Genomic DNA, 49,198 nt, shown 5'->3' on the forward strand with positions numbered 1-49,198 from the left:
ACCACCAACGACGTCTACGTCGGACTCTCCACCGGCACCACCTTCCAACCCGGAACCAAATGGCACGACTACTTCGGCCTCAACGGCGAAACCACTCTCTGAGCCGACGGCCGTCGTCCCCACCGGGTCCGGTGGGGACAACGGGCGGGTCCGACCACGGCCGACCGGAGCGGGGTGAGGGCCCGCACCACCGGAACACGCCGCTGCGGGACGCGCGGGAGGGGCCACGAAAAAAGGGAGAGGCTGTGAAAAGGGAGAGGCCGCCACGGGGGGAGCGGCCTCTCCGCAAACTACGGTACTCCGTCGCGGGCCTTCTGTCCTCCCGCACCGGGCAGGTTTTCCACCCGGGATCGAGGGCGACATCTCAGTCGCGGGTGTGGTGGGGCGGCCCCGGGGCGCCCCGCCCGCCCCCCCCCCCCCCCCCCCCGGCGGGGGGGGCGGCCCCCCCCCCCGGCCCCCCCCCCCCCCGCCGGCCCCGGCCGCACCCCCAATGCAGCCCGGCGGCGGGGGGGGCCGTCGGCCCCGCCCCCCCGGGGGTGGTTCCCCCCCGGGTAGGGTGGGCCACCCCGCCGGGGGGGGGGGGGGGGGCGGGCGGGGGCCCCCCCGCCCCCCCCACCACCGACCGACCACGGGAGTCGGGCGTCCCGCGCGGACCGGGCCACTATCCCCTCGTCGGCCCGGTCAGGCTCCCGAATGGACGCCGTCCGTTCGGGAGGACCGGTCACCCGGGCAGACGCCTCGACGCCGGCCCGGGTGCGGTGGGTCAGCCGTTCGGGAACAGGTGGCCGTAGTCGGCGTACGCCATGGCGACGTCGGCCTGTGCCCAGAACCGGTGGTAGTTGAACGTGGGCTCCGGGCCGCCCTTCAGGTACGCCTCGACCTTGGGCCAGTCGGGGTCGTTCTTGTAGAAGGACCGGATGTCCACGAAGCTCTTGCCGGGGGCGATCACGTCACCGTTGGCCATCTTGCCGGTCCAGCCCTGCGGGACGTAGAGGCCCTGGCCGGTGCTGGCGTCGTAGACGTCGTCGAAGCGCCGGTAGTCGCCACGCTTCTCCGGCATCGAGACGCCCTTGGCGTCGCTGGCCGCGTGCAGCGCGTCCAGCAGGCCCTTGGCGGTGTTCTTGGCCGCCACGTTGCCCGACTTGGCCGCGTACGCGATCAGCGTGCGGGCGTAGGCGGCGGCGACGCCGACGTCCTGACCCTTGACGGTGACCTCGACGTGCAGGTTGGTGTTCGGCTGCGGGCTGGTCGGGTTCCAGTTGTTCGGCTGGCCGGTCCACTTCATGTCCGACGGGATCGACCAGTTGGTGCCGACGGTGGTGTTGGCGATGGCCCACGGCACCCACTTGTCGAGCAGCGCCTTGGCCTTGGTGTTGCCGGTGACCAGGTACAGCTCGGCGATTCGCTGCATCGACCAGGCCTGCATGCCGAACCACTGGTTCGACGGCGGGTCGTTGTAGACCGGGTCGACATCGTAGTACATGCCGTAGAAGGTGGCGGTGCCGGCCGGCGGCTGGCCGTAGTGGCCGCCCCAGCTGTTGGTCGCGCCACCGGCGATGCCGCCCTCGGCGGACTGGAGCCAGGTGTAGAACTCCAGCTGCCGCTCGAAGCTCTTCTCCCAGTCCGTGGTAGCGGTCGGGGACTTCGGCTTGAGCTCGTTGACGTTGGTCAACGCCCAGGCCGCGAACGGGTTCTGGTAGCCGAAGTGGTTGTGGCTGGAGCCGATCCGCCACGACCAGTTCTGGTTTGCCTCGTACGCGCCGCCCCAGGCGTAGTACCAGGACATCAGGTAGTGCGCCGAGTCCTTGCCGGAGCCGGCCGGGCAGGTGGAGGCACCGACGCAGTTGCCGATCTTCTTGAAGTACTTGTCGAACATGGAGTACCGCAGGTAGTCGCCCATCTTGGCGGCCTTGGCCACGGTGGCCGCCACGTCGGCCGCCTTGCCCTGCTCCTTGGCCCAGGTCAGGGCCCAGTACGCGGCCTGCACGGCGCGGGCGTCGGCGTCCGGCGCGTTGGTGTACTTCCACTGCTTGGCCGGGGCGTTCTGCTCCTTGACGAACAGGTCCAGGTAGCCGTACTGGCCGCCGTGCTTGAAGGTGTCGCAGGACGGCTGCGGGACGGTCTCCCAGACCGACTCCTGGGTGCCGCGCTGGAAGGTGTTGATGTACGCCGGCTTCGTGGTGCCGTCGCCGCACCGGCCGTAGCCGTAGACGTTGTCCACGTCGAGCAGCCAGTGCATGCCGTAGATGTCGCCGGTGCCGTAGGTGGACTGGAGCTCGCCCCGCAGCGGATCCTGGCCGACCGGGACGTTCGGTTCCAGCGCCGACGGGTACTGGCTGGGCAGGTCGTGCTCGGCGGCGTACTGGGCCGTGCCGGGCGAGCCGGCGGTGGGCTGGTCGGCGTGCGACGGGATGATGTACTTCTCCATCACCGTCCAGGCGTTGTTGAACGGGGCCCAGTTCTGGGTGACCCGGCCGTAGTTGGCCTCCAGCCAGAGCCAGAAGCTGAACGCCTCGCTGGTGGTCTCGTGCCCGTGGTCGGGCGCCTCGACGATCAGCGTCTCGATGGAGTGGTACGGCACGCCCTCGGGGCTGAAGTACCCCGAGTTCTTGATCTTGCCGTACTGCTCGAGGAACCGCGCCACCCAGGTGTTGTCGCCGCCCGGGGTGTCGTTGTCGATCTCGGTCGCGGTGATCGCCAGCGGGGCGTAGCCGGTCGCCGAGGCGGTGATGGTGGCGGTGCCCCCGGCGGTGTCGGAGTCCTCGGCCGCGCTGACCGCGACGTTGACGCCGGTGTTCCAGTTGCTCGGGGTCAGCGTCACCGAGGTCGGGGCGACGCTGACGTCCGTGTCGCCGGTGCGGGTGAGGGTCACCGGCACGTTCGCCGACGGCAGGCCGCTGAGCTTGAGGTTGACCGAGGAACTGCCGCCCTCGTTCACGCTCACCGCCGACGGGGTGGCCACCAGCACCGGGCCGCTGCCCGGGGAGACCGTGAACGCCTTCTCGGCGGTCGCGGTCAGGTTGGCGTTGTCGTACGCCTTGGCCTGGACGGTGTAGCTGCCGACCGGCAGGTCCTCCAGGGTGTAGCCGTACGGGGCGGTGGTGTCGGTGTTGACCAGCAGGCCGTTGCGGTAGAACTCGACCTTGCTGATGGTGCCGTCCGGGTCGCTGGCGGTCGCGGTCAACGGCACGTCGGCCGGGGCCACGAACGGACCGGACGGCACGGACAGCGCCACCGTCGGCGGCTGCTGCGTGGTGCCGCCACAGGTCACCCCGTTGATCGAGAACGAGGTGGGCTTGGTGTTGGTGCCGGTGTGGGTGCCGTTGAAACCGATGCTGGTGGATCCGCCGGTCGGGATGCTGCCGTTGTACGACTCGTTGACGGCGGTCACCTCGGTGCCGGACTGGCTCCACCGGGCCGACCAGCCCTGGACGAGCTGCTGACCGGAGGGGAAGTTGAACTTCAACGTCCAGCCGTTCATCGCGTCACCGAGGTTCTTGATGGTGACGTTGGCGGTGAAGCCGTTGTTCCAGTCGCTGGTCGCGTAGACCACGTCGCAGGCCGGTGCGGCCTGCGCGACGCCGGCCGGCAGGGCGACCCCGCCGATGGCCAGCGTGGTGGCGGCGAGCATCGCCGTGCGGCGACGTCTGGCCAGTTGTCTCATGTGCGCGATGTCTCCTCGGACCAGGCCGGGGCCGGTGGGCCCGCGGCGGGCGCCTCCACGCGACGGGTGCGCGGGGGGTGGGAGGCGCGGTGATGGGGGTCGGCCCGCCCGGACCGGGCTGCGGGGACGACGAGCTGCTCGCTCGACGTGCCCCGTCGGGGTGCCGTCCGGTCGAGAAGACCGGCTGCCCTCGGCGACCCGCACTCGCGCGTTCTGACTCCGCGGTAGTCGCAGTCTGGCATGGGAGCGCTCCCGTAACAAGACCGGGAGTGAACGCCCGATGACCGGGTCGCGTCGCCGCAGGTAGACGGCCCAAAATGTTTCGATCTCATTTTGGGTCTTTCACAAACCGGTGACGGGCGTTACAGTCGGCAGCATCATCGATGGGAGCGCTTCCATCGATGATGCTCACGCACTACTCGTCCACTCCGGACCGTTCTCCCGGGAACGGACCGGTGCCAGCCCGGAAGGGCTGACGGCGGGCCAGCCCGGACTCCGCCGTCAGCCGAATCCCATCCACTGTGAAGGGAGGTGGAACCAGAGCCACTCGCGTGGCCCGGCTCCCGCGCGGCACGTACGACAGGACGCCCATTCCGCTCGTACGTGCACATGCACCAGATGTGGGGACGGGGGTTGCCCTCCCCGTCCCCACACACTAGACCCACACCCACCAAGGGAAAAGAGGCCGACGGGACTGGCGCTTGCGCCGCCCGGACGGCCTCGTTCGCTGTCGGCGCCCGGATCCGCCCCGCACGACCCGGTGACGCCGTGATCCCCGCCCCGCCCCCGCCCGCCGCGACCAGCACCGGAGCCCCCGGACCGCAGCGCGGCCGACTCACCCTGCCCTATGCTGGGAGCGCTCCCGGCCGCTCGGTGGCGGGGCCCGCATCCACGAGGAGAACGTCCTATGTCGATAGTCACGCAGCGCCCGTCACACGGCGCCGCCCCCACCGGCGCCGCCGGAGCCGAGCTGACCGCCACCCCGGTCACCCCGGCGGCCACCGATCCCGCCGGGGACGCCCCTCTCCCGGATGCCGCCCCGGGCACCGCCACCTCCGTCGGTGGCCGCCCGATCCCGCACACCGCCGCCGACGCCCGGCTCGGCCTGGAGTTCCCACCGGACTTCGGCTGGGGCGCGGCGACGTCGGCGTACCAGATCGAGGGCGCGGCCAAGGACGACGGCCGGGGCGAATCGATCTGGGACACCTTCAGTCGCGCCCCCGGCCGCACCCACGGCGGCGACACCGGCGACGTCGCCGCCGACCACTACCACCGCTACCCCGCCGACCTGGACCTGATGCGCGACCTCGGGCTGCGCAGCTACCGCTTCTCGATCGCCTGGCCGCGGGTCCAGCCCGACGGCACCGGGGCACCCAACCAGCGTGGTCTCGACTTCTACCGACGTCTCCTCGACGGCATGCACGAGCGGGGCATCGCCCCGATGGCCACCCTCTACCACTGGGACCTCCCGCAGGCGCTCCAGGACACCGGCGGCTGGGAGAACCGGGACACCGCCCTCCGCTTCGCCGACTACGCGCGCACCGTCTTCGACGCGCTCGGCGACCGGGTCCCCACCTGGCTGACCGTCAACGAGCCCAAGACCGTGGTCCAGAACGGCTACCTCATCGGTCACCACGCCCCCGGCCGGCAGGACAGCGACGCCGCCTACCTGGTCGCCCACCACCTCCAGCTCGCCCACGGCCTCGCCGTCCGGCAGCTGCGCGCCACCGGCAGCGGCAGCCGGATCGGCCCCGCGCTCAACCTGCACCCGTGCTACCCGGCCGACGACTCCACCGCCACCGCCACGGCGACCCGCCTCTACGACGGGTACGAGAACCGTCTTTACCTCGACCCGATCTTCACCGGCAGCTACCCGGCCGACGTCCTGGCCGACCTCGGCCCGGACAGCCGGCTCGTCCGCGGCATCCGTGACGGCGACCTGGAGACCATCGCCAGCCCGGTGGACCTGCTGGCGGTGCAGTACTACACCCCGATCTACGTCACCGCGACCGGCGGCACCGAGCGGCGCTGGCCCACCTCGGTGGCGGCCTGGCAGCAGATCTTCCCCGACGGGATGTACGACATCCTCACCCGGGTCACCCGCGACTACGGCCCGGTGCCGATCACCGTCACCGAGAACGGCCTGCCCACCCCCGACGCCCTCACCGCCGACGACACCGTCGACGACGCCGGTCGGGTCTCGTTCCTCCGGGACCACCTCGCCGCCGTCCACCGCGCCATCGCCGCCGGGGTGCCGCTGGAGAGCTACCACGTGTGGTCGCTGATGGACAACTTCGAGTGGGAGCAGGGCTACGCCCAGCGGTGGGGCCTGGTCTACGTCGACTACCCCACCCAGCGGCGCGTCCTCAAGCGCAGCGCCCACTGGTACCGCCAGGTGATCGCCGACAACGCGATCTGACCGCGTGCCGTGGGGACGGGCCCGGCGGAACAGGCCGACGGGCCCGTCGTGGCGACCCCGCCCATGGCCGCCGGGCCGGCGTACGGCACGAGCACCGACCCCGGCCACGGCCACCGGGCCGGCGTACGGCACGAGCACCGACGCCGGCCCGCCGCCCGTCAGCGCGGCAGCGCCTGCTGCAACTCCGCCCGCAGCGCCGGTGTCAACATCTCCCCCGTCTGCTTGGCCAGCCGGGCCATCTCGTACCCCACCACGCCGATGTCCGCGTCCCCCGCCGCCAGGGTGGCCAGGATCGAGCCGTCGCGGATCTGCATGACGAGGAAGTAGCCCCGCCCCATCTCCACCACCGTCTGCTTGACGATGTCGCCGTCGAACATCTGGGCCGCCCCGGCCGCGATGCTCATCAGCCCGGAGGTCACCGCGGCCAGCTTGTCGGCGTGGTCCCGGGGCAGGTGGTCGGAGATCGCCACCAGCAACCCGTCGGAGGAGACCACGATCGCGTGCGCGACACCCGGCACCCGCTCTGTGAACGCGCTGACCAGCCAGTTCAGGTCACGTGCCTCTTGACTCAGCGTCATCGATGTTGCTCCCCTTCGCTGCGTAAGCCGGGCGGGGGCACCGGGATCTCCCGGGTGTCGTCCGGCATGGTGATCTCCCTGGTGTCGTCCTCGGCCTCGGCCCGGCGTACCCCGCTGTAGAGCCGGGACAGCATGCCGCCGACCGCCTCCGGATCCGGTTCGTGCCGCGGCGCCGGCGCGGCCGGCTGCGCCGACCGGGTCACCGCGGCGAGCTGCGCCATCGGCACCCGCACCGGTAGACCGCGCGCGTTGACCCCACCGGTCACCGGGGTCGCCGGCGGCGCGGGCTTCCCCACCCCCGACGCGGTGGCCGGCGGACCCTTCCGTGACCACCAGCTGCTCGTCTGCGACGCCGCCGAACCGGTCCCCGGGTCGAGGACGTCCTCCGCCCGCGTCGGCACCGGCCGCGGCCCGGCCGGCTGGTCCGGCCGCCGCCCCGCGACCGGCAACCCGACCCGACCGACGGCGTCGGCGGCCGTACCCGTGCTCGCACCGGCCCGCCGGGCCATCGGGCCCGCGCCCACCGCGCCGGCCACCGCGGCGGTCAGCATCCGCCGTGACGCCGGGGCGTGCACGTCCCGCTCCGGTGGCGGCGCCAACAGCACCGCCGGCAGCATCACCCGGGCGACCAGTCCCTCCGGCGCGCCATCGCAGAGGCGGACATCGATGTCGTGCCGGGCCGCCAGGTGCCCCACCACGAACAGTCCCATCCGCTCGGACGCCGCCACGTCGGCCGGCGGCGGACTCGCCAGCAGCCGGTTCGTCTGCGCCAGCACCGACGGGCTCATGCCCAGCCCCTCGTCGGCGATCTCGACGACCGCGCCGCCGGCCACCGCGCGGACGGTCACCCGCACCACCGTGTCCGGCCGGGAGAAGGCGGTGGCGTTCTCCAGCAGCTCGGCCAGCAGGTGCACCAGCTCCCCCACCACGTGCCCGACGACGTACAGGTCGGCCACGGAGTCGTGCCGCACCCGCTGGTACTGCTCGATCTCGGCACCGGCGGCGAGCAGCACCGACCCCAGCCCGACGGGCCGGTTCCACCGGCGACGGGTCTCCGAGCCGGAGAGCACCAGCAGGCTCTCGTCGTTACGGCGCATCCGCGCGGCAAGGTGGTCCAACTTGAACAGGTTCTCCAGCTGGTCCGGGTCGCTCTCCTCCCGTTCCAGCTCGTCCAGCAGCTCCAACTGCCGCTCGACCAGGACCTGGCTGCGCCGGGCCAGGTTGACGAACATGGCGTTGACGTTGCGACGCATCGTCGCCTGTTCCATCGCGACGCTGACCGCGCTCCGGTGCACCGCGACGAACGCCTCGGCCAGCTCGCCGATCTCGTCGAGCGAACGGACCACCGCCGGGGCGACCTCGATCTCGGGGACCCCACCGCTGACCGTACGCAGGCGTTCCAGCGTCTCGGGAAGTTCGAGCTGGGCGATCCGCAGCGCCTGCCCCCGCAGCAGCCGCATGGACCGGGCGATCGACCGGCCGATCAGCATCGAGATCAGCAACGCCACCAGCAGCACCGCGGCGATCCCACCGAGCACCAGCAGGGTCTGCCGCAGCTGCGCGCCACGCGCCTCGTCGGCCTGGGTCGCCGCGTCCTCCAGCACCCCCGCCTCGACCTGGCGCAACAGCTCGTGGCGCTGCTCGCTGGCCGCCCACCACTGGGTCGGCGGCAGGACGGCCGGGTCGGCGCCACCCACCGGCAGGCTCTGCTCCTCCAGCCGCGTCGCCGACACGAACGCCGGGTCCAGCGAGGTCTGGTCGTACCGGCGGATCTGGTCCGCGGTCGCCACCACCCGGAAGGCGCCCAGCGCGGTGAGCTGCTGGGCCCGCAGGTCGGTCAGGAGGACCTGGTCCTCCGGGCCGTACCGGCCGGCACGACCGGCGACGTAGAGCTGCGCCCGGATCCGGGCGGAGAGCTCCTTGACCCGGGCCAGCTGCACGTAACGCAGCACCGCGTCGCTGAGCGCGGGCGCGTCCGGACCCGGCGACGGCTCGGCCAGCAGGTTGAGCAGCTCGTCGATGAGCCGGTGGTAGTTGCCCAGGATCGTCCCGCTGCTGAGCACGCCCGGGGCGATCGCCGAACGGATGTAGACCACCTGCTCGTAGGCCTCCAGGACCTCCGAGTACGTCACCCGCCACGCCGCGTCGGCGTCCGCCAGCGGTTCGGCGGCCAGCCGGAGCCGCTGCATCGCCGCGTCCGTCGCGGCCTGCAACGGCTTCAGCGTCGCCACCGGGTCGCTGCGCACCGTCTCCGCCCCGGTCACCCGCATGCCGGCCAGCTCACCGGCGGTGCGGTCCCGTTCCTGCTGGAGCTGGTGCGCCACGTCGGTGATCTCCCGACCGATGGTCACCTGCTCGGCGAACCCGTTGAGCACACCGGCCTGACCGACCAGGCCCCGGGTCTGCACCCCGGCCAGCACGAGGAACGCCACCGACGGGATGAGCAGCACGGCGGCGAGCTTGCTCCGCATCCGCCAGTCCCGCAGGCGGAACGGGGATCGACGCCGGTGCGGTACCACCCGAACGTCGAGTCGGCGGCGGCGGTGATTGGACACCGCGCTCTCCGCCGGGTGCGGCCCCGTCCCCACACACGCCTCCTAGGTGCCTCGCGTCCGCCGCGAGCCGGGGAGCGGAGTCCATCCAACCAGGCCAGAACATACTGTCAACGGTCCAGCCGAACGACGGACTCAGGGACGTGATCCTCCTGCCGGCCCCGGTGATCGCCGATCATCCGTCCGGCCGATGACCGTCGGGTCGGCCGGATCCGCCAACCGGCCGAGGGCGACCAGGGCAGCGCCCGTCGCACCGATCTCCGGGTTCGGTTCGTGCCCCACCGGACGGGGGGCGAGCGCGGCGGCGAAGGCCCGCCGCCACCAGGCCGACGCGGTCACCGCTCCCCCACCGAGCACCACCTCCACCGGGCCGTGCACAGTGGACTCGATCTCGCCTAGGTCGCGGGCGACCTGGGCGCAGACCCCGACCATCAGGCCGGCCAGGATCTCCACCGCCGTGGTCGAGAAGGACAGTCCGTGCAGCGTCCCCGTGCCGGCCGGGGCGAGGCCGGGCGGCCGGTCACCGCCGAACCGGGGGTCGGCCGGCACGCCGCCGCCCGGCGGCAGCCGGTCCAGCGCGGCACCCAGCTCCGCACCCTCCGGCAGGCGCAGCTCCCGGCTCGCCCAGGCGAACAGGTTGCCACCGGAGGAGTACGCGGCACCGGTCACCACGTGGTCGTGGTCGACCCGGTAGCGCCACAGCCGCTCGGGCAGGGGCGGCAGCGGTGCGCCCGCCGGGATTCGCTGGACCAGCCGCACCGCCGCGGACGTCCCGACCGTCACCGCGGCCCGTCGCGGGTCGACGCAGCCCGACCCGACGTTGGACGCCGCGCCGTCACCGATCGGCGCGCTCCACGCCGCCCCGGCCAGCCCCGGCCAGCGCCGGGCGAACTCCGGCAGCAGCCGCCCCCGCCAACCGGCCGGGGCGAGCGCCGGCAACTCCCCGGGCCGGACCCCGGCCAGCTCGCACGCCTCGGCGTCCCAGACGAGACCGCGCAGGTCGAGCAGGCCCGTGCCGGACGCCTGCGACACGGACATCGGCACCTCGCCGAGGAGCGCGCCGAGGACGTACTCGGCCAGCCCGACGAACCGGGCCGCCGGCGCCCGGTCCCGCAGCCAGGGCAGACGCACGGTCCAGTAGCAGCGGTGCCACCAGGTGCCGGTGCGCTGGTGGAAGGCGTCGGCGTCGGTTGGCCCCGACCGGCCCACGGCCGGCTCCGGACGGGTGTCCAGCCAGGTCAGCACCGGCCCGAGCGGCTCACCGGCGGCGTCCAGCGGCAGCACCGAGTGCCACTGTGCGGAGATCGCGACCAGACCGACGTCGCGCAGGTGTCCGGCGGCCTGCAACTCGTCCAGGCACTCGACGAGGCAGGCCAGGTAGCCGGGGCCGTCCAGCGTGCCCGCGCCGTCGTCGTCGACCGCGAGCCGCATCTTGCGTCGGGCCAGCGCGCCGGGCAGCGGGACGGTCCGCTCGTCGAGCACGAGCCCGCGCACCGACGAGGTGCCCAGGTCCAGAGCGAGAATGTTCATCGCCGGTCACCGTACCCAACCCGTCACCTGCCGAAGCCCGTACGGGACGCCCCGCACCGTCCGTCCGACGTCCCGTCCGTGGGGCGGCCCCCCCGGCCGCGCCCCGCCGGGTCGCCGGAGCCTTCCCCGCCGCCCCCGCCAGCGCGTAGGCTGACGGACGTGACCGCGCACCTGACCTCCTGGTGGCCCGCCGACCCGGCGGTCCCCCAGCGCGGATAACTTCCCGTGGCCGCCCCCGAGGCGGCCACCGGTGCTCCCGCCGGCCTACGGACGCCCACGGGCGGCCACCCGGCCCGAGGAGACACCACCGATGACCGACCTCACCGCCCTGACCGCCGTCGTGGCCGCCGGCGGCGATCCCGGCCCGTTCGCGCTGCTGCGCCGCGCGGACGGCGACCACCTGGACCTGTTCACCGGCACGGTACGCCCGGTCGGGCGGCTCGCCGACGTCCCGCTGCCCGACGACGGCCCCGGTCCCCGCACCCTCGCCCTGGTTCCGTACCGGCAGGTCACCGAGCGGGGCTTCGCCTGCGTCGACGACGGCACCCCGCTGGAGTGCCTGGAGATCACCGGACAGGGACGCAGCACGCTGACCGAGGCGCTGCGCGCCCTGCCGGACGCCCCGGTGGTCACCTCCGGGGCGGCCTTCGACCTCGACGACGAGGAGTACGCCGCCATCGTCGAGCGGGTGCTGCGCGAGGAGATCGGGCGCGGCGAGGGGGCGAACTTCGTCGTCCACCGCACCCTGCGGGCCCGGGTGCAGGGACCGCCCCTGGTGGCGGGGCTGGCGGCGCTGCGCCGGCTGCTGGTGGCCGAACGGGGCGCGTACTGGACCTTCCTGGTGCACACCGGCACCCGGACCCTGGTCGGCGCCACCCCGGAGCGGCACGTCAGCGTGGACGACGGGCTGGTGATGATGAATCCGATCAGCGGCACCTTCCGCTACACCGGCGGGATCGCCGACCGGGACGCGCTACTGCGGTTCCTCGCCGACGACAAGGAGGTCGAGGAGCTGTACATGGTGCTCGACGAGGAACTGAAGATGATGGCCACCGTCGCCGAACAGGGCGGCCAGGTCGTCGGGCCGTACCTGAAGGAGATGACCCACCTCGCGCACACCGAGTACCTGCTCGCCGGCCGGGGCACCCGGGACGTCCGCGAGGTGCTGCGGGAGACGATGTTCGCGCCGACCGTCACCGGCAGCCCGATCGAGAACGCCTGCCGGGTCATCGCGCGGCACGAGCGCACCGGCCGCCGCTACTACGCCGGCGTGCTGGCGCTGCTCGGCCGGGACGCCACGGGACGGCAGACGCTGGACGCGCCGATCCTCATCCGGACCGCCGAGATCACCCCGGACGGCGAGCTGCGGGTGCCCGTCGGGGCGACGCTGGTGCGCCACTCCACGGCCGAGGGTGAGGTGGCCGAGACGCACGCCAAGGCCGCCGGGGTGCTCGCCGCGCTCGGCCTGCGCCCGGAGGCGCCGACGCCCAACCCGGAGTCGGTGACCCGCCTCGCCGACGATCCCGACGTACGCGCCGCGCTGGCTGCCCGCAACGACCGACTGGCCCGCTTCTGGCTCGACCAGCGTGCCCCGGCTCCCGTCCCGCCCCGCCACCGGGCGTTGATCGTCGACGGTGAGGACACGTTCACCGGCATGCTCGCCCATCAGCTCACCGCCCTCGGCCTCGCCGTCGAGCTGCGCCCGTGGCACCGGCCCGGCCCGCTCGACGGCCACGACCTGGTGGTGGTCGGCCCCGGCCCCGGTGACCCGCGCGCCGACGGCGACAAGATGGGGGCACTGCGGACCACGCTGCGCACCCTGCTGGACGCCGGCCGGCCGACCCTGGCGGTCTGCCTCGGCCATCAGCTCCTGTGCGGCCTGCTGGGGCTCCGGCTGCACCGTCGCCCGGCCCCCTACCAGGGCCTCCAACGGGAGGTGGCCCTGTTCGGCACCGTCGCGCAGGTGGGGTTCTACTCGACCTTCACCGCGCTGGCCGACACCGACCGGCTGGACACCGCGTACGGGCCGGTGGAGGTGGCCCGCGACGGGGCGGACGGGGCCGTGCACGCGGTACGCGGCCCGCACCTGGCCGGCGTGCAGTTCCACCCGGAGTCGGTGCTCAGCGCCGACGGCCTGACGGTGCTGGCCGACCTGCTCGGGCACCTGCTGCCGGCACCGGCGCATATGTCGCCGCGACGGGGGTAGGGCAGGACCCGACCGGTGGTTCCGGACGGGCCGAGAGCCCCCGTCCGGGCCACCGGTCGCCGGTCAGCCCGCCGTGCCCTGCCGTAGCCGGGTGGCGATCTGCACCGCGCGCTTCGCGGTCAGCGCCGTCGCCGCCAGCGCGACGTGGTCCGGGGCGACCTCGCCGTTGTTGCTGGTGTGGGAGGCGCCGTAGGGGTTCCCGGAGACGAACTGGCTGGGGTCGGTGTAGCCGGGGGTCACCACGATCCCACCCCAGTGGTAGAAGGTGGTGTACAGCGACAGCAGGGTGGCCTCCTGGCCGCCGTGCGCGGTCGCCGTGGTGCAGAAACCGGTGTAGACCTTGTCGGCCAGCGCGCCCTGCGCCCAGAGCGGCCCGGTGGTGTCGATGAACTGCTTGAGCTGCGCGGCGACCATGCCGTACCGGGTGGGCGAGCCGAAGATCACCACGTCGGCCCAGGAGAGGTCGTCGAGCTGGGCCTCGGGCACGTCCTGGGTTTCCAGGTGGTGGGCGTGCCAGCCGGAGTTCGACCGGATCGCCTCCTCGGGCGCCAGCTCGCGCACCTTGCGCAGCCGCACCTCGGCACCGGCCTCACCGGCGGCCTCGCACGCCGCCTGCGCCATCTGGTAGGTGATGCCCGTCGCGCTGTAGTAGATCACCGCGACCTTGACCTGACCGTCCATCGGGGACCCCCTCCTTCTGCTGATCAGCTCCGGCGACTACCCGGTGGTTGCGGCGTAAAACACCGCGCGGGTCACCGGGTCGGGCTGGCATGCTCGACGCCGTGCTGATCAGGGACGCCACCCCCGGGGACTGGCCGCAGATCTGGCCCTTCCTGCGGGAGATCGTCGCGGCCGGGGAGACGTACACCTGGCCCCGCGACGTGACCGAGGAGCAGGCCCGCCCGCTCTGGATGCCGCCGCCACCCGCCCGGACGGTCGTCGCGGTCGACCCGAACGGCACGGTGCTCGGCTCGGCCAAGCTCCTGCCGAACCAGGGCGGGCCGGGCACACACGTGGCCAACGCCAGCTTCATGGTCGCCCCGGCCGCCGCCGGTCGGGGCGTCGGCCGGGCACTCGGCGCGCACGTGCTCGACCTGGCCCGCGCCGAGGGCTACCGGGGCATGCAGTTCAACGCGGTGGTGGCGACCAACACCCGGGCCGTCGGGCTGTGGCGGTCCCTCGGCTTCGAGGTGGTCGGCCGGGTACCGGAGGGTTTCCGGCTTCCCGACGGCCGCTACGTCGACCTGCTGGTGATGTACCAGCGGCTCTAGTGCACAACCAACCTTGACCGTCATCGATGGATTTGTGCTCAAGTTTTCCGCAAGTTCCGCCCCGGACGACGGCTGGCCGACCGCTCCGGCGTGATGCTGCTTCCATCGGTGCCGGTCGACGTCAGTCACCGACCGGGTCGGCGAACCTGAACGGGGGATCGCGCTCCGTCAGCCCCAGTGCTGGCGTAGCGCGATCAGGGGGCACACCGCGCACACGGCACCGCCCCGCATGTCCACGCTCAGGTCCGGGTCGGCCGGAGCGTGGGCCGGTTGACCGGGCCGTCGACGGCCGCCATCGCCAGGCCGATGGCGAAGAACATCACCGACAGGTTGATGTCTGTGTAGCCGTAGAAGGGGGTCACCCCCAGGGCCACCACGGGCACCGCGCTGAGCCAGACGCCCCCGGGCGACACGGCGGTGGCCAGCCGCCGGGCCACGACGAGGAAGAACAGCACCAGCGCGAGGAACGCCGGGACGCCGTGGCTGTACATGATCAGCCAGATCTGGCCCTGCGTACCGAGCGGTTCCGCCACCTTGATGGTGTCCACGAACTGCGGGGCGCCGTATCCCAGCAGCGGTGACTCCGCGACGGCGGCGAGCGTGCGGCGGTAGATATCCAACCGGTCGGTGGTCGAGTCGGTGTTCTCCACCCGGTTGCTGATCAGGTCGCCGACCGGCACGAAGAACGTCACCAGGACGGCCAGGACCCCCACCGCCCCGATGGAGGCGATGATGCGCACGTCGCCCCGGAGCAACGCGCGCACGCCGACGTAGCACAGGCCGATGCCGACTCCCACGAACATGCCCCGGTTCAGGGTGAGGAAGGCCGGCACCAGCGCCAACGGCAGCGACACGATCAGCGCCGTCCGCATCAGACCGCGCCGGAAGGACGTGATGTACGCCAGCACGCAGGGCACCATCACCGCGAACCCGGTGCCCCAGTTGTTGGTGTACGGGTACGGCGCCGCCGTCCGGTAGTACGGGTTACGACTCAGCGGATTGTGTTCGGTCGCCTTGACGTGGGTCAGGGCCTGCACCATCCGCTCCCCCGAGATGCTGCGGGGCAGCAGCATCTCGACCGGGGTGGTCAGGGAGAGCTTCGGGGCGATCACCGCGAGCCACCCCAGGGCCACCACCGTCAGCCAGAACAGGCAGAACGGGTGGAACAACGCCTGCCACGACACCCCGCTCCGCGCGGCGTTGTAGACGTAGAGGTACACGATGAACGCCGCCACGACGAACCCGAACCGCAGCACGTAACCGACCAGCCCGTTGCCGCCGAGCCGGAGGAAACTGAGCGCCATGAGCGCCACCAGCAGGATCCACAGCGCGGACCCGCTGGGCAGGCGCACCCGGCCGTGGACCAGCAGGACCGCCGCCAGCACCACCGCCAGCGGCGCCCAGAGGAGGTAGAGCCCGCCGAGCAGCCACCAGACCAGCGCCAACCCGAACATCAGGTACAGGGGCCAGACCGGCAGGCCGGGACGGCTGGCCGGGTCGGCGTCAGGGTCGACCGGGGGCCGGGCCCCGAGTGGTGGCGTCGGGCGGGGAGCGGTCACAGGAGGCAACCTATCCCGTCCCGGACGCCGCGACGACAGGGCCGCCCGCCGGGTGGGGCGGTGCCGGCCCCCGGCTCAGCGGGGCAGCTTGTCGCGCAGGTCCGACACCCGCTGTTCCAGCCGGTCGACCGCCCCCTCGTTGTTGACGAAGGTGCTGATTCCGGCGGCCAACGCCAGTCCGAGCAGCACCGCCAGGATGCTCAGCACCAGGCCACCGATGGCGACACCGCGCCCGGTCACCCCGGGTCGGGTGGCCATCCGCAACCCGACCACGCCGAGCACGATGCCGATGATGCCGAGCACCAGGCCGACCGACGCGAGGATCGCGGTCAGCACGCTGATCAGGGCGGCGACGCCGAAGACCAGGGCGAACGTCGCCGCGGCGCTGGTCTTGGCCTCCGTCGGGCGACCGCGCGCCGACTGGTCGGGGGGCGCGGTGGTGTCCCGGACAGGACGCTTGGAGGTCGTCATGACAGTCCCTTCCTCGCACACGTCACGAACATGTCGGTGCGGCGAGTCCCCGCTCAGGCCACGCTCATGCCTCATCGGGGCCCCCGGGGCACACCGCCCCGCCGGCGTGCCGGCGGGGAAGGTGCGGATCCGTGAACCGGACCGGCGGCGGTGGGTGTGGCCCGGGGCCCCTCGGGTACGCGGGCCGTGAACCCGAGAAGGAGGACGACCATGAATCTCACCGAACAGCAGATCCGCTCGCTGTACGGCCAGGACGTCCAGGACCGGGCGGGCGCCCGCATCGGCAGCGTGGGCCAGGTGTGGGCCGACGCCGCCGGGGAGCCCACCTGGGTCAGCGTGAAGACGGGTGTCATGGGGCAGCACGAGTCGATGGCCCCGCTCACCACGGCCCGGATGGAGGAGGGCCGCCTCTCGGTCCCGTACGACAAGTCGACCGTCAAGAGCGCGCCGACCGTCGACACCGGCACCGACCAGCCGCTGGACGCCGACCAGATCGCCCAGCTCTACGCGCACTACGGCATGGGCCAGCAGCCGACTCCCAAGCCGCAGCCTCCGCCCCGACCGCAGGGGCGCCGGCAGCCGCAGGACCAGCAGGACCTCGTCCGCTCCGAGGAGCGGCTGCGGGTCGGCACGGAGAGCGAGCCGGCGGGCACCGCCCGACTGCGCAAGTACGTCGTCACCGAGGACGTGCACACCACCGTCCCGGTCGAACACGACGAGGTGCGGGTGGAGCGCACGCCGGTCACCTCGACCGACCGGGACGTGCGCCCGGACATCGGCGAGGCGGAGCGGGAGCTGACGCTGCGGCGTGAGCACCCGACGGTACGCAAGGACCAGGTCCCGGTCGAGCGGGTCCGACTGGCCCGGGACGAGGTCGTCGAGGACCAGCCGATCGACGAGCGGGTACGCCGGGAGCGGATCGACGCCGACGTCCCGGAGCCGGCCCGCCGACGCGCCTGAGCGCTTGAGCGCCCGAGCGCTTGAGCGCCCGAGCGCTTGAGCGCCCGAGCGCTTGAGCGCCGGGAGAGTTGTGAGGAGGGGCCCCCTGTTACCGCTTTCTGAGTAGCAGGGGGCCCCTCCAGGCACCTCAGCCGCTGAGCGCGCCGGCCGAGCGCCCCTCGTGCAGGGTGAGGTTGCGCCCGTTCGTGGGGTCGAACAGGTGGATCTTCTCCAGGTTGAACCAGACCCGCCGGTTCTCGCCCTCGGTCACCGTCGACTCGGCCGACAGCCGGGTCACCAGGCTGGAGCCGGCCCCCGCGAAGTCCGCGCCGGTGTCGGCGGCCAGCTCCTCCAGCTCGGCCGCGCTGGCCCGCTCCCCCTCGACGGTGAAGTAGACGTACTTGTCCGAGCCCATCGACTCGACGATGTCGACCGGAGCCTCGAACTCCATGCCCCGCCGACGGGTGTCGTCGTCGACCAGTTCGGCGTCCTCGAAGTGCTCCGGCCGGATGCCGAGAATCAGCTCCCGGGGGGCGTCGGCACCCTCCAGCTCCCGCCGCATCCGGTCACCGAGCGGCACGTCGCCCAGCGCCGTACGCAGCCCGCCGTCCTCCACCGCCGCGTGCAGGAAGTTCATCGACGGCGAGCCGATGAACCCGGCCACGAAGAGGTTGCGTGGGTGGTCGTACAGCTCCTGCGGCGGCCCCACCTGCTGGATCGCCCCACCGCGCATGATCACCACACGGTCGCCGAGGGTCATCGCCTCGGTCTGGTCGTGGGTGACGTAGACGGTGGTGGTGGCGAGCTGCTTCTGCAACCGGGAGACCACGGTGCGCATCTGCACCCGCAGCTTGGCGTCCAGGTTGGACAGCGGCTCGTCCATCAGGAACGCCTTCGGCTGCCGGACGATGGCCCGGCCCATCGCGACCCGCTGCCGCTGGCCGCCGGAGAGGTTGGCCGGCTTGCGGTCCAGCAGGGCGGTCAGCTCCAGGACCTTCGCCGCCTCCTCGACCTTCTGGTCGATGGTCTGCTTGTCCAGCTTCGCCAGCCGCAGCGGGAAGGCCATGTTCTCCCGGACGGTCATGTTCGGGTACAGCGCGTACGACTGGAACACCATCGCGATGTCCCGGTCCCGCGGGGCCTTGTCGTTGACCCGCTGGCCGCCGATGCGCAGCTCACCGGAGCTGATGTCCTCCAGCCCGGCGATCATGTTGAGGGTGGTGGACTTCCCACAGCCGGAAGGACCGACCAGGATCACGAACTCGCCGTCGGCGATCTCCAGGTCGACGTCGGAGACGGCCACGGTGCCGTCCGGGAACTTCTTGCTCACCTTGTCGAGCACGATCTCAGCCACGAGGAGTTCACCTATCCCTTGACGGCGCCGTTGGTCAGGCCGGAGACGATGCGGCGTTGGAAGAAGAGGACGAAGAGGATGATCGGAATGGTGATCATCACGGCGGCGGCGCAGATCGCCCCGGTGGGGTCCTCGAACTGCGACTCGCCGGTGAAGAAGGAGAGCGCGACCGGCACCGTACGGGACCGTTCGGTGGAGGTCAGCGAGATGGCGAAGAGGAAGTCGTTCCAGCAGAAGATGAAGACCAGGATCGCCGTGGTGAACAGCCCCGGCGCGGCCAGCGGGGCGATGACCCGCCGGAACGCCTGGGCCTGCGTCGCACCGTCCATCTTCGCCGCCTTCTCCAGGTCCCACGGGATCTGCTTGAAGAACGCCGACAGCGTGTAGATCGCCAGCGGCAGCGCGAACGTGATGTACGGCAGGATCAGCCCCGGCCAGGTGTCGAAGATGCCGAGCTGCCGTTCGATCTCGAACAGCGGCGACACCAGGGACACCTGCGGGAACATCGCGATCAGCAGGGACACCCCGACCAGCAGCCGCTTGCCCGGGAAGTCCAGCCGGGAGATCGCGTACGCGGCCATCGCGCCGAGAACCACCGCGATGAACGTGGCGATCAGGGCGATCCCGATCGAGTTGATCAACGCCCGGACGAACTGGTCGGTCTGGAAGATCGTCCGGTAGTTCTCCAGGGTCCATTCCCGGGGGATGAACTTCCCGTCGGTGAGCGTCGCCGGGGTCTTGAACGACAGCGACACGATCCACAGCACCGGGATCAGCGCGAAGACGACGACGAAGACGTCCAGCAGGCCCCAGCGCAGCTTCGCACGGGTGGTGGTGTCGACCATCTCAGCGCCTCTCCCCCTCGTCGCTGCCGGGGGCAGCGGTACCGAACAGCTTCACGAAGACGAAGGCGATGACCGCCACGGTGAGGAAGATCAGCACCGACATCGTCGATCCGATGCCGAGATTCAGCCCCCGCATCAGGTTGTTGTAGGTCAGCATCGACACCGACGAGGTCTCGTTGCCGCCCGCGGTGAGCACGTAGATGTTGTCGAAGACCCGGAACGCGTCGAGCGTGCGGAACAGCAGGGCGACCAGGATCGCCGGCTTCATCACCGGCAGCATCACCTTGGTGAACCGCTGCCAGGCGGTCGCGCCGTCGGTGGAGGCCGCCTTGAGCAGGTCGTCCGGCACCAGCGCCAGACCCGCCATCAGCAGCAGCGCCATGAACGGCGTGGTCTTCCAGATCTCGGCGAGCATGATGATCGCCAGCGAGCTGGCCCGCTCGGTCAGCGGCGCGCCCTCGCCGAACAGGTTCGCCAGGTAGCCGGTGCCGGGCGTCCAGGCGTACCGCCAGGAGAACGCGGCCACCACCGTGACGATCCCGTACGGGATCAGCGCGGAGGTCCGGACGATGCCCCGGCCGACCAGCGTCCGGTGCATCAGGATCGCCAGGCCCATACCGAGCACCAGTTCGACGGCGACCGTGACCACCGTGATCAGCATGGTCACCCCGAACGCCGTCCACCAGAACTCGTTGGTCAGCACGGTGGCGTAGTTCTCCAGCCCCACGAACTCCCGCTCGTCCGGGAACCGCAGGTCGAAGCGCTGCAACGACAACCAGACCGAGTAGAGGATCGGGTACGCGGTCACCGCGATCATGACCAGCGCGGCCGGGGCGCACAGCAGCCAGCCGAGTTTCCGTTCGGCCTTCTTGTTCTCGCTCAGCGCCGCCCGGCCCCGGCGCCCGGACCGTCCGGGATCGGCCGCGTGTCGACCGGTCTTCCCGGCGACCACCTCCGCGCCGGCCGGCGTGGTGTTGACGCTCATGCCGTCACCTCCCTGCGGTCGGCGCCGTCATGAGGTGCACCTGCGCCTCCAGTTCGCTCGCTGCGCTCGTTCACGCCGTCACCCCCCTGCGGTCGGCGCCGTCATGAGGTGCACCTGCGCCTCCAGTTCGCTCGCTGCGCTCGTTCACGCCGTCACCCCCCTGCGGTCGGCGCCGATCTGCCGCTCGCTGCGCTCGTTCACGGCAGCACCCCCTTGGACTCCAGGGCGTCGGAGACCGCCCCGCGCAACTCGTCCGCGGTCCGCTCCGGGTCGATGGCCGACGGCGGGGAGAGGATCGCCGACATGACCGTGGAGATGCTCTGGTACGCCGGGGTGAGGGGCCGGGTCGACGGCTCCTTCAGCTCCTCCAGGATCGTCTCCTTCATCGGGTACGCCTCGGCCATCTCCGGGTCGTCGTAGACCGCCTCGATGGTCGGCGGCACGCCGTCGTTGACGGCGGAGAACTTCTGGTTCTGCTCGTTGCGGATGCACTTGGCCGCGTCGAAGGACTCCTCCGGGTACTTCGAGTAGGCGCTGACCGCCATGTTGACCCCGCCGATGGTGGCCCGGCTCGGCGTGTTCGGGTCGACCCCCGGGTACCGGGCCCACTTGACCTGCTTGGCCAGCTCCGGGTCGGCCTCCTGCAACGCCGGGTAGACGAAGGGCCAGTTGACCTGGAACGCGCCGTTGCCGGACTGGAACTCCAGCCGGACCGGATCCTCCGTGGCGTTGCTGAACGACGGGGAGACCACCCCGGAGGTCGCCAGCCGCTTGAGCTGCTCCAGGGCGCGCACCGCGCCGGCGTCCATCACGGCCTTCTTGCCATCGGAGCTGACGATCTCGCCGCCCGCGCTGGCGACCATGGTGTTGTAGAGGACGACCAGGCCCTCGTACTGCGCGCCCATGGTGAGCACCTGGTGCGGCTTGCCCTGGTCCTTCAGCGCCCGGGCCTGCTCGATCATCTCGTCCCAGGTCTTCGGTGGCTGCGGCACCAGGTCGGCGCGGTACCACAGCAGCTGGACGTTGGTGTTCTTCGGCGCGGCGAAGAGCTTGTCCTCGTAACGGGCCGTCGCCAGCGGGCCCTCCAGGGTGCCCTGCTCGACCTCGGTGCGGTCCTCGCCGGTCCACTCCCGGATCCAGTCCGCGCTGGCGAACTCCTGGGTCCAGGTCACGTCGAGACCGAGCACGTCCATGCCGCTGTCCTGCGCGGCGAGCCGCCGGACCATCTGCACCCGCTGCTCGTCGGCCTGTCGGGGCAGCACCTGGTACGCGATCCGGTACCGGCCCTGCGCCTGCGCGTTGCAGTCGTCGACCACCTTCTGCAGGTTCTGCTCCGGCGGGTAGTACAGGTTGATCGTCGGCGGTCCGCCGTCCCCTCCGGAACTGCACGCGGCGGTCGGTGCCAGCAGCGTCAACGCGGTGGCCACCGCCACCGCGCGGGCCCGTGACCGGCGCCGGACGCCGACGCCGTCAGGCTCGCTCATTCGCCCCTCCCCCTCTCCTACGGCACATACCGGGGGTGGGAACCGCGCCCCGGCGCGCGGCGAGACGATGCGGGACGGCACCGGTTGCGGATCGGGGTCGTCCCGGGCGTTTCGTGGCCCCTCACTGCCCGTAACGTCCGGCGGCGAAACCTGGACGGCCCCGGTGCCCCAATAACCGGACATCCACGGACGAAACCTCGAACCTGCGGGGCGATCAGGTGCCGTCTACGCTCGGCCGATGGACGTCACCTTCTTCTTCGACCCGGCTTGCCCGCACACCTGGCGCACCTCCCGCTGGCTGGTGACCGTGGGTCAGGCCCGCGACCTGCGCATCGAGTGGCGGGCGTTCAGCCTCGCCATCCTCAACGAGGGTCGGGGCGCCCCGAGGTTCGCCGAGGCGCTCGCCGCCTCCGGCCGGGCCCTGCGGCTGGTCGAGGCGCTGCGCGCCGAGGGACGCGGCGACGACACCGCCCGCTTCTACGCCGAACTCGGCGCGCGCAGCCACGACGCCGGCAACCCGCTCTCCGACCGGGCGGTCACCGACGCCGTCGACGCGGCCGGCCTCCGGGCGGACGCGCCGGCCCTCGACGACGACCGCTGGGACGAGGCGGTACGGGAGTCGCACGCCCGCGCGTACGCCTCGGCCGGCCCGGACATCGGCTCGCCGGTGCTGACGCTGCCCGACGCCGAGCGGGGCGTGCACGGACCGATCGTGACCGAAGTGCCCGGCACCGACGAGGCCCTGCTGCTGTGGGACTCGTTGCTGCCGCTGGTGCGGATGCCCGCCTTCCACGAGATCAAGCGGGGCCGGCGGTGACCGCCGCCCCCGGCCGGGCCCCCGAGCGGATCTCCGGAGGCGGGCCGCCGCTCGCCCGGTTCAAGGACCTCTGCCTGGACGGCGTCGACCCGCACGCCCTCGGCGACTTCTGGGCCCGGATCCTCGGCGGCGACCTGGTCGACCTGCGCGACGGGGACACCCGGGTCGACGGTCGCCCCGGCCGACCCGGACCCGAGTCGATCTGGGTGAACCGGGTCCCGGAACCGCGCGTCCGCAGGACCCGGGTCCACCTGGACCTGCGGATGGACCGGTCCGACCCGGCGCATCTGCTGGCAGCCGGGGCCCGACTGGTCCACGAACCGGACGACGAGGTGGGCTGGTGGGTGCTCGCCGACCCCGACGGGAACGAATTCTGCGTCTTCCCGCCCCGACCGGACAGCACGTCCGGCCCGTTCGAGCTGGTCGTCGACGCCTGGGACGCCACCGCCCAGGCCACCTGGTGGGCCGGGGTCACCGGCGGCCGGGTCGAGCGCGACGGAGACGACACCGCCTCGGTCGTCGGCGGGGCCGGTTTTCCCTGGAGGTACTGGGTCTTCGCCCCGGTGCCGGAGCCGAAGACGGTCAAGAACCGGATGCACTGGGACGTCGATCTCACCACCGACGACTGCGCGGCGTTGCTCGACGCCGGCGCGACCCTGCTGCGCGAACCGGACGACGACATCGACTGGTGGATCCTGGCCGACCCGGAGGGCAACGAGTTCTGCGCCTTCGCCCCGCAGCGCTGACCGACGACGCTGACCGGCGACCCCACCGGCCCGATCGGTGGACGATCGCGGAATCCCCGTCCCACGCGCCCCCGGTTGGGCAGGATCCGGAGCAGAGGAGGTGCCGTCGTGCAGGACACCCACGCTCTCGCCCTCACGTTCGAGGTGGGTGGCCTGCCTCCGGTCAGGACCGAGGCCCTGTCCGTCCTCGCCGCCGGCCATCGGCAGGCCACCCGGGTCCGCGCCCTGCTCCGGGCTGCCTGCGCCGCCGCACAGCGCACCGGCTGGACCCCGCTGACCGGGCCGGTGGAGATCGACCTGACCCTGCGCTGTCCGCCCGGGCACCGCACCTCCGACGCCAGCACGCTGCTCGGCGGGATCTGCGCCGTCCTCGCGGACAAGAAGCGCGTCTCCACCATCGGCCTCGCCCACCTGGGCGTACTGGTGGACGTCGCCCTCTACACCGACGACCGACAGATCCGCCGCCTGTCGTACGCCGAACAGCCGGCGGAGGAGTTCTCGTACCGGGTAAGGGTCGCGGAGATACCGACCGTGGTTTGACCGACGCCCGCGGTGGGGTACCGCGGACGCCGACGAAGGGAGCGCCGATGCCGGAGCCACACGTCACCCTCGACCCGAGGGAACTCGATCCCGTGCAGAAGAAACTGCGGGGCCCGCTGGAGGAGCAGCTCACATCGGCGCTGCGGGCCGCCACGGACCGGGTTCGGGCCGACTACGCCGGAGAGCCGGTCGAGCAGGTCTGCCAGCGGCTGTTGGACGAGACCCGCGCCGGGTTGCATCCCGACATCGCCGCCGGATTCACGCCGGACATGGACGAGTTCTGCCGGATCGCCGTGGCGATCGTGCGCGGTGACGTCGGCTGACTGCCGCACCAGAGCCGCGCCTCGACATCGACGACCCGGGGCCACACCCTCGGTGCGGATCTCACGGCACCGCAGCAGAACCATCCGACTGGGTGGCCTACCACAAGACACAGACATACATATATTGCCACCATGGCTCTTCGGACACGCATCCCAGCCCTGGCCGCGCTTGGGGCGATCACCCTGGTGCTCGGCGCCACCCCGGCAGGCGCCGGGCCGACCGACGTTCCGGCGGAGGAGCCACCGCTGTTGTGCCTCATCACGACCTCGACGGTCGCGTGGGTCAACGGCTACCAGGCGGACATCACCATCAAGAACAAGTTCGGGTACACGGGAACGGGTAGTCCGACCCTGCCCACGGTCACCTGCACGCGGACCGGCTGACCACGCCTCGCGCACCAGCTGGGCAATCGCACAGGGTACCCCGAACCGTCAGAACAGACGGGGCGCGACGCCAGCGCGGAATCGAGCTTTCGAATGGCAGAAAGCGAGCCGATGCACCGGCCCGTCCGGAGAAAGACGGGGAGGGTCGGTCAGGACCGGGTCCGCAACTCCCCGGCCCTGACCTCCAGTCGTCCGGCGTGGCAGCGGTTTCGCCGCTCGGGCCTCCAGGCGTGGCACGACGCCCGACATCGGACCCGATGTGGCGAGGCGGCCCGCTTGCACTCAGCTCCACGGTGCTCCACCACCGGACTTCTGCCGCGTCTCCGGCTCACCCCGACGAGCCACCAACGCGGCCCCAAGATTAGACAGACCACGATTCGACGGACAAGAAGATCCGGCCGCTTGAAATGGTGACCAACGTCTACCGCGACAACCGGCATGTCGATGTAACAAAATTGGGCGCACCGGCGCTGTTCGGAGCCGGAAACGGCACCCACGAGTTTCCCGGAGGAAAGTAAGGTGAAAGGTTTCCACGATCTCATGTGACCGGCCGGGAAGCGCCACCACCCCTTCGGTCAGAAGTGCCGGAGCAACTCGGAGAAGCCGGTGAGGTGCAGCACCCCGGCGTCGTCCGGATCCACCTCCGCGTGCTCCAGTACCCAGGTGTCGTCGTTCGGGATGAACACCGCACCCATTCCCGCCGCCCGCGCCGGCAGGATGTCCGACTTGGGGGAATTACCAATCATCCACGCCATTGCCGGGTCGAAGGGGTGTTCCCGCGCCAGGCGGCGGTAGGTGTCGGTGTCCTTCTCCATGACCACGTGCGCGGCGCGGAAGTGGTGCAGCAGGCCGGAGGCGTCCAGCTTGCGCCGCTGCTCCTCCGGGTCGCCCTTGGTGAGCAGGAGCAGTTCGTGCCGCCCGGCCAGTTCGTCGAGGGTCTCGGCGACCCCCGGCATCAGCTCCACCTCGTGGTGGGCCAGCGCCGCCGCCAGGTCGTCGATCTCCCGCCGCTCCCGCTCGGTGGCCGGACGCTCCCGCAGCCGCTCCAGGCACTCACCGAGGCTGTGCAGGAAGACCTTGCTGCCGTACCCGTGGACCACGGTGTTGGCCCGCTCGATGTCGTCGAGGATGGCGCGGATCTCGGCCCGGTCCAGGGTGGGATGGTCCACCCAGGCCAGGAAGTCGTCGATGACCCGCTCGAACAGGACGTTGTTCTCCCAGAGCGTGTCGTCGGCGTCGAAGACGAGCACCCTGCCGTGGTGACGCTGCCCCTGGTCCACGTTCCACCCCTCCCGCGCGAAGCCCGGGACACCGTACTCGGCCGGACCGGCCGGGCTCATCCCGGTTTCCGGGCCGCGCAACGGGTACCGGGTGGGTGGAGGACGATGACGACCCGGGAAGGGGTGACAGACCGTGACAACGATGACGAACCCGATGATCAGGACGTACCCGGCGGAGATCAACCTGGACCGCGTACGACTCGCTCGGGTGATCGACGAGCTGAACGCCTGCGCCCAGGCCTGCACCGCGTGCGCCGACGCCTGCCTCAGCGAGGAGGCGGTCACCGAGCTGACCAAGTGCATCCGGACGAACCTCGACTGCGCGGACATCTGCGCGGCCACCGCCCGGGTGCTGTCCCGGCACACCGGCTACGACGCCAACATCACCCGGAGCATGCTGGCGGCCTGTGTCACCGCGTGCCGCTCCTGCGGCGACGAGTGCGCCAGCCATGCCGCGACGCTCGAACACTGCGCGATCTGCGCCGAGGCCTGCCGCTCCTGCGAGGCGGCCTGCCGCGAGCTGCTGTCGATGGTCAGCTGACCGGTCCCGTGAGGGGTGGGGTGGGGTGGGGTGGGGTGATTGCAGGGGTCCCCTGTTACCGCATTCTGATGAGGAGGGGACCCCTGCAACCACCAAACCTCAGCGGCGCAGGGTGAGGATCAGGTCGGCGACCAGGGCCGTCCAGCCGGTCTGGTGCCACGCGCCGAGCCCCGCGCCGTTGTCGCCGTGGAAGTACTCCGGGAAGGCGATCAGGTCCCGCCAGTCCGGGTGGGTCTGGAAGAGCTGGCAGGCCCCGTAGATCGGCCGCCGTCCCCAGCCGTCCCGGGTGAACAGGGCGATCAGGCGGGCGGAGAGGTCGTCGGCGATCTCGTCGAGGCTGTGCTTCACGCCGGAGCCGGTCGGGTACTCCACCTGGAGGTCGTCGCCGAAGAAGGCGGCGTAGTCGCGCAACGCGCTGACCAGCAGGAAATTCGTCGGCATCCAGATCGGCCCGCGCCAGTTGGAGTTGCCGCCGAACAGCCCGCTGGTCGACTCGGCCGGTTCGTACCCGACGCTGAACTCCTGCCCGCCGAGGGTGACCGAGAACGGCTGGTCGGCGTGGGCACGGGAGAGGGTACGCAGCCCGTACTCGGAGAGGAACTCCTTCGGGTCGAGCATCCGGGCCAGCAGCCGGACCACCTGGTCCGGGCCGACCATCGACAGCAGCCGCTGCTGCCGGCCGTCCGGGCCGATCCGGCGGGCGCCGACCACGTCGGCGTACTCGGGCCGGTTGGTAAGGAACCAGCGCAGCCGCGCGCCCAGTTCCGGCAGCTGGTGCAGGGTCCGCGCGGTGAGCCGGGTGGTCGCCGCCAACGGGAGCAGCCCCACCACCGAGCGCACCTTCAGCGGCACCTTCGTGCCGTCGGCCAGCCGCAGCACGTCGTAGAAGAAGGCGTCCTCGTCGTCCCAGAGCCCCTGGTCGTACGCGGCGGCGGCGATGTACGCGAAGTGCTCGAAGAACTTGGTCGCGACGTCGACGTACGCCGGATCCCGCTCGGCGAGGATGATCGACATGTCGAGCAGGTTCAGCGCGTACATGGCCATCCAGCCGGTGCCGTCGGACTGCTCCAGCACCCCGGCCACCGGCAGCGCGGCCGACCGGTCCAACGGGCCGACGTTGTCCAGCCCGAGGAACCCGCCCTCGAAGACGTTGCTGCCGCCGGTGTCCTTGCGGTTGACCCACCAGGTGAAGTTGAGCAGCAGCTTGTGCAGCACCCGGGCGAGGAACTCGCGGTCCCGGCCACCGTCGATCTCGAAGACCTTCAGCGCGGCCCAGGCGTGTACGGGCGGGTTCACGTCACCGAACGCCCACTCGTACGCCGGGATCTGCCCGTTGGGGTGCAGGTACCACTCGCGCAGCAGGAGCAGCAGTTGCGCCTTGGCGAAGCCCGGGTCGACCCGGGCGATGCTGACACAGTGGAACGCCAGGTCCCAGGCGGCGTACCAGGGGTACTCCCAGGGGTCCGGCATGGAGATGACGTCGAAGCTGTTCATGTGCGACCAGGCGCTGTTGCGCCCGTGCCGCCGCCCGGCCGGCGGCGGGGTGGAGCCCGGGTCGCCGTCGAGCCACCGCTTCACGTCGAAGTGGTAGAACTGCTTGCCCCACATCAGCCCGGCGATGGCCTGCCGGGCCACCAGGGCCTCGTCCTCGCTGGCGGCGGCCGGGATGACGTCGGCGAAGAACCGGTCCGCCTCGAACCGCCGGGCCCGCACCGTCGCTTCGAAACCCGCCCCGAGGTCGAGGTCCGGGGCGGGCGTGCCACCGGGTGGCGGCGCGGTACGGGTCAGCCGCAGCCGGATCTGCCGCTGCCCGCCGGCCGGCACGTCCAGCACGTAGTGCAGCGCGCCCTTGGTGCCGACGCGGTCCGGGTTGACGGTGTCGGCCCCGTCGACCACGTGGTCGTTGATGCCGTCCTTCGGGTAGCGGGACCGGCCGGGCAACCCCCAGAGCCGCTCGGCGTTGCTCTCGTTGTCGCAGAGCAGCGGGGTCGGCGTGCCGTCCCCGGCGAGCACGAGCTGACCGAGCACCCCGTGCTCGCCGACCAGCCGGCCGTCCTCGCCGGTGAGGGTGGGCACCCGGTCGCTGCCGGGCAGCCCCCACCCCCAGGTGTTGCGGAACCACAGGGTGGGCAGCACGTGCAGCCGCTCGGCCCGGTCGCTCCGGTTGGCCACGGTGACCACCATGCACAGGTCGGTCGGGGACGCCTTGGCGTAGTCGACGGTCACCGCCCAGTAGCGGTCGTCGTCGAAGATGTCGGTGTCGACCAGCTCGTACTCGGTGTCGTCCCGGCCGCGCAGCGCGTTCACCGCGACCAGCTCGTCGTACGGGAAGGCGGCCTGCGGGTAGTGGTAACGCCAGCGCATGAAGGAGTGGGTGGGCGTGGAGTCCTCGTACCACCAGTAGTCCTTGGCGTCCTCGCCGTGGTTGCCGCCGTCGCCGCCGAGGCCGAACATCCGCTCCTTGAGGATCGGATCCCGGCCGTTCCAGAGCGCCAGCGCGAAGCAGAACGTCTGCCGGTCGTCGCAGACGCCCGCCATGCCGTCCTCGCTCCACCGGTACGCTCGGGACCGAGCATGATCGTGGGGAAAGTAGTCCCAGGCCGTACCGTGTTCGCTGTAGTCCTCCCGCACCGTCCCCCAGGCTCGTTCGGACAGATAGGGACCCCATGCGCGCCAGTCCTGCTCCCCCGAGTCGGCCTGGGCCAGGCGGGCCCGTTCGGCGTCGGGGGACGGCGGGAGCGGAGGGGTCACGTCAGTGATCACCCGCACATCTTCGACGCCGCGCGGTCACTTGACCACCGCGGCCACCCTCGTCGTGGCGTGTTGCACGTCGTTGCTGGAGGAAAGTTGATCGACATCGGTTTGGGCCCGCAGGTCTGTGGCGACCTCACCGGCGGTGTTACCCGCGAGTGGCTGGTGCCCGACGGCCGGGGTGGATACGCCATGGGCACCGTCAGCGGTCTGCGTACGCGCCGCTACCACGGGTTGCTGGTGGTGGCCGGCGACACCCCGGCGACCCGGCGGGTCGGGCTGGCCAGCCTGGACGCGTCGGTGCTGCTCCCCTCCGGCGCGCAGGTGCGCCTCGGCGCCCACGAGTGGTCCTCCGGCGAGGTCGACCCGCGCGGGTACGAACTGCTGGAGCACTTCGCCCTGGTCGACGGCCTGCCCCGGTGGCGGTGGCGGATCGGCGACGTGGTGGTCGAACGGGAGCTGGCCATGCTGCCCGGCCGACCCTGCGTGGCGGTGGTGCACCGGCTGGTCTCCGGCGGCCCGGTGCGCCTAGAGCTGGCGGCGGTCTGCACCTGGCGGGACGCGCACGCCGAGCGCCGCGCGGACGGTCCCGCGCCCCGGATGGAGCCGGTCGACGGCGGGGCCGTGATCGAGGGCGCGTTCCGTCTCGCCGGCCCGGACTGGACGCCCGAGGGCCAGTGGTGGCTGGGCGTGCACCACCGGGAGGAGGCCGCCCGTGGCCTGCACCCGGACGAGGACCTCTGGTACGCCGGCCGGTTCGCCGGGCAGTTGGCGCGCCCCGGCGACACCGTCTCCGTGCTGGCCTGGGCCGACCAGCTCGACGTCGCGCCGCCACCCGCGACCGAGGTGGTGGCGACCGCCCGGCGACGCAACCGGCGGGTGGTGGCCGCCGCCCGCCCGGCCGACGCGGTGGAGGCGACGCTGACCCTGGCCGCCGACGCGTTCGTGGTGCGCACCGAGCGGGCGCCGGTCGACGTGGTCGCCGGCTACCCGTGGTTCGGAGCCTGGTCGCGGGACACGATGATCTCGTACGAGGGACTGTTCCTCTGCACCAACCGCGCCACCGAGGGGCGGGAGCTGCTGCGGTCGTACGCGGCGACCCTGTCGGAGGGGATGCTGGCGAACACCGCCGACACCGGGCGGGTCGAGTACAACACCGTCGACGCGACCCTGTGGTTCCTGCACGCGGTCGCCCGGCACGTCACCGTCACCGGGGACACCGACCTCGGCAACGAGCTGCTGCCCGCGCTGCGCGGGGTGGTCGACGCGCACCTCGCCGGCACCCGGTACGGCATCGCGGTCGACCCGGCCGACGGGCTGCTCACCCAGGGCGGCACCCCGGGTGTCGCGCTGACCTGGATGGACGCCCGGGTGTACGGGGTGCCGGTGACCCCGCGCACCGGCAAGCCGGTCGAGGTCAACGCCCTGTGGATCAACGGGCTGGCCGGTCTCGTCGAGCTGACCGAGCTGGCCGGGCAGGACATCGGCGAGCTGGAACGGCTGCACGACCGGGCGGTGACCGCGTTCCGGGAGCGGTTCCCCGCCCCGACGGGCTGGCTCTACGACGTGGTGGACGGGCCCGCGCCGGCGTACCCGCTGGGTGGCGCGCCGCACCACGACGACGACCTGCTCCGCCCGAACCAGCTGCTCGCCTGGTCGCTGCCGCACGCGCCGCTGGAGCCGGACGAGGCGACGCTGCGGCGGGTGGCGGCCGGGCTGCTCACCCCGCTGGGGCCGCGCAGCCTCTCCCCCGACTCCCCCGGCTTCACCGGCCGGCACCGGGGCACGCCGGCCGAGCGGGATGGCGGCTACCACCAGGGGACGGTCTGGCCGTGGCTGCTCGGGCCGTACGTGGACGCCTGCCGCCGGGGCAAGGTCCCGGTCGACGAGCTGTTCGTGGGCATCGAGGCACATTTGACCGAATACGGGCTGGGTTCGGTCAGCGAAACGGCGGACGGCCTGCCACCGCACGGCGCGACCGGCTGCCCGTTCCAGGCGTGGTCGGTCGCCGAGTTGCTGCGCTGCCGTCGTACCCGATAGGCCCGATTTACAGAGCCGCAACGGCGATGTCGCCGCCGGTTATCGAGCCGGCGGCAGGATTGGCCCCGACCAGGGCACGGCGACGGTGATCCGGCAGCGGAGACCGTCGCCGCGCGCAGGGGACAACTCCAGGGGGCCGCATGTCACCGAACGCCGACGTGATCGACATCCACCCCGCCCGGCAGCAGCGGGTGCTGATGCTCTCGTGGGAGTACCCGCCGGTGCTCGTGGGTGGACTCGGCCGGCACGTGCACGCCCTCTCCGTCGCCCTGGCCGCCGCCGGCCACGAGGTCACCGTGGTCACCCGGCACGTCGACGGCGCACCGCTGGAGGAGTACGCCGACGGCGTCCGGATCCTGCGCGCCCCCGAGGACCCGGTGGCCTTCCCCCTGGCCACCCCGGCCCTGCTCGCCTGGACGATGGCGTTCAACCACACGCTCACCCGCACCGCGCTGCGCGCCGCCGAGTCCGGCGAGTACGACGTGGTGCACGCCCACGACTGGCTGGTCGCGCACACCGCCGTCACCATCAGCGAGCACCTCGACCTGCCCCTGGTCACCACCATCCACGCTACCGAGGCCGGCCGGCACCAGGGCTGGCTGCCCGAGGAGATGAACCGCACCATCCACGGCGTCGAACACTGGCTCAGCAACTCCTCCACCCGGGTCATCGCCTGCTCCGGCTACATGCGCGACCAGGTCACCACCCTCTTCGACGTCCCCGCCGGCCGGGTCGACGTGGTCCCCAACGGGGTGAACGCCCGCGCCTGGCAGGCCCGCCCCCGCGCGGTCACCGCCGCCCGCGCCCGGTTCGCCGCCGACGGCCCCCTCGTCGGGTACGCCGGCCGCCTCGTCTACGAGAAGGGCGTCCAGCACCTGGTGGAGGCCGTGCCGCACCTGCGCCACCGGCACCCCGGCCTACGCGTCGTGATCGCCGGAGACGGCCCATACAAGGACGAACTGCGGGCCCGGGTCGACGGCCTGGGGCTGACCGACACGGTCCGCTTCACCGGCTTCCTCACCGAGTCACAGCTCCCGGCGATGCTCGGGGCCACCGACGCGACCGTGGTGCCCAGCCTCTACGAGCCGTTCGGCATGGTCGCCCTGGAGGCGGCAGCGGCCGGCGCGCCCCTCGCGGTGGCCGCCACCGGCGGACTCGCCGAGATCGTCGAGCCGGGCGTCACCGGAATGACCTTCCCGCACAGCGACCCCGACGCCCTGGCCGGCGCGGTCGACCGGCTCGTCGGCGACGAGGTGTTCGCCCGCCGGGTCGCCCGCCGCGCCCGCACCATGGTCGGCGAGCGGTACGGTTGGTCCACCATCGCCGCCTCCACCGCCGCCAGCTACGCCACCGCCCGCCGGGAACACGTACCGCTGCGGATCCGCCGGGCCGCCGCGCCGCTGGCCGGCGTACGGTCGAAGATCGCCATCCCGGAGGGGCGCCTGCTCGCCGTGTAGCTACCACGGCCGACGGGCTACGCCGCAGGCGTTGGGGCGAAGCCTCGTCGGTGAACGAGTTCCTCCGCCTCCGCCAGGACGCTGTTCACCGTCGACACGTCCCGGCTCCACTTGTCAGTCAGCCCCATGAGCGTGAAGGTCCTGGCCATCATCTCCGGTTTGAGTGTGATGTCGTCGGTGGGAACATCTTCACCGAGCGCCTCGCGGATCAGCATCTCCGTCTCGAGGACCGGAACATGCTCACCGAACACCTGACGCATCTCGTGCACCAACCCACTGATCACCCGCAGGTCGGTGTCCGGGGGGAAGTACCGCCGAACCGCGACCTCGAATGCCGCCCGGGTCAGCTCGTTGCCGTCTTTCGAGCCATGCTTCTTGACCTCGACGTGCAGCTGGGTCTGCTCATCCCAACGCAGCATGACGGCCCGAAGAAACTGCCCCATCAGAGTCTTCGGCTCCGGAGAGGAAGGCGGGGAAGGCCGTGGCGATCCGCGAAAACTCCGTCTCGGCTTCCTACCCACCCATGCCACCCATCTGCACCGCCGCGTCAGCGGGTAGCCGTTGTGCGCTCACCAGCTGTGCGGGAGGTGCCACCACGCGGAATGCAGCTCCGATGATGTCGATCTTAAGCCGTCGAGAGCCCCGAGCTGATCGATCATCCCTGCGTACCACTCCGCTTCGAGGATCAACGAGTCGACGTCGGCCGGAGAGAGTTCGGGGTCCTTGGCCACGCCGATCAGGAATGCCCACACCACAGCACCGACCACTTCAGGGTCGACCGCGTCGAGCAGGTACGCCTCCCCCAACACAGCACGCACCAGGGCCTCGGTCTCGCGACGTGGCACGTCCGGACCGAGCATCGCGCTCAGGGTGGCGACGAACCGACCGACCTCTCGGAGATCGTCTGTCGCGCTGAAACGCCTACGCACCGCAGCCACGAACGCGCCGGCAAGGACTTCGAGGTCCGAGCACTCCGCGCGAAGCAGGTCCCTCAGCCGTTCGGCCTCCGAGAAGTCACCGAGAATCTCCGCTCGAATCATCCGCCCCTGCGTGGTGCTGATCGTCGTCGGCATCGGGGGAAGGAAGAGCCGCGGTGAGCCTTGTGGACCCTTGGACGCCCCACCTTGTTCACCCATGCCATACCCCTTCCACGACGTCGGCGTCTACCTACCTGGCCAGGCAAGGAGAAAGGTGATGCCCGCCGCCCGTAGCTGTTCGATCAGACTGCCAAACTCAGCCGCACCTCTGGGTGGTCGAGATGGCGATGACGACGCCGCGCGCCACTCCCAGGTAATCGTCCACTCCGCAGGCCGCGTCGTAGTGCGGTCCGTCGACCAGACGGACAACCGGGAAGCGGGAAGAACAACGAAGGGCCCGCCAGACGACTCGATCCACCGAGGCGCGTCTCGCGACGTCTGCACATCCACCGCCCGGTTCCGTGGTGCAGCCGAGCCGCACCGGTGACGACCGCATCACCGTTTACCCTATCGACGGGGCGCCGACCTCACGCCAGGCAGTGCGACGGCCACGACCACCATCGGACACCCCGGCCCCACCCTGGCCATGTCCATCCGCACCTGCCTGGGGACACCAACCCGTACGCCGACAAGAGCACAGGGTCGTAGCGGGGACGTCAATCCGAAGGGCGGTGTGGGCCGCCGCTCTCGCCACGGCCACGCGGCGGCTGGCGCAGGTGCTCGACGTAGGCCATCGTGACGGTTACCGTCACCGGCACAGCGAGCGCCCACCAGGTGCCGTAGACGACTCCGACCACGATGGCCACCGGAATCCCGAGTCCCAGCGTCAGGCAGCCCGCCAGAAGGCCTGGTTGCATGTCCTCGTCAGCTTCGGCAGGAGCGTCGGCGGACGGCAATTGCGGACAGGGCGCCGGGAGATCGGCGAAGATCTTCAGCAGCTCGGTCTGGTCGACCGCCTGCTCACATACCGCGACGCGCCGCGCGAACTCGTCGGCGTCCAGTCGTTCCTCGTCGAGATGAACCTCGAGGGCGTCCCGTGCCATCTGACGTTCGGGGGCACCGATGCGCAGGGCCGGTGGAGGGTGGGTTCCGGGCCCGTCGGCGTTGGTCACGGCGGGAGCATAGCGACGTCGATCGGGCCGGGGCGAGGGGATTCCGAGGGCCTCGCATGGTGGCGACACCGCACGACCGGAACTGTCAGCCCGCGTGTCCCTGAAACCGGTGCGGACGGCCACAGACGTCGTCGCCGACGGTGAAGTCGGCCGTGGCCGTCTGGTACCTGCGAGGCGGCAGGGCAATCAGCAGCATCCCGTCAGGACGGAGTGAGTTGCCCGGCACCACGGCATCGAACATGACCAGCTCACCGGAGACGTCGAGTGTCGGGCCGGCGACCGTCCGGGTTGCTCCTAATCAGCACCAACAAACACCGACAAGGCCGACCCAATTCCAAATTGGCCGCCACCCCAAAAAATGAAACCTGCTCGCCATGTAACCATTAGTGGCGCGACTACCGCACGCCCCACGGTCCACCGCCTCCAATCAGATGACCTACGCGCGCCGAGAGCGCGCTTCGACACCAGCGGCCAATCCTAGCTCACTGAGCCAACCGGCTCAAAATAGCCGCGACACGCTCGCGACCGATAGCACGGTCACTCTCCCTCAATTGCGCAACAACGTTGCCACTCAAGCTCGTCAAGTAGGTCTCAGAGACCGCCCGCCGCTGACATCCGACCTCTTGGGCAAAAAAATCAGCGCCTGCCAGATTTTGGTCCAACTGAGCCATCGAAGTCAAACACGAGTGCGCACACTTGAGTGCATCCTCAACGTCGAATGCACAACGATAGAGAGAAGCGTAACGCAACGCGAGAATCGAATAGAAAGAATAAATATCCGCAATTTCCGCAATTTCCTCGTCAGAAGGTTCGAGTTCCTGAAATCCCTCCAGCGAAGAAACGGCCATCCGAAAAGACTCTGCTGGAACCTCCTGATTCCAAAGGTCTTCCATTAGTCGAACGACAACATCCATGTCGCCTGCCCGCCCCGAGACGTCACCACACAATCCGGTGAAGATCTGGACCATTCGCTCTGCACAGCTTGCAACGAAGGTTGCAACCTCAGTCCGCGACCGCCCTCGCAAAGCAAGCGCAACCGCATCGTCGACTACCACTCGAAACTCCTCTGACGGGTTGTCTTTTTACCATTCCCCGGGTACACCTTACCCATCATCTTGCCACCCGTACCCCGGATAAGCGTCGCACATCTAATCACGCACACGTTGCGAGAGGCTCCCCCCGCAATCGGCGTCCAACCCATTCGATTGATAAAGAGCAACGCATTCTGCTCCGCGTGAGTGTCTGCAATATTGTCGGCAACAATCTCACCCTTGCGAATAGCAGACATCTGCGACGGCGTTAAACCGTCGCCAGATCCAGCCACAACATCGACCAAGCCGTAAGGCGTCCTCGCCCGAACTACCGCCACTGTGCTCACCCTCCGGCGAATGAACTCGTCCGGCTCGGCACCATGAATTTCCCCCGCCCGGTCAGAAAGATCACAGTTGTGCACCAGAATCGGGCTGGCACCCGCCACCACATAGTACGTGTGGATGTTGGCGACGGTGAGGTCGTGCATGGTGGCGGCGCCGAGGAAGTTGTAGACCTTGGCGACCGAGACGATCTCGCCAGTGGAGGTCTTGAGCATCTCGGTCGGGCGGAGTTGCCCTGCGTCGACCCACTCCTGGCGGCCCTCGCTCCAGAAGGGGTGGTTCTGGGTCGTCTCCAGGGTGACGAACTCGCCGTCTTCGGTGCGTACTGACAGGTCGGTCAGTTCGACGTCCCGGTTGACGTGCAGGTCGGTGACGGCCTCGGCACTGGTCTCCCCGGTTTCCGGGTCGTGCGCCAGCACCCGGTCACCTTCGGCGATCTCGTCGATCCGCCGGGTGTCACCGTCGGCGAGCAGGACCTCGGTCTCCGGAGCAAAGCTGTGCTCGCATCCGCCCTGAGAGACCTCGTCCTTGACGGCCTCCTTGACCTCTTTTTTCACCTGCTTCTTGATGCCGCTCTTGGGCTTGCTCTTTGACGCAGGCTTGGGCGCTACTCTGGTCGACTTGGTACTCTTTGCCGGCTTTGGCTTCGGCTTGGGTTTTGGCTTCGGCTTCGGCTTCGGCGCGGATCGAGCAGGTTTGGTCTTGGAGGTCACCGTCTTCATGGCGGTCCGTATCGATCGCGTTATCGCACTCCCAATCGCCTTTCCCGCCCCACTGATGGAAGTGCTACGAGCACGGTTGTTGGCGCGAGAACCGGATCCGCGGATAGCAGAACCAGCGCCACCGCTGCTACCGGTGCCGCCCGCCGATGCGCCTCCTCGCGGACCAAGTCCACTGCCTCCGCCCGCGTGCTCGATGCGGCGCAGGCCGTCGGGGTCGGAGTAGCGGACGGGGTTGTTGCCCGAGTACGAGTAGGCGTTGAGGCTCTGCGGGTCGCCGTAGTCGACGAGGGGGTCGACGGAGAGGAATCGGCCGGTCGCGGGGTCGTACTCGCGGGCACCGAGGTGGGTGTAACCCGTCGGGTCGATGGTCCCGCCGACGAAGCCCTTGTCGTCCGGCCAGGTGCCCGGTGGTGCCCCACGGTTCTCGCCGAACGGGGTCATCCGCCGCCGGGTGACGCTCAGGTCCCCGGAGTCGATTGCCAACTGGGTGGTGCCGTGGTGGTTGGCGGCCATCCAGGTCAGGCCGTCCGTGGTGGTACGCACCGCGTTGGGGTAGTAGCGGGTGGCGGTGACCTGACCGGTGGTGTGGCTGAGCCGGTACTCGCTCTCCCCGAGGTAGAGGACCTTCTCCGTTCCCGGGTTGTCGACGATGAGCCGCCCGCCCTCGGCGTCGTACAGGTAGGTGTGGACGGTCGTGCCGTTGGTGAGCTGCGCGAGCAGGCCCTCGGCGTCGTAGGTCAGCGTCTGGTTGGGCGTGCCACCGCCGGTGCGGGTGGCCAGGAACCCGCCGTTGTCGTAGGTGTAGCTGGTGGTGGGTCCGCCGCCGCTGGTGGTGATGCCGGTGACCGCGTGCGGACGGGCCGACCCCGACGTGGGGTACGCGTAGGTGCGGGTGGTGTCGCCGCTGGCGCTGTGCCGGGTGTCGGTGGCCCGGTTACCGGCGCTGTCGTAGGTGTACGAGTGCCAGTAGGCGTCCGTCCCACCCACGATCGCCTGGCTGGGGGTTGCCTGGCAGGTGCCGGCGGTGGTGGTCCACGCCTCGGTCAGGCGCTGGAGGTAGTCGTAGCCGAAGCACTGGTTCGCCACGACGGTCGTGCCGCTGGTCTCGGAGATGCCGAGGACGTTGCCGTCGGCGTCGTAGCTGTACTGCTCGGCGAGTCGCTCGACCCAGGTGTCCGGGGTGGTCTGGTTCTCGGTGTGCACCTCGGACTTCGTGAGGCGGCCGGTGGCGTCCTCGATCGTGGTGGTGATCCGGGTCCGCTTGGTGCCGCTACCCAGCGTCTGTTGCTTAAGCGCGCCGTGCCAGTGGTACTGGGCGCTGGACAGGTAGGTGGAGAGCCCACTGACCCCGGACAGGTAGCCCTGGTCGGTGTAGGTGCCGGTGACCGTCTCCGCCGGCAGGCCGCCCTTCGCCGGCAGGTCGGTCGTGGCGGGGGTGCCGTCGGGGTGGTAGCCGTAGCCGGTGGTGTACGTGCCGGCGAGCGCACCCTGGCTCGCCGGGATGGTGTCGGTGGCCCCGGTCGGCTGGTAGAGGTCGGTGTAGCCGGCGACCTGCCGGACGTAACTGCCGGAGGCGTGGTGCCGGGTGGCCGAGGTCGGGTAGCCCTTGGCGAGCGTGTCGTACACCCAGGAGGCACGCAGGGCGCCGGTGGCGTTGTCGTCCCGCAGCGCGGTCAGCCGGCCGAGCGCGTCGTAGGTGCGGTGCAGTACCTCGCCACGACCATCGGTCGAGGTGACGAGCTGGTCGTTGGCGTCGTACTGGAAGCTCTGGTTACCGGCGTCGGGGTCGTCGGTCGCGGTGAGCCGGCCGAGGCGGTCGTAGGTGTGGGTCCAGGTGTTACCGGCCTTGGTGACGGTGGTCAGCTGGTCGAGCCGGTCGTAGGTGTACGTGGTCTCGTCGAACGTGCCGGTGGGTCCGGTGCCGTGGTACTGCCGGAAGGCCGTGGTGCGGCCGAGGGCGTCCTCGATCGTGGTGGTGGGAATGCCACCGGCCGGCGGGTCGACGTTGACCCGGTCGCCGTCGTACGTGACGGTCGTGTGCCACTTCTCGACGTTCAACGACCAGAGCGCGTCGCGGGTCAGGTCCTCGGTGCCGTCGTACTCGTAGCGACGCTGGGTGGGCACGTCGGCGTCGGCGAAGGTCACCAGGGTCCCGGTCGGGCCGCTGGCGTTGTTGTAGAACGCGGACTCCTTCACCACCAGGCCCCGCGAGTCGTACCGGACGTCGGCGACGACCCGCTTGCCGTCCGGGGCGGTGGCCTGGGTCTGCCGCAGGCGCAGGTGGCCGTCGTAGATCTCGAAGGAGCTGATCTGGTTGCCGTTCGGACCCAGCTCCTTGGTCTGGATGGAGTTGGGTGCGGTCTTGGTGATGCTGTAGGCGTACTCGGTGGTGGGGGTCCCGGTGGTGGGCCGTCCGGGTAGCCAGGTCTTGGTGAGACGCCCGAGGTGGTCGTACTGGTGGGTGGTGACCTTGAGGTTGGCGTCGGTGGAGGTGACCGGCATGCCCCGAAGGTCGAGGGTGTCGGTGGTGACGTGGCCGGCCGCATTGGTGGCGGTCACCGCCGTCACGGGGCTTCCGGTCGCCGGCGTGTAGTCGATGGTGGTGGTCTGGTTCAGCGCGTCGGTGCTGGTCTTGGTGCGACCGTGAGCGTCGTAGGTTTCGGCGGCGGTGGTGACCCAGTTGGCGGTGCTGCCGGTGTAGCCGGCCAGCTCGTCGAGTCTGGTGGTCAGGCCCTTGCTGGGTGCCGCGCCGAGGGTGGTGGAACCGTCGTAGAAGTAGCGGCTGCCGCCGAGCACGTTGCCGGGGCCGGGGGACGAAGCGCAGTCGGTGACCAGTTCCTCGGCGAGGAAGTCGGTCAGCCAGGCGGTGGTGTTACGGGCGTAGGTGTAGGTGGTGCAGGCCTCGTCGCCGGTGACGGCGTTGTCGCCGTTGTCGGTGGTGCTGGTCGGCTGGCCGTAGGTGGTGTCGAACTGGTGGAAGACCTCCGAGCGGCGCCAGGTGCCGGTCGCGGCGATCCAGTCGTAGGTGTGCAGCACCCGGGGTTGGGCGTACCAGGCTTCGAAGGTGGTCGGCTGGGCGTGCGTGGCCGGCTCGGTGCGCAGGGCGGTGCGGTGCCGCCAGGGGCCGTGGATGATGCGCCGGGTGGCCTGGCCGCCGGGGCTGGCGTAGTGGATCTCCTCACGGAGCATGCCGGCGTAGCTGTTGAGGTCGGCCAGGACGAACGCATCCGAGGCGGTGATGTTGACGGTGCGGGTGTTCTCACCGGCGTCGGTGCGGTCGCCGTGCATGCCGGTGAAGTACACGTACCGGGTCTGTGACCGGGTGCCACCGGTGGCGCCCTCGGTCACCGTCACCACCGGCCAGCCACGGAAGTCCGACCAGCTGCGTTTGTCGAGCGGTGCGCCCCAGGCGTTGTCGTTGTGGTGCCACAGCACGCTCGACGACGACCCGACCGTGACGGTTCCGACCGGTGCGGAGGTGGCGTAGGCGTAGGAGGTGACCATGTCCGGCGAGGCGCCGACGAGGTCCTGGTCGACAACCTGGGTGACCCGGTACTTGTTCCACCAGCTCCAGCCGCCGACGTTGTCCGGAGGACTGTAGTACTGCGGGAAACACCGCTTGGTGTTGGTCGCCGGGTCGGCCGGCAGGCTGGTCGCCGTGCAGTCCGAGCCCTCGTAGGTGACCAGCACCTGGCTACCCGTCTCGTCGCTGACAGCGGTGATCCGGTACTTGTTGGTCACCGGCGCCCCGGCGCTCACGTTGTGGTCCGTCCGGTTGGCCATCCGGGTGCCGCCGAACGTCACCGTGGGCAGGGACAGGGTCGCGGTGCCGTGCCCTCCGGTGCGGGTGATCGAGGCCAGCCACAGGGCCGGCGACGTCAACGCCGCATCCTCCCCGGTGGACGGGAACTGGTGGGTGAACGTCCAGGTGTCCACCGTGACGTAGGACGAACCGCTGCGCACCTGGGTGCTGATCGACTGGAGCCGGCGGGCGGTCCAGAACGTCGGCGAGGCGACGCTGCACGGCGCCGCCGCGCAGCTCAGGTCCCACGGGGTGTCCGGCCAGTTCGCCGTGTTCGGGGCCGCCACCGTTCCACACGAGGACAGGCAGCGGTCCGCGGTGTTGAAAACCACCTTCATGGGCGCCGCTGCCGGTTGCGGGTAACCCCGTGACCCGTACTCGATCGACGACAGGAAGGCCGCCCGGTCGTAGGTCGACACCGTGCTCGCGTTACCGGCACGCGCCGTCCGGTTCCACTCCTTGGTGTAGAAGAAGGACATGACGTTGCCGGAGGTGTCCTCGACCAGGTCGAGATTCCACCGGTACGCCATCGCGCAGAAGGACCCGGCGAACCCGCCCGTCTTGTAGCAGGGTTCCCCGGCGTGGTTGGCGAACACCGGTGCACCGAGCACCGAGGCGGTTTCCCGGTCGTCCACCCAGTTCAAGCCGAAGTGGTATCGGGTGCCGTCCGGGGTGGTGAGCCGCCAGCGCTCGTTGTTCCAGTTGCGGGTGCCGCTGGTCCCGCCCGTCAGGTACTCGATCCGGGTGCCGTCGTCGTCGGCTTTCCGCCACGTCCCGCTGGTGTCGTCGCGGACAAGTTCGGTCGACTGGCCGTCGAGCACCAGCGTGGCGTTGTAGTCCCGCCAGCACTGGTCCGACGTGGCGTTGGTGTAGGTCGGCGAGTTCGCCAGGTCGTCCTTGCACGTGCGGTACGACCGCTCGATGTAGCCGGGCTGGTAGTCCCAGCCCTCTCCCACCCACGAGGTCTGGGTGTTCTCACCGTTGGTCTGCCCGTCGACCCGGCTCGACGAATAGTCCAGGGCCAACTCGGGGTCGAGACCACCGGCGCTTCCGGGGACGGGCATGTCGTAGGACCACGAGAAGTCCCCCGCCTGCGTACCCGCCGCCCACGAGCCCGAGGAGGCCATCGAGGTCTTGACGAAAGTGCCCGTCTGACTCGCCGGCCCCGACACGAGAGCCACCATCGACGACGAGTCGATCCCAGGGTCGGCACTGCCGGCCGTGGCACCGGCTGCGGCCGGGGTCAGCGGGACGGTTGCCGAGACGACCTGACGGGCGTAGTCGTTGGTGCTGGGGATGACCGTCAGCTCGCAGCCGTCGACCGTCTCGGGGTCCTCACAGCCGACGAACTGCATCACCTGCAGTCGCCCCGCCCACGCTGCACCGAAGACGCCCTGCATCTCCGAGTAGTCGAACTCCATTCCCACGTTCGCGACGCCGGCACGACCGTCAGCTCGGGCTACCCGCATCAGAACCGGCACATCCGCTGCCGCCGCCCGCGCCTGGTCCAAGACCTCCACCCGCACCTGCCGAGGCGCGGAGACACCGGCCGTCATCGCCCGCAGCGGCAACCCACCCACCCGCGAGGCCGCTGTCTTCTTCGCGGTCGCCGGGTTCCGCACGTCCACCACCGCTGTGCCCGGCGAAGGCAACGTCCCCTGTTTCGGCTTCCACTGTTCCTTCGCCGACTGGGGCGTGACCGCCGGACGGCGACCCACCTTCGACACCGGCACCGACCGGTCCTTCGACACTCCCGGAGACGACGGTGCTGCGTTCGCGGCAGGGACGAACGGCAGCACCGTCACCGCCATCAGCATCACCGCGAACGACGCGCCCCGACGCAGCACCCTGTCGAGATAAACGAACACCGTCGACGCCCCGACCTGACCGTCCACCGCAGCCCCCACAGCTAGCGAAGCAAAACGATCGAAAGCTAGGGCACCCTCACAGGAAGATCAACGGTCAACTACAAACTGCTACCACATCTGGGACGAACGCCAGCCAATCACTTACCTGCACCACCCACAGTCATGAACCTGAATGCACGATTCGATACCAATGCCCGGATACACGTACCCGATCCTCGCGAACGCGGACGGACCCAACGTGTGCTCGATGGCCTCGGACGAGAACCGGCCCGACCGGCGAGGAGCGTGCCGCAGGCACGCCGTACATCGTGGACGGTGCTAGCCAGGACGCCGACCCGAACGACCCAGCGCCCCCGCCGGCCGAGGCTTCTTGACGGCCGAACGGGGGCGCTGTCGATCCGCCGGATCAGGAGTGACCGAGATCGGGCGGCCGACCGCCCGGGGACTCAGGAGGGTACGTACAGCATCCGGCTGGTCGTGTTGGGCCGGGCGCCGAAGACCACGCCCGGGGTGGCGTCGGCGAGCACCTGGGCGTGCACCTGCGCCGGGGTCCAGGTCGGATTCGCGGCGAGGATCAGCGCGGCGGCGCCGGCCACGTGTGGCGCGGCCATCGACGTGCCGGTCTTCGTCGTCCAGGCGGTGTCGGTGTTGTGGCCGGCGGAGACGATGCTCTGGCCGGGCGCGAACAGGTCCACGCAGGGGCCGTGGTTGCTGAGCCAGGCCGCACCGTCGTCCGGCCAGGTGGATCCGACGGTGAGCACGGCCGGAATGAAGGCCGGCGTCTTCACGCAGGCGTCCCCGCCGTCGTTGCCGGCGGACGCCACCACGGTCACGCCCGAGTTGATCAGCCCGGTGGTGGCGGCCTCGTACGCGCCGGGGTTGAGCGTGGTCGAGTTGCCGAAGCTCATGTTCGCCACGGCGGGCTGCTGCGCGTTCGCGGTGACCCAGTCGATCGCCTGGGTGGTGGTGGCGATGTCACCGGTGGCGTCGCACGCCCAGACGCGTACGGCGACCAGGGTGACGCTCTTGGCCACCCCGTACGTCGTGCCGCCCAGCGTGCCGGCGACGTGGCTGCCGTGCCCGTAGCAGTCGTCGGCGGTGCCGCCGTCCACCACGTCGATGCCGTTGACGACCCGGGTGCCGAAGTCCTGGTGGGTGAGGCGGATGCCGGAGTCGATGACGTACGCGTGCACGCCCTGGCCGCCCGAGGACGGGTAGCTGAACGAGTTGTCCAGTGGCAGGCTGGTCTGGTCGACCCGGTCCAGTCCCCAGGACGGCGGGTTCGGCTGGGTGCCCAGCGTGGTGACCGGCGCGGCCGTGGCGGTGTCGTCCAGCCGCGTCCGGCGGTTCTGCTCCACGAAGGCCACCGACTCCTCGGCGGCGATGCGCCGGGCCGTCGCCTCGCTGGCCCGGATCGTGAAACCGCGTAGCGCGGCGCTGTACCGGTGACCCACCGTCGCGCCGTACCGGTCGGCCAGGGTCTCCGCCGCCCGGTCCACCGCGTCCCGGGCCGCCTGGCGGGCCGGCGCGGACAGGGTGCCGCGCGGCACCCGGCCGTCGCGGGTCAGGATGCCGCTGTCCCGGAGCGCGATGCTGTCCTTCAGCACCACGATGTAGCTGCCCGGGATCGCCGTCGGCGCACCGGCCCCGAGGATCGTTGCCGGCTCGGCCGCCGCCGGTGCGCCGACCCCGACCAGCGACGCCGTCCCGACCGCGACGGCCAGCGCCAGCGCCCCGAGGCGACGTGCGGCTCCGTGCCGGCGCGAGGTGACATGTGGAGTTTCCATCTGCTGCCTTCCCGGTCGATCCCCGGTTGCGGTCCCCGTCGTCCCGCAGCCTCCCAAGACATCGACCAAAGGCGATGTTATTCGATGTCGGGACACCAGAGGAGAGCGCTTTCCGTATCGATTTGATCACTCAACGCGATATATATTGACCGCAATCGTTGAGAGAATGGTGGTGTTTGTCGTGAGAGTCCGGTTGATGATCGTGGCAGCGACGACGATGGGTGTCGCGCTGACCGGGGGCGGGGCCGCAGCGCTCGCCGACCCGGCGCCGCAGGTGCCGCGTCCGAGCGCCACGGTCGAGGCCCTCGGTGACTTCGACTTCACGCGAGGGCAGGTGGTCGCCAGCAACCTGACGGTGCCGTGGGGCATGGACTTCCTCCCCGACGGCTCCGCCCTGGTGGCGCAACGGAACTCCGGGCAGGTGGTCCGGGTCCGGCCCGGTCAGGCGCCCACGCCGGTGACCCAGATCGCCGGGGTGGCTCCCGGTGGTGAGGGTGGGCTGCTCGGGCTGGCGGTCTCCCCCACGCACGCCCAGGACGGCTACGTCTACGTCTACTTCACCACCTCGACCGACAACCGGATCGTCCGCTTCCGGCTCAGCACACCGCAGACCCAGCAGCCGATCCTCACCGGACTCGCCAAGGCCAGCATCCACAACGGCGGGCGGATCGCCTTCGGTCCGGACGGGATGCTCTACGCCGGGGTCGGCGACGCGGGGCAGACGTCCACCTCGCAGAACCTCCAGAGCCGCAACGGCAAGATCCTGCGGATGCGTCCGGACGGGTCGGTCCCGTCGGACAACCCGTTCGCCGGTTCCCTGGTCTACAGCCTCGGTCACCGCAACGTGCAGGGCCTGACCTGGGACGCCCAGGGCCGGCTCCTCGCCACCGAGTTCGGGCAGAACACCTGGGACGAGGTTAACGTCATCGTGCGCGGTGGCAACTACGGCTGGCCGATCGTCGAGGGCCGGGCCAACGACCCCCGGTTCCGTGACCCGCTGCTGGTCTGGTCGACCTCGCAGGCGTCCCCGAGCGGCGCGGCGGTCGCCGGCAACCGGCTCTACGTGGCCGCGCTGCGCGGGACCCGGCTGTGGAACGTACCGCTGACCACGTCCGGCGGCGCGGGCACGCCGGTGGCCGAGCTGGTCGGCACGTACGGCCGGCTGCGCACGGTGGAGTACGGCCCGGACGGGTGGCTCTGGGTCACCACCAGCAACCGCGACGGGCGCGGCTCCCCGGCGGCGACCGACGACCGGGTCCTGCGTTTCCCGCCACGGTGACCGGGTAGCCGAACTGTCCAGCGGTGACAGGCCTCTTCCGGCCGCGGCCCTCCCCCGGGCCGCGGCCGGAATGCACGGTTCCACTGACGACGGACGAGAACCCGACAGGCGGAATGTCGCCCCGGTGCCGTAACTTGTCGATCACGATCTCCGGGGGAGGATGACCGACATGATGGGACCGTCGCACGCGCTCTCCGGCGCGGCGGTGTGGCTGAGCGGGTCGTTGGCACTGGAACACTTCGCCGACTACGAGCAGTCCACCCTGGCGCTCGCCGTCGGCACGGCGGTGTGCGCGGGCGGTGCGCTCTTCCCCGACCTCGACCTCTCCGGCAAGGTGACCCGCAACCAGGGTGGCGCCACCGTCGCCCGCACCTTCGGGGTGTTCTCGCTCTTCGTGGCCGAGGTGATCGAGAAACTGTCGCTCGGCGTCTACTACGCCACCAAGCTCAGCCGGGACCCGAAGCGCAGCAACGGGCACCGGACGCTGACCCACACCATCCCGTTCACCGTGCTGGTCGGCTGGGGCACCACCGCGCTGTGCACCGCGTACGGCAAGTGGGCCGTGGTCGGCATCCTGTTCTTCATGATCGGCCTGGCGCTGCGCGGCCTGTTCGACCGCTGGGCGGAGCGGGCCGGCTGGGTCATCGTCACGCTGACCTCGGCCGCCGCCGCCTGGTACACCTTCGCGAACCTGCCCGGCGACCGGGGCTATCCGATGATCGGGCTGGCCATGGGGGTGGGCTGCTTCGTGCACATCATCGGTGACATGGTCACCAAGGCCGGGGTGCCGATCCTCTGGCCCATCCCGATCAAACGCCGGATGTGGACGCCGATCGGCCTGCCGAACAGCATCGCGCTGCGGGCCGGCGGCAAGACCGAGATCGTGGTGGTCCGCTCGGTGCTCACCGTGGTCTCCGTCCTCGCCGCCATCGGCCTGGTCGCCCCCTCGGTGCTGGAGCGCTTCACCACGGAGGTCTGAGCCGACCGGTCGACGCCGGCCACGTCCGGCACGGCCACCGGGTCAGCGGCACCTGACGCCGCGCCTGGATCCTGTCGAAACGAACACCCCCCGCTTGCGCCTTGGTTAGACAACTGTCAAGCTAGGCGCATGTCGGCTCCTCCCGCACCGGAAACCGTGGCGACGCGGAACTGCTGCCCACCACTGGGGGCACGGGCGCTCGCGCCACAGGTCGCCAGCGAACTCGCGCCCCTGTTCAAGGCGCTCGGCGATCCGATCCGGCTGCGCCTGCTGTCGCTGATCGCCTCCACCCCCGAGATCTGCGTCTGCGACCTGACCGGGGCGTTCGACGTCACCGGCGCGACCATCTCGCATCACCTGCGGGTGCTCCGCGAGGCCGGCATGGTCGACACCGAGCGGCGCGGCACCTGGGTCTACTACCGGGCCCGCCGGGAAGCGCTCACCCTGCTGGGCCACCTGCTCACCAGCACCGCGCCGGAGCCGACCCGCCCCGGCGCGTCCGGGCCCGCCCCGACGGACGACACCCACCCGGCATCAGATCAGCCGAGGTTGATATCAGCCAACCCTGATGTGATGCGCCTGTTGTCCGACCCGTTGCGGGCGCGGATCGTCCAGATCCTCGCCGACGGCCCGGCCACCACCTCGCACCTGGTCGCCGACACCGGAGCCAAGCAGCCGAACGTGTCCGGGCACCTCAGGCAGTTGCGCGAGGCCGGTGTGGTGGTCGCCGAACCGCGCGGCCGCTTCACCTTCTACCGGCTCGTCCCCGAGGCGGTCCAGGGTGCCGCCCTGCACCTCGCCGATCTCGCCGCGCACGCCCGGACCACCTCCGACACCTTCCGGACCGGTTGACATGACCCGCCTCGCCACCGCCGATGACACCTCGCCGACGGTCGTCGCACGGCTGTCCCGCCTCGACCGGTTCCTGCCCCTGTGGATCGGCCTGGCCATGGCCGTCGGGCTGCTGCTCGGCCGGGTCGTCCCGGGGCTGGACAGCGCTCTGGAGGCGGTGCAGGTCGGCGGCATCTCCCTGCCGATCGCCCTCGGCCTGCTGATCATGATGTACCCGGTGCTGGCCAAGGTCCGCTACGACCGGCTCGACGCCGTGACCGGCGACCGCCGTCTGCTCGTCTCGTCGCTGCTGCTCAACTGGGTGCTCGGCCCCGCCCTCATGTTCGCCCTCGCCTGGATCTTCCTGGCCGACCATGCCGAGTACCGCACCGGCCTGGTCATCGTCGGGCTGGCCCGCTGCATCGCCATGGTCGTCATCTGGAACGACCTGGCCTGCGGCGACCGTGAGGCCGCCGCCGTCCTCGTCGCGCTCAACTCGGTGTTCCAGGTCCTCGCGTTCGGCCTGCTCGGCTGGTTCTACCTGTCCGTGCTACCGGACTGGCTCCACCTCGAAGGCGCCCGACTCCAGGTCTCCGGCTGGGCCATCGCCGGCAACGTGCTCGTCTTCCTGGGCGTTCCACTGCTGGCCGGCTACCTCACCCGCCGCCTCGGCGAACGGGCACGGGGCCGCACCTGGTACGAGTCGTCCCTCCTGCCGAGAATCGGTCCGGTCGCCCTCTACGGCCTGCTGTTCACCATCGTCGTCCTGTTCGCGCTCCAGGGCGACGCCATCACCAACCGGCCGTGGGACGTCGCGCTGATCGCCGTGCCCCTGCTCGTCTACTTCGCGGTCATGTGGGCCGGCTCCTTCGCCCTCGGCCGGGCCGTCGGCCTGGACTACGCGCGCACCACCACTCTCGCGTTCACCGCCGCCGGCAACAACTTCGAACTCGCCATCGCCGTGGCGATCGGCACCTTCGGCGTCACCAGCGGCCAGGCCCTCGCCGGGGTGGTCGGCCCGCTCATCGAGGTCCCCGTGCTCGTCGCGCTCGTCTACGTCAGCCTGGCCCTGCGCCGTCGCCTCTTCTCCGCCACCGACCGATAGGGGACCCCGGTGTCCGACAAGCCCAGCGTCCTGTTCGTCTGCGTGCACAACGCCGGCCGTTCCCAGATGGCCGCCGGCTGGTTGCGCCACCTCGCCGGTGACCGGGTCGAGGTCCGCTCGGCCGGCTCCGCGCCCGTCGACCGGATCAACCCCGCCGCCGTCGAGGCCATGCGCGAGGTCGGCATCGACCTCACCGGTCAGGAGCCCAAACTGCTCGCGTACGACACGGTCGAGTCCTCCGACGTCGTCATCACGATGGGCTGCGGCGACGTCTGCCCCGTCTTCCCCGGCAAACGGTACGAGGACTGGAAACTCGAGGACCCCGCCGGCAGGGGCGTCGACGTCGTCCGCCCGATCCGCGACGAGATCAGGACCCGCGTCGAGGAACTGCTCGCCGACCTGCTCCCGACCGACCGCCGGTGACGCCCCCCGCGACCCGACTGTCACCGCGTCGCGGGACAGCCCGACCCGACCCGACGCGACCCGGCCTGGCGTGATCGACTCGGATTGCGGTATGTCGGCTCCTTGACGAGGGCGGTTTCAAGTGGCTGTTGCGACGAGGTGCTGGTGGAGTGCTTCGGCAGGATTCTGCCATCCCAGGGTTTGCCGGGGTCGTCCGTTGAGCTC

At 70.8% G+C, this 49,198-nt stretch carries 36 protein-coding genes and 1 pseudogene; 18 read left to right on the forward strand and 19 right to left on the reverse strand.

Annotated elements, in window-relative coordinates:
* Positions 1-763: 763 nt before the first annotated feature.
* A complete protein-coding gene (locus tag ACIBJE_RS29720) occupies positions 764-3,655 on the reverse strand; it encodes a glycoside hydrolase family 48 protein (RefSeq protein WP_396753621.1) in 2,892 nt (963 codons plus the stop codon).
* A 916-nt stretch (positions 3,656-4,571) separates the two neighbouring features.
* Between ACIBJE_RS29720 and ACIBJE_RS29725 the strand changes: the two genes are divergently transcribed.
* Entirely contained in the window at positions 4,572-6,083 is a 1,512-nt protein-coding gene (locus ACIBJE_RS29725; RefSeq protein WP_396753588.1) for a GH1 family beta-glucosidase, read from the forward strand.
* Positions 6,084-6,241: 158 nt separating this feature from the next.
* Here the strand turns inward: ACIBJE_RS29725 and ACIBJE_RS29730 are convergent, their stop codons facing one another.
* The 3 genes from ACIBJE_RS29730 to ACIBJE_RS29740 all read right to left on the reverse strand — a co-directional run bounded on the left by ACIBJE_RS29730 (position 6,242) and on the right by ACIBJE_RS29740 (position 10,743).
* A complete protein-coding gene (locus ACIBJE_RS29730) occupies positions 6,242-6,655 on the reverse strand; it encodes a roadblock/LC7 domain-containing protein (protein WP_197701809.1) in 414 nt (137 codons plus the stop codon).
* Positions 6,656-6,657: 2 nt separating this feature from the next.
* A complete protein-coding gene (locus ACIBJE_RS29735; protein ID WP_396753589.1) occupies positions 6,658-9,132 on the reverse strand; it encodes a nitrate- and nitrite sensing domain-containing protein in 2,475 nt (824 codons plus the stop codon).
* Positions 9,133-9,348: 216 nt separating this feature from the next.
* Positions 9,349-10,743: an FGGY family carbohydrate kinase gene (locus tag ACIBJE_RS29740; RefSeq protein WP_396753590.1), complete on the reverse strand. Its 1,395-nt coding sequence runs from the start codon at positions 10,741-10,743 to the stop codon at positions 9,349-9,351.
* A gap of 310 nt (positions 10,744-11,053) precedes the next feature.
* On the opposite strand from ACIBJE_RS29740, the gene ACIBJE_RS29745 reads away from it, so the two are divergent.
* Positions 11,054-12,949, forward strand: coding sequence for a chorismate-binding protein (locus ACIBJE_RS29745; protein WP_396753591.1), 1,896 nt, complete (start codon positions 11,054-11,056; stop codon positions 12,947-12,949).
* Between the two features lie 63 nt (positions 12,950-13,012).
* Here the strand turns inward: ACIBJE_RS29745 and wrbA are convergent, their stop codons facing one another.
* Positions 13,013-13,630 (reverse strand): NAD(P)H:quinone oxidoreductase, encoded by a 618-nt coding sequence (gene wrbA, locus ACIBJE_RS29750; RefSeq protein WP_396753592.1) that lies wholly within the window; start codon positions 13,628-13,630, stop codon positions 13,013-13,015.
* A 101-nt stretch (positions 13,631-13,731) separates the two neighbouring features.
* On the opposite strand from wrbA, the gene ACIBJE_RS29755 reads away from it, so the two are divergent.
* The gene (locus ACIBJE_RS29755) at positions 13,732-14,220 is read left to right on the forward strand and encodes a GNAT family N-acetyltransferase (RefSeq protein ID WP_396753593.1); all 489 of its coding nucleotides are present in this window, start codon (positions 13,732-13,734) and stop codon (positions 14,218-14,220) included.
* 239 nt (positions 14,221-14,459) lie between these two features.
* Here ACIBJE_RS29755 and ACIBJE_RS29760 read toward each other — a convergent pair whose 3' ends face one another.
* Both ACIBJE_RS29760 and ACIBJE_RS29765 read right to left on the reverse strand, forming a co-directional pair.
* Positions 14,460-15,779 carry an O-antigen ligase family protein gene (locus tag ACIBJE_RS29760; RefSeq protein WP_396753594.1) on the reverse strand — a complete coding sequence of 440 codons (1,320 nt, stop codon included), beginning with the start codon at positions 15,777-15,779 and terminating at the stop codon, positions 14,460-14,462.
* Between the two features lie 75 nt (positions 15,780-15,854).
* On the reverse strand, positions 15,855-16,250 hold the full coding sequence (locus ACIBJE_RS29765; protein WP_396753595.1) for a DUF4190 domain-containing protein: 396 nt from the start codon (positions 16,248-16,250) through the stop codon (positions 15,855-15,857).
* 210 nt (positions 16,251-16,460) lie between these two features.
* Between ACIBJE_RS29765 and ACIBJE_RS29770 the strand changes: the two genes are divergently transcribed.
* Positions 16,461-17,210: a YsnF/AvaK domain-containing protein gene (locus tag ACIBJE_RS29770; protein WP_396753596.1), complete on the forward strand. Its 750-nt coding sequence runs from the start codon at positions 16,461-16,463 to the stop codon at positions 17,208-17,210.
* 127 nt (positions 17,211-17,337) lie between these two features.
* Here the strand turns inward: ACIBJE_RS29770 and ACIBJE_RS29775 are convergent, their stop codons facing one another.
* From ACIBJE_RS29775 to ACIBJE_RS29790, 4 genes are all read right to left on the reverse strand, one after another.
* Positions 17,338-18,543 (reverse strand): ABC transporter ATP-binding protein, encoded by a 1,206-nt coding sequence (locus ACIBJE_RS29775; protein ID WP_396753597.1) that lies wholly within the window; start codon positions 18,541-18,543, stop codon positions 17,338-17,340.
* A gap of 11 nt (positions 18,544-18,554) precedes the next feature.
* Entirely contained in the window at positions 18,555-19,388 is an 834-nt protein-coding gene (locus ACIBJE_RS29780; protein WP_396753598.1) for a carbohydrate ABC transporter permease, read from the reverse strand.
* Position 19,389: 1 nt separating this feature from the next.
* Entirely contained in the window at positions 19,390-20,373 is a 984-nt protein-coding gene (locus ACIBJE_RS29785) for a carbohydrate ABC transporter permease (RefSeq protein WP_396753599.1), read from the reverse strand.
* A gap of 197 nt (positions 20,374-20,570) precedes the next feature.
* Positions 20,571-21,857, reverse strand: coding sequence for an ABC transporter substrate-binding protein (locus ACIBJE_RS29790; protein ID WP_396753600.1), 1,287 nt, complete (start codon positions 21,855-21,857; stop codon positions 20,571-20,573).
* 238 nt (positions 21,858-22,095) lie between these two features.
* Here ACIBJE_RS29790 and ACIBJE_RS29795 point away from each other — a divergent pair, with 238 nt between their 5' ends.
* The 5 genes from ACIBJE_RS29795 (at position 22,096) to ACIBJE_RS29815 (ending at position 24,667) form a co-directional block, all read left to right on the forward strand.
* Complete coding sequence (locus ACIBJE_RS29795; protein WP_396753601.1) at positions 22,096-22,674, forward strand: DsbA family protein; 579 nt, start codon at positions 22,096-22,098, stop codon at positions 22,672-22,674.
* Positions 22,671-23,420, forward strand: coding sequence for a VOC family protein (locus ACIBJE_RS29800; RefSeq protein ID WP_396753602.1), 750 nt, complete (start codon positions 22,671-22,673; stop codon positions 23,418-23,420). Before ACIBJE_RS29795 ends, ACIBJE_RS29800 begins: the two co-directional genes overlap by 4 nt.
* A 108-nt stretch (positions 23,421-23,528) precedes the next feature.
* Entirely contained in the window at positions 23,529-23,960 is a 432-nt protein-coding gene (locus ACIBJE_RS29805) for a hypothetical protein (RefSeq protein WP_396753603.1), read from the forward strand.
* Between the two features lie 47 nt (positions 23,961-24,007).
* Positions 24,008-24,283 (forward strand): hypothetical protein, encoded by a 276-nt coding sequence (locus ACIBJE_RS29810; protein ID WP_396753604.1) that lies wholly within the window; start codon positions 24,008-24,010, stop codon positions 24,281-24,283.
* Positions 24,284-24,415: 132 nt separating this feature from the next.
* On the forward strand, positions 24,416-24,667 hold the full coding sequence (locus tag ACIBJE_RS29815) for a hypothetical protein (protein WP_396753605.1): 252 nt from the start codon (positions 24,416-24,418) through the stop codon (positions 24,665-24,667).
* A gap of 575 nt (positions 24,668-25,242) precedes the next feature.
* Here the strand turns inward: ACIBJE_RS29815 and ACIBJE_RS29820 are convergent.
* Positions 25,243-25,917 (reverse strand): HAD family hydrolase, encoded by a 675-nt coding sequence (locus ACIBJE_RS29820; protein WP_396753622.1) that lies wholly within the window; start codon positions 25,915-25,917, stop codon positions 25,243-25,245.
* A 172-nt stretch (positions 25,918-26,089) separates the two neighbouring features.
* Between ACIBJE_RS29820 and ACIBJE_RS29825 the strand changes: the two genes are divergently transcribed.
* Positions 26,090-26,488: a four-helix bundle copper-binding protein gene (locus ACIBJE_RS29825; protein WP_396753606.1), complete on the forward strand. Its 399-nt coding sequence runs from the start codon at positions 26,090-26,092 to the stop codon at positions 26,486-26,488.
* 99 nt (positions 26,489-26,587) lie between these two features.
* Here ACIBJE_RS29825 and ACIBJE_RS29830 read toward each other — a convergent pair whose 3' ends face one another.
* Positions 26,588-29,251, reverse strand: coding sequence for an MGH1-like glycoside hydrolase domain-containing protein (locus tag ACIBJE_RS29830; RefSeq protein ID WP_396753607.1), 2,664 nt, complete (start codon positions 29,249-29,251; stop codon positions 26,588-26,590).
* A gap of 84 nt (positions 29,252-29,335) precedes the next feature.
* Between ACIBJE_RS29830 and ACIBJE_RS29835 the strand changes: the two genes are divergently transcribed.
* On the forward strand, positions 29,336-31,279 hold the full coding sequence (locus ACIBJE_RS29835; RefSeq protein WP_396753608.1) for an amylo-alpha-1,6-glucosidase: 1,944 nt from the start codon (positions 29,336-29,338) through the stop codon (positions 31,277-31,279).
* A 140-nt stretch (positions 31,280-31,419) separates the two neighbouring features.
* Entirely contained in the window at positions 31,420-32,736 is a 1,317-nt protein-coding gene (locus tag ACIBJE_RS29840) for a glycosyltransferase family 4 protein (protein WP_396753609.1), read from the forward strand.
* 17 nt (positions 32,737-32,753) lie between these two features.
* Here ACIBJE_RS29840 and ACIBJE_RS29845 read toward each other — a convergent pair whose 3' ends face one another.
* The 6 genes from ACIBJE_RS29845 to ACIBJE_RS29870 all read right to left on the reverse strand — a co-directional run bounded on the left by ACIBJE_RS29845 (position 32,754) and on the right by ACIBJE_RS29870 (position 44,377).
* On the reverse strand, positions 32,754-33,179 hold the full coding sequence (locus ACIBJE_RS29845) for a hypothetical protein (protein WP_396753610.1): 426 nt from the start codon (positions 33,177-33,179) through the stop codon (positions 32,754-32,756).
* Positions 33,180-33,305: 126 nt separating this feature from the next.
* A complete protein-coding gene (locus ACIBJE_RS29850; protein ID WP_396753611.1) occupies positions 33,306-33,809 on the reverse strand; it encodes a hypothetical protein in 504 nt (167 codons plus the stop codon).
* Positions 33,810-34,369: 560 nt separating this feature from the next.
* The gene (locus tag ACIBJE_RS29855; RefSeq protein ID WP_396753612.1) at positions 34,370-34,825 is read right to left on the reverse strand and encodes a DUF1707 domain-containing protein; all 456 of its coding nucleotides are present in this window, start codon (positions 34,823-34,825) and stop codon (positions 34,370-34,372) included.
* A gap of 482 nt (positions 34,826-35,307) precedes the next feature.
* Positions 35,308-35,880 carry a hypothetical protein gene (locus tag ACIBJE_RS29860; protein WP_396753613.1) on the reverse strand — a complete coding sequence of 191 codons (573 nt, stop codon included), beginning with the start codon at positions 35,878-35,880 and terminating at the stop codon, positions 35,308-35,310.
* Positions 35,874-42,629 carry a polymorphic toxin-type HINT domain-containing protein gene (locus tag ACIBJE_RS29865; protein WP_396753614.1) on the reverse strand — a complete coding sequence of 2,252 codons (6,756 nt, stop codon included), beginning with the start codon at positions 42,627-42,629 and terminating at the stop codon, positions 35,874-35,876. The genes ACIBJE_RS29860 and ACIBJE_RS29865 overlap by 7 nt, the downstream gene beginning before the upstream one ends.
* Before the next feature lie 407 nt (positions 42,630-43,036).
* Complete coding sequence (locus tag ACIBJE_RS29870; RefSeq protein WP_396753615.1) at positions 43,037-44,377, reverse strand: S8 family serine peptidase; 1,341 nt, start codon at positions 44,375-44,377, stop codon at positions 43,037-43,039.
* A gap of 196 nt (positions 44,378-44,573) precedes the next feature.
* Here ACIBJE_RS29870 and ACIBJE_RS29875 point away from each other — a divergent pair, with 196 nt between their 5' ends.
* From ACIBJE_RS29875 to ACIBJE_RS29900, 6 genes and pseudogenes are all read left to right on the forward strand, one after another.
* Positions 44,574-45,656 (forward strand): PQQ-dependent sugar dehydrogenase, encoded by a 1,083-nt coding sequence (locus ACIBJE_RS29875; RefSeq protein WP_396753616.1) that lies wholly within the window; start codon positions 44,574-44,576, stop codon positions 45,654-45,656.
* 169 nt (positions 45,657-45,825) lie between these two features.
* Complete coding sequence (locus ACIBJE_RS29880) at positions 45,826-46,635, forward strand: metal-dependent hydrolase (RefSeq protein ID WP_396753617.1); 810 nt, start codon at positions 45,826-45,828, stop codon at positions 46,633-46,635.
* A 129-nt stretch (positions 46,636-46,764) separates the two neighbouring features.
* Positions 46,765-47,112 (forward strand): annotated as a pseudogene (locus ACIBJE_RS29885) (ArsR/SmtB family transcription factor); the annotation flags it as partial.
* Between the two features lie 96 nt (positions 47,113-47,208).
* A complete protein-coding gene (locus tag ACIBJE_RS29890) occupies positions 47,209-47,487 on the forward strand; it encodes an ArsR/SmtB family transcription factor (RefSeq protein WP_396753623.1) in 279 nt (92 codons plus the stop codon).
* 1 nt (position 47,488) lies between these two features.
* Positions 47,489-48,571: an ACR3 family arsenite efflux transporter gene (gene arsB, locus ACIBJE_RS29895; protein WP_396753618.1), complete on the forward strand. Its 1,083-nt coding sequence runs from the start codon at positions 47,489-47,491 to the stop codon at positions 48,569-48,571.
* A gap of 9 nt (positions 48,572-48,580) precedes the next feature.
* Complete coding sequence (locus ACIBJE_RS29900; protein ID WP_396753619.1) at positions 48,581-48,994, forward strand: arsenate reductase ArsC; 414 nt, start codon at positions 48,581-48,583, stop codon at positions 48,992-48,994.
* The last annotated feature ends 204 nt before the right edge of the window (positions 48,995-49,198 follow it).

The sequence above is a fragment of the Micromonospora sp. NPDC050187 genome (assembly GCF_044459745.1).
Lineage (GTDB): Bacteria > Actinomycetota > Actinomycetes > Mycobacteriales > Micromonosporaceae > Micromonospora.

What these genes read in the sequence shown, in the direction of transcription:
- ACIBJE_RS29740 (WP_396753590.1), bottom strand. Translation starts at nt 10,743, where the DNA reads ATGAACATTCTCGCTCTGGACCTGGGCACCTCGTCGGTGCGCGGGCTC.
- ACIBJE_RS29810 (WP_396753604.1), top strand. Translation starts at nt 24,008, where the DNA reads ATGCCGGAGCCACACGTCACCCTCGACCCGAGGGAACTCGATCCCGTG.
- ACIBJE_RS29815 (WP_396753605.1), top strand. Translation starts at nt 24,416, where the DNA reads ATGGCTCTTCGGACACGCATCCCAGCCCTGGCCGCGCTTGGGGCGATC.
- ACIBJE_RS29880 (WP_396753617.1), top strand. Translation starts at nt 45,826, where the DNA reads ATGATGGGACCGTCGCACGCGCTCTCCGGCGCGGCGGTGTGGCTGAGC.
- ACIBJE_RS29840 (WP_396753609.1), top strand. Translation starts at nt 31,420, where the DNA reads ATGTCACCGAACGCCGACGTGATCGACATCCACCCCGCCCGGCAGCAG.
- ACIBJE_RS29765 (WP_396753595.1), bottom strand. Translation starts at nt 16,250, where the DNA reads ATGACGACCTCCAAGCGTCCTGTCCGGGACACCACCGCGCCCCCCGAC.
- ACIBJE_RS29725 (WP_396753588.1), top strand. Translation starts at nt 4,572, where the DNA reads ATGTCGATAGTCACGCAGCGCCCGTCACACGGCGCCGCCCCCACCGGC.
- wrbA (WP_396753592.1), bottom strand. Translation starts at nt 13,630, where the DNA reads ATGGACGGTCAGGTCAAGGTCGCGGTGATCTACTACAGCGCGACGGGC.
- ACIBJE_RS29745 (WP_396753591.1), top strand. Translation starts at nt 11,054, where the DNA reads ATGACCGACCTCACCGCCCTGACCGCCGTCGTGGCCGCCGGCGGCGAT.
- ACIBJE_RS29790 (WP_396753600.1), bottom strand. Translation starts at nt 21,857, where the DNA reads ATGAGCGAGCCTGACGGCGTCGGCGTCCGGCGCCGGTCACGGGCCCGC.
- ACIBJE_RS29850 (WP_396753611.1), bottom strand. Translation starts at nt 33,809, where the DNA reads ATGCCGACGACGATCAGCACCACGCAGGGGCGGATGATTCGAGCGGAG.
- ACIBJE_RS29825 (WP_396753606.1), top strand. Translation starts at nt 26,090, where the DNA reads ATGACGAACCCGATGATCAGGACGTACCCGGCGGAGATCAACCTGGAC.
- ACIBJE_RS29795 (WP_396753601.1), top strand. Translation starts at nt 22,096, where the DNA reads ATGGACGTCACCTTCTTCTTCGACCCGGCTTGCCCGCACACCTGGCGC.
- ACIBJE_RS29845 (WP_396753610.1), bottom strand. Translation starts at nt 33,179, where the DNA reads ATGGGGCAGTTTCTTCGGGCCGTCATGCTGCGTTGGGATGAGCAGACC.
- arsB (WP_396753618.1), top strand. Translation starts at nt 47,489, where the DNA reads ATGACCCGCCTCGCCACCGCCGATGACACCTCGCCGACGGTCGTCGCA.
- ACIBJE_RS29735 (WP_396753589.1), bottom strand. Translation starts at nt 9,132, where the DNA reads ATGCGGAGCAAGCTCGCCGCCGTGCTGCTCATCCCGTCGGTGGCGTTC.
- ACIBJE_RS29875 (WP_396753616.1), top strand. Translation starts at nt 44,574, where the DNA reads ATGATCGTGGCAGCGACGACGATGGGTGTCGCGCTGACCGGGGGCGGG.
- ACIBJE_RS29785 (WP_396753599.1), bottom strand. Translation starts at nt 20,373, where the DNA reads ATGAGCGTCAACACCACGCCGGCCGGCGCGGAGGTGGTCGCCGGGAAG.
- ACIBJE_RS29890 (WP_396753623.1), top strand. Translation starts at nt 47,209, where the DNA reads ATGCGCCTGTTGTCCGACCCGTTGCGGGCGCGGATCGTCCAGATCCTC.
- ACIBJE_RS29770 (WP_396753596.1), top strand. Translation starts at nt 16,461, where the DNA reads ATGAATCTCACCGAACAGCAGATCCGCTCGCTGTACGGCCAGGACGTC.
- ACIBJE_RS29780 (WP_396753598.1), bottom strand. Translation starts at nt 19,388, where the DNA reads ATGGTCGACACCACCACCCGTGCGAAGCTGCGCTGGGGCCTGCTGGAC.
- ACIBJE_RS29870 (WP_396753615.1), bottom strand. Translation starts at nt 44,377, where the DNA reads ATGGAAACTCCACATGTCACCTCGCGCCGGCACGGAGCCGCACGTCGC.